Below are 55,953 nucleotides of genomic sequence, written 5' to 3'. Positions count from 1 at the left end.
CTGGGCGATCGCGTGCGGTTCCTGGGCTTCCGCCGGGACATTCCCGCACTGGCCAACGTCGCGGACCTGGCGGTCAGCACCAGCCGGCATGAGGGCCTGCCGATCGGCCTGGTCGAAGTGATGGCGTGCGGCGTGCCGATCCTGGCCAGCGAGGATCGCGGGCACCGCGAACTCGTCGTGGAGGGAGAGACCGGCCACATCTTTGCGCAGGAAGATGCCGCCGGGCTGGCGGATCGCATCGTCGCGCTGTCGGCCAGTCCGTCGCGCCGCGCGGCGATGGGGGAGGCGGCGCGCCGTCACGTCGCGCGCTTCGCGCTCGATGCGGCACTGCCTGCGATGGTCGAGATTTACGAGGATGCCGAGCGCCTGATCGAGACGCGCCGGCACAAGGGGGCAGCATGACGGCGGACATATATGGCGGGATCAAGCGCGCGGGCGATCTGGCCGTGGCGGCGGGGGGGCTCGTCTTCCTGGCGCCGGCGATCCTTTTGTCGGTGGCGATGGTCTGGCTGGAGGACCCGTCGGCGCCCCCGTTTATCCGGCAGGAGCGCATCGGTCGCGGCGAGCGGCCCTTTTTCCTCGTAAAGCTGCGAACCATGCGTGCCGCGCGGTTCAGCGGTGCGCGAAAGCTGAGCGATGCGGAGAGGATGCTTCGCAGCGGAAGCTTCTTTCGCCGGTACAGCGTCGACGAACTCCCCCAGCTCTGGAACGTGCTGTGCGGGCAGATGAGCCTGATCGGTCCGCGACCGATGCCGATCGCGTATCTGCCCTATCTCTCGCCGGTAGAGCGGATGCGGCATCGGGTGCGGCCGGGGATGAGCGGGCTGGCGCAGGTGAGCGGGCGCAATTTCCTGTCCTGGGACCAGAAATTCGGGCTCGACGTGGAATATGTCCGCGCGTTCGGATGGCGTCAGGACGCCCGCATATTCCTGCTCACGCTCCTGCGGCTCGTGCACCCGACCGGAGTGGGCGTCCGGGGTGCCGACCTGCCGGTGCAGTCGCTGCACGAGTTGCGCGAACCCTGGCCGGTGGCGGAGCAGATGGGAGACGCGACCGGCCCGGCTGCCGCAGACGCCCGGCCGAAGACGGGTGCCGGGTCTGCGATATGAGCGATTCGCACCCTGACATGTTGGCGCGTGCAATGGACTCCGATCGCTGGGAACAGGGTTCTTACCCCTATATGCCCTCGCTTTTGCCCGGCGCGGCGTCGTCGAGATCCGGGCAGTGGGTGCCGCCAGAGAAGATGCTGGTAGGATCGGGCAGGATCGCCCTGGCGCGCCTGGTCCGGTTCGGGCGGGAAACGCGGGGGTGGTCGCGACTGCTGATCCCTTCTTATTATTGCCAGGACGTCGTCGATTATCTGGCCGGGGATACGCTGCCGATCGCGCGCTATCCCTGCGGCCCCTGGGGCAGCGAGGATATTCCCGAACCGGCGCCCGGCGACGTGCTGCTCCGCGTGGCGTATTTCGGCTGGAACGCGCTGCCCCCGGTTACGTTCTCGGGCGATGTTATCGAGGATCATACCCATAATCCCGAAGGCGGCGGCGAAGCGGACAGCGACTTCGCCTTTGCGTCGCTGCGCAAGATACTGCCGCTTCCCGATGGCGGGATGCTGTGGTCGCCGCGCGGGCATGCGCTGCCTCACTCGCCCGAGCCCGATGCAGGACACGATGCGGCGGCGCTGATGCGGCTCGCGGCGATGGCGATGAAGCGGGCGTATCTGCAGGGCGAGGCGATCGACAAGGCCATTGTGCGCGCCCTCGAGCTTTCGTCCGAGGCGGCGCTGCTGAAAGGCGGCGAGGCGCCGATTTCCGACTGGTCGCGCGTGCTGCTCGATCACCTGCCGCTTGCCGCGCTGGCCAGCGCCCGGCGGCGCAACCACCGGGTTTTCAGGGCTGCCATGGCGGGGTGCGAAGGTGCCCGCGTGCTCGGTCCTGCCGAACCGCTCGCTCCGGCGGTCGCGCTCGTGCGCGTCGCACCGGGGCTGTCCCGCGACGCGCTGCGTGCGCGTCTTTCCCAAGAAAGGATATATACGGCAGTGCTCTGGCCGATTCCCGAAGATTCCTCCGCCGATCCCGAGGCGCGCGCCTTTTCCGACTCCACCTTCGCGGTGCATGTCGATGGTCGCTATGGTCCCGCCGATATGGCCCGCGTGGCGGCCCGCATCCGTGCCCTTTCCGACAGTGCGGGTTGAGCCGGCGATGTCAGAATTCCTGTCGATCGACGATCCCAAATGGACGCGTGTGCTGCGCCGCTGCCATCACGACGTCTATCATCTCCCGGCCTATGTCGCGCTCGAAGCCGCCTGGACCGGGGGCTCCCCGACCGCGTTCCTGCATGTCTATGGCAATGACGGGATGCTCCTCCCGCTGATCGAGCGCCCCCTGCCGTCGGGGAATCCCGGCGCGGACATGGTGACGCCCTATGGGTATTCCGCGCCCATCTTCACCCGCGAGGCGCCGGCCGCCTTTCGCATTCGGGCGTTGCGCGCCTATCAATCGGCGGCGCGCGCGTCCGGCATCGTCACGACATTCGTGCGGCTGCATCCGATATTGATGCCTGCGCTCGATGCGTTCGAAGCCGGTGCGCCGGCGCAATGGACCCAGACGACGCGCGGGGTAACGCTCACCATGCCGCTGGAGCCGGACCCCGAGGCGTTCGCGGCGGGCATGGCGCGGGGGCATCGTGCCGGTATCAACCGGCTGCGCGCCGCCGGCTGCACGGTCGACGTGGATACCGACGCGGTGTGGGACGCCTTTCCCGAAATCTATCGCTTCACCATGGCCAAGGTCGGCGCAGCGACCGCCTATTTCTATGACGACGCCTATATAGAGCGGTTTCGCACGACGCTGGCGGGGCATGTGCACTGCGCGGGCGTGGTGGATGCCGACGGCCGGGTGATGTGCGCGGGTCTGTTCAGCCATGTGACCGACATCCTGCAATATCACCTGAGCGGGACCGCCGATGGCTGCGCCAAACAGGCGCCGATGAAGCTGCTGCTGGCGGGGATGCGCGATTGGGCGCGCGAGCGGGGGCTCGCGCATTTCCATCTTGGGGGTGGGCTTGGTTCCGTTCGAGACTCGCTGCACGCCTTCAAGCAGCAGTTCGGCGGGGAGGAACTGCCGTTCCGGACCGTATCGATCATCCATGATCATGAAACCTTCGATCGCGAGCGAACGCATCGGGCCGCCGCTGCCGGGCTCCACGAACTGCCCGAAACCGGGTTCTTCCCGCCGTATCGGGCGCCGCTGCCGCTAACGGAGGTCGTACAGTGAGCCGGACGCTGATGGTGCTCGGTGGTGCGGCCAAATCGTTGCCGCTCGTCCTCGCTGCGCGGCGCAAGGGGCACCGCGTGGTGCTCTGCGATCGCGATCCGTCCAACCCGTGCCGGGGGTTCGCGCAGGTCTTTCTGGAGATCAGCACGATGGATCGCGACGCGCTGGTGCGCGCGGCGCGGGAAGAGGCGGTCGATGGCATCGTCTCGTTCGGGTCGGATCGCATGGCGGAGGTCGTGGCGGACGTCGCCTCGGCGTGTGGCCTGCCGGGCAATCCACCCGAGGCGGTGCGCATTCTCGGTCGGAAGGACCTGTTCCGCGCATTCCTTGCCGGAAACGGGTTTGCGACGCCCCGCGCGGCCGTCGGCAATCGACCGGATGCCATCCGGGCGGCGTTGCATGACCACGCCCCCCCGCTGATCGTGAAGCCCGTGGACTCGGCGGGCAGCGCCGGCGTCACGCGCATCGACAGCTGGGCACAACTGCCGGCGGCGTTCGATGTCGCGCAGGCCGTATCGCCCTCGCGCGCAGTGATCGTCGAGACCTTTCTGGATCGCGCGCATGCCCATATGGTTGCGGGCGATGCGTTCGTCGTGGATGGGCGGGTAGCCTTCTGGGGGCTGCTCAACAGCCACCGCGGCGCCACCGACGCGCCGTTCCTGCCCACGGGGACCAGCCACCCCGTTCAATTGTCCGAGCAGCGCCAGGTCGAGGTGCGCAACACGATCCAGGCGCTGGTGGATGCGCTCGGGCTGCGCTTCGGCCCGTTGAACCTGGAATTGATGTATGCCCGCGACGACACGCTCCATATCATCGAAGTGGGTGCCCGAAACGGCGGGAATGCGATCCCGGAACTGATCGAGGATGCCACCGGCGTGGATCTGGTCGGCGCGCTGGTCGATGCAGCGGTTCGCGAGCCGGTGCGGCTGACGCCGCGGCCCAGGATGCGCTTCTCGGCGACGTATGTCGTTCATAGCCACCGTCCGGGCCGGTTCCGCTCGGTTGAGCTTGACCCGGCGGTGCGCCCGCACGTGTATCGGATGGTGCTCTTCGCTCGTCCGGGAGACGAAGTGCGCGCTTTCGATTGCGCGCCGCACGCGGTGGGGATGCTGTTCCTCGACTTCGCGACCTCGACCGAACAGCACCAGATGCTTGCGCGGATCAATGCATGCGTTTCCGTACGGCTCGATCCGATAGCCGGATGAAAGCTGCGGCATGAGGGCGGCGATCGACGCGCTTGCGTCGCCGCTGCCGATGCTGTGGGCGATGCTCGCGATCGCGCTCTGGCGGGCAAGCCGGCGCTGTCGGCCAGGATGGGCGTTTCGCATCGCGACCGCGCTGGTGGCGCTTGGCTGGATGCTCGGCTGCACCGCAGTGGTCGATCCGCTCGTCCGGCGGTGGGAAGGGGGCTTCGCCACGTCGCCGGGCGATCCGAAGCCGGGCGGCCCGCGCTGGATCGTCGTGCTGGCCGGGGGCGTGCAGGATGCGCCTGACCTGCCGCCCGCCGCGCGCCTGGTATCGAGCAGCCTGTACCGCGTAGCCGAGGGTGTCCGGCTCCAGCGCGCGTTGCCCGATGCGACGTTACTGCTGCTCACCGGAGCGCCGCCGGGCAGCGCCCGCACGGCCACCTTTGGCCAGGCCGCGCGGGCGATGGGCGCCGATCCCCGGCGGATGCGTCTCCTGGCCGGCGCGATGAACACCGAAGCGGAGGCAAGGCTGGTCGCGCGTGCGCTTCCGTCTGGCGCCGGGCTGTATCTGGTGAGCGAGGCGCTGCATCTGCGGCGCGCGACCTTTATCTTCCGCAGCATCGGGCTGGCGCCGGTCCCGGTCGCTGCCCAGGTCGGCGCGAACCCTGCGCCTCGACCACTCGGCATCGGCGCGTTCGTGCCGCACGCCGCGAACTATCGGAACGTCGAGCGGCTCCTGCACGAGCAGCTCGGTCTCTGGGCGCTCGGCCGCATCGGCTGAGGCCCCTCTGCGCCGCCCGTAGCGGCGGATAACTTCGAAAACTGCAAGGATTAGGTGCCGTGCTCAACACGTCCGTCGCGCCGTGGCCCTCATTTTCCGATGAGGAAGGCGATGTCGTTCGCCGCGTTCTGCTGTCTAACCGGGTGAATTATTGGACGGGCGAGGAATGCCGTCTGTTCGAGCATGAATTCGCCGCCTGGTGCGGGACCGATCATGCCCTGGCCCTCGCCAACGGCACGCTTGCGCTCGATCTCGCGTTGAAGGGGCTGGGGATCGGCCCCGGCGACGAAGTGATCGTCACTCCGCGCACCTTCATCGCCAGCATCTCCTGCGTCGTGAACGCGGGCGCCATTCCTGTGTTCGCCGATGTCGACCGGGACAGCGGCAATCTTTCGGCGCGTACGATCGCGGCGGCATGGACTCCGCGGACGCGCGCGGTGATCTGCGTGCATCTTGCCGGGTGGCCCTGCGACATGGACCCGATCATGGCGCTCGCGCGCGATCGTGGCTTCAAGGTGATCGAGGACTGCGCGCAGGCGCACGGCGCGCTGTACAAGGGCCGCAGCGTCGGCAGCATCGGGGATGTCGGGGCCTGGAGCTTTTGCCAGGACAAGATCATGTCGACCGGCGGCGAGGGGGGCATGGTCACCACCAACGACGAAGCGACCTGGCGGGCGATGTGGAGCTTCAAGGATCACGGCAAGAGCTATGCTGCGGTGTATGAGCGCGAGCATCCCCCGGGCTTTCGCTGGCTCCACGAAAGCTTCGGCACCAATTGGCGGATGACCGAGATACAGGCGGCGATCGGGCGCATCCAGTTGCGCCGCATGCCCGAATGGACGCGCGCGCGGGCGGCGAATGTCGAGGCCTTTCGGGCGGCGCTGGTGCCGTTTGCGGGACCGGGCGGCTTCGTCCGGCTGCCCCGTTTCGATGACGGGTGCGTTCCGTCCAGCCATTCCGAATGCTGCGTCCACGCCGCGTACAAATTCTATGCCTATGTGGTCCCCGAGGCGTTGCCGGAAGGGTGGAGCCGGGACCGCATCGTCGCCGAGATCCAGGCGCGCGGGGTGCCATGCTACCAGGGCTCCTGCTCCGAATGCTATCTGGAAAAGGCATTTGACGGCACCGGGTGGCGGCCGAAGCGCCGATTGCCGACGGCGCGGATGCTGGGGGAGACAAGCCTCATGCTGCTCGTTCACCCCACGCTGTCCCAGGCGGACCGCACGGCGACGGTAGCCGCGCTGACCGAGGTGTTCGACGCGATGCGGGGCCATGCCGCGCCCGTCGCGCAAAGGGCGGTAGCAAGCCGCAACTGACGAACCAGGCATCGGGGATTTCGGTCCGATGCCAGCCAGGGCGCCCGGGTGGGCGGCCCGTTTCGAATGCGCGCCGTGGCGGGGGGTGGGTCTTTCCGCGCGCGCTTTTCACTTTCCGCGCCTTTCCTTCCGCTGGCCTTGCGCCGGCCTGAGGGTGTGCGCCCAAACCCCGGGGGGGTATCGTGACACATAGTCTAAGCGCATCGATCCTGCGTTCGCTGGTCGGCCTGAGCCGGCGCCAGAAAAAGGTCGTCCAGGTGCTGGCCGACGCACTTCTCGTCGCCGGCAGCTTCATGCTGGTGATCGTGCTGCGCACCGAGACGCTGGAGTTTCTGCGCGATCCGGCGGTGTGGGGCCTGGCGATCGCGATGGTCGGGATCGCGCTGAGCATATTCACGGCGATGGGTCTCTACAGCCGGGTGATCCGTTATATCTCGCTGGAGGGGGCCGGGCCGATCCTCGCGGGGAACGCCGCCGCTGCGGCGTTCCTGTGCGCGCTGCTGCTTACCGTCGGGGCGCATGTGCCCCGCTCGGTCCCGGTCAGCTTCCTCCTGTTTTCGTGTACCGCTGTAACCGGCGCCCGACTGACCGTGCGGTTGCTGGTCAGCCGGTCGATGCGGCGCAACAAGGAGCGCGTGCTGATCTACGGCGCGGGCGAGGCGGGTCGCCAGCTCCTGAACGTGCTGCGCCAGGGTCGCACTCACGAACCGGTGGCGTTCGTCGATGACGCGGCGGTGCTCCGCAGGATGCGGATCAGCGGATGTCCGGTGCATCAGCCGGGCGACCTGCCGATGCTGATCGAGCGCCATAGCCTTCGCACGGTATTGCTCGCGGTTCCCAGCGCAACGGCGGCGGAGCGCAAGGCGATTTTGCGCCGACTGGAGCCGTTGCCCGTCCATGTCCAGACGGTGCCCGGCATAGCGGATCTCGTTTCCGGGCGGGCGAAGGTCAGCCAGGTACGCGACGTGCCGATCGAGGATCTGCTGGGCCGCAGCCCGGTGCCGCCCGATCCCGCGCTGCTGGCCACCAACATCCGGGGCAAGGTGGTGATGGTGACCGGCGCCGCAGGCTCCATCGGCAGCGAACTGTGCCGCCAGATCCTGCGGCAGCGCCCGGCGGCGCTTGTGCTGTACGAAATCTCCGAGGTCGGGCTGTACCAGATCGACATGGAACTGCGCGAGCGCGCCGCCGAGCTGGAGTCGCCGGTGCGGATCGTGCCGCTGCTCGGGTCGGTCGGGGATCGTCCGCGCGTCGATGCCGCGCTGCGCAATTTCGGGGTCCAGACGATCTATCACGCAGCGGCCTACAAACATGTGCCGCTGGTCGAGGAGAATGTGGTCCAGGGCATCCGCAACAACGTGTTCGGGACCGAGACGCTCGCCCGCGCGGCGGCGGGCGCAGGGGTCGAGATATTCGTGCTCATCTCCACCGACAAGGCGGTGCGGCCCACCAACGTGATGGGCGCGACCAAGCGGCTTGCAGAGCTCGTCTGCCAGCGCGAAGCGGCGCAGGGCAGCGCGACACGGTTCTCGATGGTGCGATTTGGCAACGTCCTGGGATCGTCCGGGTCGGTGATCCCGCGCTTTCGCGCCCAGATCGCGGCCGGCGGCCCGATCACGGTGACGCACCCGGACATCACGCGCTATTTCATGACGATCCCCGAGGCGGCGCAGCTCGTGATCCAGGCGGGCGCAATGGCCGATGCCGGCGAAGTGCTGGTGCTGGACATGGGCGAGCCGGTGCGGATCGTCGATCTTGCCGCGCGGATGATCCGCCTGTCGGGCCTGACTCCGCATATCGCCGAGCCCGAGGCTGCCGCTGCCCCGGCAGACTCCGATGGAGACCAGATCAGCATCGTCTTCACCGGGCTGCGCCACGGCGAGAAACTGTACGAGGAATTGCTGATCGACGCCGAGACCCGGCCCACCGGCCACCCGCTCATCCAGTCGGCGAGCGAGGCGGCGATGCCTAGCGCCGACCTGGCCGCATTGCTGCGCAGCCTTTATTCGGCATGTGAGCGATCCGATCTGGAGGGGGTCCGCGCGTTGCTCCAGCGGGCGCCGCTGGGGTATCGCCCGACCGGGGCGATCGCCGACCTGGTGTGGCGGGAACTGCCCCCGCAGCAAGCCGAGCGGATGCACGGACCCGCCGGGCAGATCGCGGCGTGACGAGACCGGGGAAACTGGCTTTCGTCGCCAGGCGCTATCACAGCAATCAGGCGCCGCTGATCGCCGAACTTGCGCGGCTGGGCTGGGAAATCGCGTTCTTCGCCGAATATGTCGGGCGTTCGGAGGACCATTCGACGGTGACGCCCGAGATCATCGGCCATCCGCGCGCGATAGTCCCGCCTTTCGACCGGCGCCAGACGCGCTTTGCGGTCTATTCGCCCGGCGCAATGCGGCGGATCGTCGCGGCGCGCCCGGACGTCGCGATTCTGCGCGATTTCTCGATCGCGACCTTGCTCCTCGCCTGGCGGCTGCGCGCTGCGGGCACGCGCGTGGTCCTGTACACCCAGCAGCCCTATCGCGTGAGTCACTATGGCTGGCCGCAGGCACTGTACCATCGCCTGTTCGCGCGCGACGTCGTGACACCCACCGACGGCTACACCGCACCGGGAGAACCCGCTCTGCCGCTGCGCAAGCGGAGCGGGGGGTGGGCGCCGACATGGCATTTCCTGCCCTTCGTCGCCCTGCCTGCGGGGCGGAGCGCAATGCCCGTGCGCGATGAATCTGCGCCGATCCGCATCCTGACCGTCGGCAAGTTCACCCCGCGCAAGAAGTTGCTCGAATGGATCGCGCTGGCCGGAGCGCTGACCGACGAGGGGCTTCGCATCACGCTTACCATCGCCGGTGCCCCATTGGACGCGGGCACGCTGGCCGCGGCGCAGCAAGCGCTGGCGCAGCTGCCGGGCGGGCGGCTGCTGGTCGATTACCCGCATGCCGCGATGCCGGCGCTTTACGCGGAACATGACCTGTTCGTGCTGCCTTCAGTGGCCGAACCCGCCTCGGTTTCGCAGCTGGAGGCCATGGCGCACGGCGTGCCCGTGATCTGCTCCAGCGACAACGGCACGGCCTGTTATGTCGATCACGGCCGAAGCGGCTATGTTTTCGACGCCCGCAACTGGGAGACCTCGCTGGCCGATTGCGTGCGCCGCGCGGCCAGCGCCATCGCTTCGGGGCAGTCGCCGGGCGACCGGGGGCGCGAAGCCGTCGCGCGATCCCACACCGTAACTCCCTGGCACGATCTGCTGCGGTCGATCCTGCCCCGTCCAAGGAATTCCCGTCGATGACCATGCCTCCGGAGCGGACGGCACCGCCCATCCTGTCGTGCCTGCTGGCAATCCATCGGTACGATCGCTACGTACCGATCGCGATCCAGAGCATCCTCGACCAGAGTTTCACGGACTTCGAGCTGCTGGTCCTCGTCAACGGCGATCCTGCCGTCGCCGACCAGGTTCGCGCTGACTTTGCCGATCCGCGGATCATCGTCAGCTACAGCCCCGTGCAGCAGCTGGGCCACAATCTGAACCGGGGCCTGGAGCAGGCGCGGGGCACGTTCATCGCGCGGATGGACGGCGACGACATCGCAACGCCGACGCGCTTCGCCGAGCAGCTCCGGCGCCTGCAAGAGCGGCCGGAACTGGTGATGGTCACGTGCCGCGCCCGCTCTATCGATGCCGAGGGGCGGGACCTGCCCGGGCGTGTCGGGGAGCCCCGCTGGATCGACCGCCGGCTGTGGCTGAAGAACCCCATCTGCCACCCGGCGGCGATGTTCCGCAAACAGCCGGTCATGGCCGTGGGCGGCTATGCGGCGATCGTGGCGCAGGATTATGAACTCTGGCTCCGCCTCGACCGTCGCCATGGTCGGAACTTTTACGAGGTGATGCCGGATTGCCACCTCAAGTTTCGCGATCACGCCCTCCAGACCCGGGGAAAGACCGAAGGCTATGCGGTCAGCGCCGGGTTGCTCCTGCGGGAATTCGTGGCGCGCCGCGACGCGCGGTTCCTGCTCGGCGCGACGCTGATGGTCGTGCGGGGGCTCGCCCGGCCTCGACCCGCGCGCAACCCCAACGGACAATGAACTGCGGCACCAAACCCTCGCCACAATGAGGCAAATTTGATTCGGTCCGCGAGGTCCATTTCACTATGGCAACGATAAAGGGAGCGATCCGGATGATAAAAAGACTAATCGCGTGCGTATTGATGCTGTGCTGCGCCGTTCCTGCGTATGCCGATCCCTATAATTTCAACTTCACCTTCACCAACCCCGGCGCGGTGATGCTCAACGATGGGCTGGGATCGGGGACTCGCACCTTTTCGGGCGTGTTCACCTATGACAGCGCCACGGGCGAGACGAGTTTCGTCTCCGGCACCTATAGCAACGCAAACGGATCGATGGCGCTCAGCAGCGCGGATGTGAACAACATCGCGGCGTCGTTTGTGTCGGGCGCGACACCGCGACTGAACGTGTTGCTGTTCGACTGGAACAGTACGCTTGGCGGTGCCGAATATGCGGACGATGTCTATTCCTACTCTAATGGTCGTCTGACCTGGGACAGCGGCTTGGGCTCGGGCCAGTTCGAGCGCGTGACCAGCCCCACGTCCACTTATATCCAGCCGGTATCGGTGCCGGAGATCGGCGGCCCTTCGCTGGCGGGGGTCGCGTTCATCCTCCTGTCCCTGCTGGGTGCGCTCGGGTTCTATGGGGTTCCCGGATTGCGCAAGCCTGTGCGCTCGAACCTGCGTCCGGCGCTGGTTTGAACATGGGCGATACCGGTCGCCGCCCCAGGCGCAGGGGCATTCGGGGTGGTCTTGCCGCATTGGGACTTTGCCTCGCCTGCCCGGCGGGAAGCGCGGTCGCAAGCGACCTGCCGCAACAGGCGAGCGCCGTTGCTCCGGCGCAGGTCGTCACTCGGACGGCGACGGGCACCCACGTCATCGGCGCGGCGACTGCGCACGTCAGGCTGGTCGAGTTCGTCAGCTACACCTGCCCCTATTGTGCGATCTACGAGATGTATGCCGCGCCCTTCCGGGCAGAACGGCTGGAAAAGTCCGGCGTGCTCAGCGTCGAAGTGCGCCATGTCATCCACGATTCGGTCGATCTCGCGACCGCGCTTCTGGCCCGCTGCGGCGCGGACGCGCGGTTCTTCGAGCGGCACAACGCCTATATGCACCGCCAGCGCGTGACGCTGTCCGCGATCACGCCCGAGCTGGAGCAGGCGTGGCGCAAACTGCCTCTGAAGGATCAGATGCCCCGGATCGCGCAGGACACCGGGCTGCTCGAATTCGCTGCGACGCTTGGTACCACCGACGCCGAAGCTGCGGCCTGCCTTGGCAACGCGACGGAAATCCAGACGCTCCAGGCAATGACCGAAGCTGCCGCCCGGCAAGGTGGCGAGACCGTTCCGGGTTTCGTGCTGAATGGCAAGCTGCTGGTCGACATCCATAGCTGGGCGGGCGTGCGCAACCATCTCGACCGCGCGCTGCTCGAGGCCGGTGGCGGGGTGCGCAAGCCGGGCGGCTGACAAGACCCCACCCACACCGCTCCCGGCAGAGTCGGGCAAACACAAAGGACGGTTATCGGCTACAGCGCCGATGACCGTCTTTTGGTATGAGTCGACGGCGTTGTTCGTGGGTGCTGCGCGCTACGCACCACTCCCCGGCTGCCCATGGCTGCCGCTTGCCCGATACCGCCGGGCTGCAACCAGCAGGATCGCGCCCAGGACAGCTAGACTCCCGCCGCGCACCACCCAGGTGCGACTGTCGATCATGAAACTGCTGCTGGGCCAGCGCACCACGCCCAGCCCCTGGAGCAGGAAGAGCACGCCGAACGCCAGCGCGACGATACCGGCAAGGGTCAGGATGGTCTGGCGCATCGAACGGCTCCCTTTCGGGCAAGCGTAGCGCGCGGAAAGGGCGGGGGATAGAGCACGCCCGATGCGAAACCGCCCCGCAGCCCGGTTGGGGCGACGGGGCGGAAACGGAATGCGGGAACCGGTCGTGCCCGGGACGGGCGGCGACCGGCGCCGGGATCAGCGGTTGGCGATCGGGGTGTAATCGCGCTGCGTCGGGCCGGTGTAGAGCTGGCGCGGACGGCCGATCTTCTGCTCGGGGTCCGAGATCATCTCGTTCCACTGCGCGACCCAGCCGACGGTGCGGGCAAGGGCGAACAGCGCGGTGAACATCGTCGTCGGGAAACCGATCGCCGACAGGATCACGCCCGAATAGAAATCGACGTTCGGGAACAGCTTCTTCTCGACGAAGTAATCGTCCTTGAGCGCCATTTCCTCGAGCTGCAGTGCCACTTCGAACACGGGGTCCGTCACGTTGAGCGCGGCGAAGACTTCGCGCACGGTCTTCTGCATCACGGTCGCGCGCGGATCGTAGTTCTTGTACACGCGGTGGCCGAAGCCCATCAGGCGGAACGGATCGTTCTTGTCCTTCGCACGGGCGATGAACTCGGGGATGCGCTCCGGACGGCCGATTTCGTGCAGCATGTTGAGCGCGGCTTCGTTCGCGCCGCCATGCGCCGGGCCCCACAGGCAGGCGATGCCCGCCGCGATGCACGCGAACGGGTTGGCGCCCGACGAACCGGCAAGGCGCACGGTCGAGGTCGAGGCGTTCTGCTCGTGATCGGCGTGGAGGATGAAGATGCGGTCGAGCGCCTTTTCCACCACCGGGTTCACTTCATATTCCTCGGCCGGAACGCCGAAGGTCATGCGCAGGAAGTTGCCGGTGTAGCTCAGGTCGTTCTTCGGATAGAGGAACGGCTGGCCGACGCTGTACTTGTACGCCATCGCCGCGATCGTCGGCATCTTGGCGATCAGGCGGTGCGACGCGATCATGCGCTGCGTCGGATCGGTAATGTCGGTCGAATCGTGGTAGAAGGCCGAAAGCGCGCCGACGACGCCGCACATCACCGCCATCGGGTGCGCGTCGCGACGGAAGCCGCGATAGAAGGTCGCCAGCTGCTCGTGCAGCATGGTGTGGCGCGTGATCGTGCGCGTGAAGCTGTCCAGCTCGCCCTGGTTCGGCAGTTCGCCGTTGAGCAGCAGGTAGCTGACTTCCATGAAGCTGGAATTCTCTGCCAGCTGTCCGATCGGATAGCCGCGATGGAGCAGAACGCCCTCGTCGCCATCGATAAACGTCAGGCCCGACTCACACGATGCCGTCGACGTGAAGCCGGGGTCATAGGTGAACATGCCCGTCTGGGCATACAGCTTGCGAATATCGACGACATCGGGGCCGGTGCTGCCCGTCAGGATCGGATATTCAACGTCCTTCCCCGGAACCTGCAGCTTTGCGGTGTCGGTCATAGTCGTCGTCCTTCGTTGGCCCGGCTTTCAGGCGGGCACGGTCATCTGATCGGCAATGCGCGCCAGGCTTTCTTCGCGGCCCAGCAACAGCAGGACGTCGAAGATTCCAGGCGAGGTGCGCCGCCCGGTCAACGCTGCGCGCAACGGTTGCGCAGCGGCGCCGAGCTTAACACCCGCATCGTCCGCGACGGTGCGTACCGCCGCTTCGAGCGTCTCCGTATCCCAGGCATCGGCCGCGTCAAGCGCGGTATATACCCGGGCCAGTAGAGCCCGCGCGTCGCCCTCTAGCAGACCCTTTGCGGCTTCGTCCATTTCCAGTGGGCGGTTGCGAAACAGGAAGCCCGCGCCATCGGCTAACTCGATGAGATTGGCAGCGCGCGGCTTCAGCGCGGCCATGCTGCGGCGCAAAAGCTCGTGCTGCTCTGCCGAAAGTTCGAACGGCAAGCGGGGGGCGACCAGATCGGCCAGGCGGGCATCGTCGCTCGCGCGGATATAATGACCGTTCAGGTTCTCGAGCTTCTTCAGATCGAACCGGGATGGTGATTTGCCCACCCCGCCCAGATCGAACCACTCGATCGCCTGGTCCCGGCTGATGATCTCGTCGTCGCCATGGCCCCAGCCGAGGCGCAGCAGATAGTTCGACACCGCTTCCGGCAGCAGCCCCAGCTCGTCGCGATAGGCATCGACGCCCAGCGCGCCGTGGCGCTTCGACAGCTTGGCGCCGTCCGCGCCGTGGATCAGCGGGATGTGCGCATATTCCGGCTCGTCCCAGCCCATCGCGCGATAGATCGGCAGCTGGCGGAAGGCGTTGTTGAGGTGATCGTCGCCACGAATGACATGGGTGACGCCCATGTCGTTGTCGTCGACCACAACGGCCAGCATATAGGTAGGCGTGCCGTCCGAGCGGAGCAGGACGAGATCGTCGATCTCAGCATTCTGCACGGTCACGTCGCCCTGCACCCGGTCGCGGATCGTCACCGCGCCCTCGCTCGGCGCCTTGAGCCGCACGACGAAGGGCTTCCCCTCCTCGGTCGCGCCCGGCGTCTTGTCGCGCCAGGGCGAGCGGATGCGCAGCGGCCTCTTGGTCGCCTCCGCCTCGGCGCGCATCGCCGCCAGCTCGTCCTGCGTCAGGTAGCAGCGATACGCCGCGCCCCGCGCGATCATTTCGTGCGCGACTTCGGCATGGCGCGCGGCGCGGGCGAACTGATAGGTTTCCTCGCCGTCCCACTCCAGGCCGAGCCAGCGCATCCCGTCGAGGATCGCCTCGATCGCCGGCTGGGTGGAACGCGCGCGATCGGTATCCTCGATCCGCAAGCGGAACTTGCCCCCATGGTGCCGCGCGAACAGCAGGTTGAACAGCGCCGTGCGCGCCCCCCCGATATGGAGGAACCCCGTGGGCGAAGGCGCAAAGCGCGTGACGACAGGCTTGGCGCCCGCGATTTCAGATGTTGCGCTCAACCGCGCGTGCTCCCAGACTATATGATCGATGGCCAGCTCAGCCGCCGAGGCCCCTAGCACGGGGTTATCCTCCCTTCAAATGGGGGTGGCGCGCGCCGTTCGCCAGCTTTCCGAACGGGTGGAAGTCTGGCTGGAGGCAGAGCGCGAGCAGCTTGTCCTGTGGTTGCCGGTGATGCTGGGTGTGGGGATCACGGCGTGGTTTCTCCTTCCCGATGCCGTGCGCTGGATCGCGTTGCTGAGCGCAATGGCGGCATTGGCGCTGGTCGGCGTCGCGCTGGCCGGGGTGGGCAGGGCGCCGCGCGCGCTCACCATGGCCGCGCTTGCCGTTGCGGCGGGGTGCGCGCTGGTCTGGGTACGGGCGGAGCGAGTCGCGGCACCCGTGCTGGCGCGCCCGGCGATGGTCGCGTTCGAGGGGCGGGTCGAGGCAGTCGAGCATCTTGCCGCGCGCGGGCTGGTGCGCGTCACGCTGGCACCCGTGGCGCGGCCGGACCTGCCGCCGCGCGTGCGCGTGAACATCGCCGAGGAGGAGGTGCCGGCGGGGCTGGGGCGGCGCGCGGTGCTGCGGCTGCGCGCGCGGCTGATGCCGCCGGCGCCGCCTTCGGTGCCCGGCGCCTATGATTTCGCGCGCGCGGCGTGGTTCGCCGGGCTGGGCGCGACGGGCAAGGCCTTTGCGCCCGTGGAACTGCTCGCGCCGGGCGACTCGCCGGGGTCGGACCTGCGCGCGCGCCTGTCGACGCATATCCAGTCGCGCCTGCCCGGCAGCGGCGGCGGCATCGCCAGCGCGCTGGCGACCGGCGACACCGGCGCGATCAGCGAGGACGACTCGACCGCGATGCGCCGCGCCGGGCTGACGCACCTGTTGTCGGTCAGCGGGCTGCACGTCAGTGCGGTGACCGCGGCGGCGATGCTGGTCGTGCTGCGGCTGCTGGCGCTCAGCCCGGCGCTGGCGCTGCGCGTTCGGCTGCCGCTGGTCGCGGCGGGAGCGGGGGCGCTCGCGGCGGTGGGGTACACGATCCTGACCGGTGCGCAGGTGCCGACGATGCGATCCTGCGCGGCGGCGCTGCTGGTGCTGCTTGCGCTCAGCCTCGGGCGCGAGGCGATCACGCTGCGGCTGATCGCGGCGGGGGCAGTGATCGTGTTGCTGCTCTGGCCCGAATCGCTCGCCGGCCCCAGTTTCCAGCTGAGCTTCGCCGCCGTCACTGCGATCGTCGCGCTCCACGAGAGCCCGCGCGTGCGCGGCTGGTTCCTGAAGCGCGAGGAGGGATGGGGCCCGCGCCTCGCCCGCGCACTGGCCTCGCTGTTGCTGACCGGGCTGGTCGTCGAACTCGCGCTGATGCCGATCGCACTGTTCCATTTCCATAAGTCCGGGCTCTACGGCGCGGCGGCGAACATCGTCGCGATTCCGCTGACCACCTTCGTCATCATGCCGCTGGAGGCGCTGGCGCTGGCGCTCGACCTTGTTGGGCTCGGCGCGCCGCTGTGGTGGCTGACGGCGCGCGCGCTCGACCTGTTGCTGGGGCTGGCGCACGTCACTGCGTCGGCGCCGGGATCGGTCCTGCCGCTGCCGGGAATGCCGGGGGGCGCCTATGCGCTGATGGTGGCGGGCGGGCTGTGGCTGGCGCTGTGGCGGACGCGGGTGCGCTGGGCGGGCGCGGCGCCGCTGGCGGCGGGCATGGCCTGGGCGCTGCTGACGCCGGCGCCCGACCTGCTGGTGACGGGCGATGGCCGGCACCTCGCGATCCGCACCGATACGGGGGGCATGGCGCTGCTGCGCGACCGCGCGGGCGACTATACCCGCACGATGCTGGGCGAGAATGGCGGCGTGGACGAGGATTTCGACGATCTGGCGACCGTCCCCGAAGCGCGATGCAGCCCGGACCTTTGCCTGGTCGATGTCGAGCGCGGCGGCAGGCGATGGCGAATCGCGGCGACGCGCAGTCCCTATCCAATCGCTTGGGGCGACATGGTCGCGCTGTGCCGCACCGCCGATCTGGTCGTGAGCGACCGCCGCCTGCCGCGCGGCTGCGTGCCGCGCTGGATGAAGCTCGATCGCGCGGCACTGGCCCAGACGGGCGGCGTGGCGATCCGGTTCGCAAATGCCCAGGTCACCACGGTCCGTTCGGGCGGATCACACCCCTGGCACAGGCCGCCGACCGTGCAGCCGCCCTTCGATCGCGCGAGCCGCAGGACCGCAGCGGCATCCACGCCGCCGCGCACCCTTCAATAACGGCGGAGCAGCCCGGCCAGCTTGCCCTGCACGCGCACCTGCTTCGGGTGATAGCGCTGGGGATCATAGGCGCGGTTCGCCGGATCGAGCCGGATCATCCCGCCTTCCTTGCGGAAGAATTTCAGCGTCGCCTCGGCCTCGTCGATCAGCGCCACGACGATCTCGCCGTCGCGCGCCGTCTCGGTCCGGCGGATCAGCGCGTAATCGCCGTCCAGGATGCCGGCCTCGACCATCGAATCGCCTGCCACTTCCAGCGCATAATGCTCGCCCGATCCCAGCAGGGCGGCGGGCACCGGCAGCATCGCGGACCCCTCCAGCGCCTCGATCGGCGTACCGGCGGCGATCCGGCCGTGCAGCGGAATCTCCACTACGTCGTTGGCGGGCGCCGGGGGTGCAACCGGCGCGCTCGCCTCACGCTTCGGCGCGGCCTTCTTCACGTCGCCGCGTTCGGGCATGCGCAGCACTTCGAGTGCGCGCGCGCGATTGGGCAGGCGGCGAATGAACTCGCGTTCCTCCAGCGCGCTGATGAGCCGGTGCACGCCCGACTTGGACTTCAGGTCGAGCGCTTCCTTCATTTCCTCGAACGAAGGCGAGACGCCGGTGTCGTTGAGCCGATCGGCAATGAAGCAAATCAGTTCGTGCTGCTTGCGCGTCAGCATGCAAGGTTCTCCGGTCCAGAACAGACTGGGAACGTTTATGCAATGTTCCGATGGCTTGTCAAGCGATGTCGAGGATTTCCACCGAGTCGCCCGGCGATGCCGCCGGCGCGTGCGGTGCGCGCAGGATCAGGCAGTCGGCGCGCGCCAGCGTGCGCAGCATCGAACTGTCCTGGATCGCGGCGGCACAGGCGCGCCCGTCGATCAATGCCGCGCGCAGATAATCGGTGCGCTCGCCGTTCGCCGGCAGCGGCTCGCCCAGCACGGCGCTGCGCGTAACCGGCAGCGCATCGCGCGCACCGGCCAGCCGCGCGACCACCGGCCGCACGAACAGCAAGGCCGTGACGAACGCCGACACCGGATTGCCGGGCAGCCCGATCACCAGCGCGTCGCCCAGTCGCCCCGCCATCATCGGCTTGCCGGGGCGCAGCGCCACGCGCCAGAAATCGATGGTCGCGCCCGCCGCCTTGAGCGCGGGCTGCACCAGGTCATGGTCGCCCACCGACGCGCCGCCGCTCGTTACCAGCAGATCGGCGTCGAGCGCGCGAAACGCGGCCTCCAGCACGTCGGCGCGGTCGGGCAAGATGCCCAGGTCGATAATCTCCACCGGCAGCCCTGCGAGTTGCGCGGCCAGCATCAGCCGGTTGGTCTCGGGCAGTTGCCCTTCGCCCACCGCGGACCCCGGCGGCACCAGTTCGTCGCCGGTCGCTGCGATGGCGACGCGCACCTTGCGCCGGACGGGCACCGTCGCGTGCCCGGCAGTGCCGAGCAGCGCGAGCCGGGCAGGAGTCAGCAGGTCACCCGCCGCTAGTAGCGGCGCGCCCTCGGCGAAATCCAGCCCGCGTTTCCGGGTGTTGCGCCCGCGAAACTTCGGTCCCTCGCCGTCGAGGAACAGGCGGTCACCGTCGCGCCGTGCTTCTTCCTGCACCATCACGGTGTCGGCACCTTGGGGAACCGCCGCGCCGGTGAAGATGCGCACCGCCTCGCCCACACCGACCGCGTCCGCGAACGGGCGCCCCGCCGCGCTTTCGCCGATCACGGTCCAGGGGCCGGGCAGGTCGGCATGGCGGATGGCATAGCCGTCCATCGCCGACAGATCGGCAGAGGGTTGCGTGCGCAGCGCGGCGACGTCCTCCGCCAGCCAGCGCCCGCCGGCCTGCGCGATCGCAACCGCTTGCGCCGTGACGGGCTCGGCCAGGGCAAGAAGGCGCGACTGTGCCTCGGCGACGGGGAGAAGGGCGGCCATGGCACTGCCTTGCCCCCGGACGATGCGGGGGGCAATCGCATATGTGCTGAAGTCCCCCTCACCCTTCCGCCGCTTCGCGGCTCCCTCCCTCTCCCACAAGGGGAGAGGGAGCATGGCGCCGTCTCTCCCTCTCCCCTTGTGGGAGAGGGAAGGGGCCCGCCGCCGAAGGCGGTGGGAAGGGTGAGGGGGACCATATGCGATCGCCCCCCCCCGGACGATGCGGGGGCGCAAGCCTTTCAGCGTGGGGCCGGCTTGCCGGTCAGCACGCGCAAGTCGTTCGGGCGCAACGGCAAACGGAACTCGCACAGGATGCGATGCAGCCCGGTGTCGATCACCTTTGCCGGACCGCCGCCGATTTCGGGGAGCGAGATCCACAGCTGGGTGCCGGGCAGGAACTGGGCCCGCGTTTCCAACTCGACCAGATGCGCAGTGATCGCGCACACCTTGGCATTCCACCACCGCACGCCTTCGCGGATGCGCGCGGGGATTTCGATCCGGATCGCATGCGGGTCGGGGATCAGGCCCTCGGCCTCGGGCGCGCGCCCCGTGCCGGCGGAGTCGCGCTGGACCATGCGCAGCCACGGCATCAGCACTTGCCACGACACTTCCTCGGCAAAGGCGATGCCGGCGTGATGCCCGTTCGCCCACGCGACGGTGCCGTCCAGGGGGCGCAGCCCGTCGAACGTCATCTGGACGCCATCGCCCTCGGCCAGCGCGATCGGCAGTTCGACCCGGACGCCGCCCTGCGCGATGTTGCGCGCCTTGCCCAGCACGACGCGGCCGCCATGGCGCACGCACACGGTCTGGTGGAATTCGACGCGCGGCATCCGCCGCCGCTCTGCCGGGAGCCGCGCCAGTGTGCGCGCCAGCGTGCCGATCACGTCGATGCGGGTGTCGAAATCGACTCGCGCCTCGCCGTCGGATAGCCAGGCGAGCGTGCCCGGGATCGACTGGCCATTCGCGAGTTCGAGGTCGAGCGGGGTTCCGGCTTCCAGCGTAGCCTCGAGCCGCACCGTCGCCGCGCTCGGCCCCAGCCGGCGGACGGCGCAGGCGTGGCGATCGTGCGGCGTGACGATGCATGCGGCGTCGAATTCCGCCGTCGGATCGCTGTCCGTCGCGAAACCCGCAGGCGGATCGACGGCCAGGCTGAATATGGTGGCGGACCTAAGTCCTTGTATCATCGTCACTTCCTGACCGGCATCGCGGGAATTTGCGCGCACAGGCTGAAGGACCGGTTAATTCACAGGGTTGTAAATTCCCTAACGCCCGGCTTTGCGATCAGGCGTGCCAATTGCCCGATTTGCCGCCCGTCTTGGATACCAGCCGGACGCCGCCGATCACCATCGCCTTGTCGATCGCCTTGGCCATGTCATAGACGGTGAGCAGCGCGACGCTGGCAGCGGTCAGCGCTTCCATCTCCACGCCGGTCTGTCCCTCGGTCGCGGCTGTCGCGGTCACGGTCACGCCGCTATCGTCGGGTGCCAGCTCGATCGCGACGCGGGTGAGCGGCAGCGGGTGGCACAGCGGGATCAGCTCGGCGGTGCGCTTCGCGGCCATGATGCCGGCGATCCGCGCGGTGGCGAGCACGTCGCCCTTTTTCACTGCACCGGCGGCGATCGCGGCGGCGGCTTCCGCCGACATGGTGATCCGCCCGGTCGCGACTGCCTCGCGCCGCGTCACCGGCTTGCCGCCGACATCCACCATGTGCGCCGCGCCGCTGGCGTCGAGATGCGTGAGGTCGCTCATCCGATCAGCGCGCGGGTCGCCGCCTCGACATCGTCCTGCCGCATCAGCGCTTCGCCGATCAGGAAGCAGCGGATGGCGTGTTCGGCCATCGCGTCGAGGTCGGCGCGCGTGGTCAGGCCCGATTCGGCGACGAAGGTGCAGTCCTTCGGCGCGTGGCGGACAAGGTCATAGGTTTTCTGGAGATCGACCTCGAACGTCTTGAGATTGCGGTTGTTCACGCCGATCAGCCGCGATTTGAGGCGCAGCGCGCGCTCCAGTTCGTCGGCGTCGTGAACTTCGACCAGTGCGTCCATGCCCTGTTCGATCGCCGCCGCCTCGATCTCCGCCATCTGGGTGTCGTCGAGCGCGGCGACGATGATGAGGATCGCGTCCGCGCCGATCGCGCGCGATTCGCCGACCTGCCACGGGTCGATCAGGAAGTCCTTGCGGAGCACCGGCAGCGTGCAGGCGGCGCGCGCGGCGATCAGATAGGCTTCGTCGCCCTGGAAATAGTCGCGGTCGGTCAGGACCGAGAGGCAGGCGGCACCGCCGGCCTGATAGGCGCGGGCATGGGCCGGGGGATCGAAGTCAGGACGGATCAAGCCCTTGGAAGGGCTGGCTTTCTTGATCTCCGCGATCAGGCCATAGCCCCCTGCGCCAACTTTGGCGTCCAGTGCGGCCTTGAATCCGCGCGGCGCGCTGGGCGGGGGCAGGTCCAGCGGATGTGCGCGCCGTGCGGCAACTTCGGCGCGCTTGGTGTCCAGAATGCGGTCGAGAATCGTGGTCATGCAAAGGCGATCCAGCAGTCGAGCAGCGTGTTGGCAAGTCCGGCGTCGATGGCCTCTGCCGCCTCTTCGGCACCCTCCGCCAGCGACGTCGCGCGCCCCGCCACCATCAGCGCGGCTGCGGCATTCAGCAGCACCGCGTCCCGGTACGGCCCCGTCTCCCCCCGCAGCAGCCGGCGCAGGGCGAGGGCATTGTACGCGGCATCGCCGCCCCGGATCGCGCTAAGCGGATGGCGCGGCAGCCCGGCATCCTCGGGCGTGATGCGCAGCGGCAGCCGCGCGGAGCCGACGTTCACGGCGATGCTCGGGCTCTCCGTGGACAGCTCGTCCAGCCCGTCCTCCCCGGAAATGACCGACGCCGCCTCGGTGCCGAGCTGCTCCAGCGCCTCGGCATAGACCCCGGCATAGTCGGGGCGGGCGATCCCGATTAGCTGGCGCGTGACATGCGCCGGGTTCGCCAGCGGCCCCATCAGGTTGAAGATCGTCCGCCGCCCGATACGTCGCCGAATGGGCGCGATCGGCGCAAGCGAGGGGTGGTGCAGCTGGGCATAAAGGAACGCGATGCCGAGTTCGTTCAGCGATTCCTCCGCCCGTGCGGCGGCGCGGTCCAGGTCCAGCCCCAGCGCCTCCAGCGTGTCCGCGGCCCCCGCCTTGGACGATGCGGCGCGGTTGCCATGCTTCGCCACCGGCACGCCGCACGCGGCGACCACCAGGCTGACCGCCGTGGAGACGTTGAGCGTGTGATGCCCGTCGCCGCCGGTGCCGCACACGTCGATCGCACCGGGCGGCGCCGTGATCGACAGCACCCGCGCCCGCAGCGCGCGCGCAGCCTCTGCGATCTCGATGCTCGTCTCGCCGCGAATGGACAGCCCGAGCAGGAAGGATTCGATGGCGGCTTCCGGGACCAGGCCGTCGAGAATGTCGGCAAAGGCCTGGGCCGCGCTCTCATGGCTGAGCGGGGTCGACGGATCGGGGAGAAGGGCGAAGCGAGTCACGCCGCCTCTATCCAGAGCGCAGCGGGCGAAGTCGAGCAAATCCTGCTTCGCGCCGCGCTTCGCGGCGTGGCCGGCAAAAAAAGATTTGCCGTCGGCGGGCATAATTGACAATTTGTTTTCAATATTCGCGCCCAACCGCCGGTTACAAGGGGGAGGGCAGTCGTCCGCCATGCGCGGATTCCAAGGAACCGAGGGGAGACCTGCGTTGAAGAACCGGCTTGTCCATGCGCTGCGCAATGGCGCCGCGATGCTTGCGGCGGGCGGGCTGTGCCTGCCCGCGCCGCTGCTCGTCGCACCGGCGATGGCGCGCCCGGCGGCGGCACGGGAGTCGCTGGCCGACCTGGTCAACCCGCTGATGGGCACCGATTCGAGCCATGCACTGTCCTATGGCAACACCTATCCGGCGGTGGCGGTGCCGTGGGGCATGAATTTCTGGACCCCGGTAACCGGCAAGCCCGGCAGCGGCTGGGGCTATATGTACGATGACGAGAAGATCAACGGCATCAAGCAGACGCACCAGCCCAGCCCCTGGATGAACGATTACGCCGCCTTCTCGCTGTTTGCCGAAACCGGGCCGCTGCGGCTCAAGGAAGACGAGCGCGCGAGCTGGTACAGCCACAAGGCGGAAGAGGCGCGGCCGTACAAGTACAAGGTCTATCTGGCCGATTACGACGTCACCGCCGAAATCGCGCCGACCAACCGCGCCGCGCAGTTCCGCTTCACCTTTCCCAAGAGCGACGACGCGCACATCCTGCTCGACGGGCTGGCTGGCGGCTCGATGGTGTCGATCGACCCGGCGCGACGCCGGATCACCGGCTATGTCCGCAACAATCATGGCGGCGTGCCGGACAATTTCCGCAATTATTTCGTGGCCGAGTTCGACCATGACTTCACCGTCGCGCGCAGCTGGGACGACAATTGGCAGCTCGCCGCCGACCTGACGCGCGAGGGCGGGCATGTCGGCGCCGTGGTCAGCTTCCGCACGCAGGCGGGCGAACAGGTGGGCGTGAAGGTCGCATCGTCGTTCATCAGCCCCGAACAGGCGCTGCGTAACCTGACCACTGAGATCGGCGGCGACAGCTTCGCCGCGACCGAGGCAAAGGCCAAGACCGCGTGGGAAAGCGAGCTGGGCCGCATCCAGGTGACCGATCCCAATCTGGACAATCGCCGGACCTTCTATTCGGCGATGTACCGGATGTTGCTGTTCCCCCGCATGTTCCATGAAGTCGATGCGCAGGGAAAGACCGCCCATTATAGCCCCTATGACGGCAAGGTGCATGACGGCCCGCTGTTCACGGACAACGGCTTTTGGGACACGTGGCGCGCGGTATTCCCCTATTTTGCGCTCGTCCGCCCCGATCTGGACAGCCAGATCATGCAGGGGCTGGTCAACACCTACAAGGAATCGGGCTGGCTCCCCGAATGGATGAGCCCCGGCCACCGCGACGTGATGATCGGTTCCAACTCGGCGAACATCATTGCCGACGCTTATCTGAACGGCGTGCGCGGTTTCGATGTCGAGACGCTGTACGAAGCGATGGTGAAGAACGCCACAACGTCGCAGGGGCGCCCGCGCGACAAGGCCGGCGATGTCGTGACCGCCGTGGGGCGCGAAGGCGTCGAGTGGTACAACCGGCTCGGCTATGTCCCCTATGACGTGGGCATCAATGAGAACGCCGCGCGCACGTTGGAATATGCCACCGCCGATTTCTCGCTCTCGCGGCTCGCTGCTGCGCTCGGCAAGACCGAGGATGCGAAGAAATACGCGGCGCAGGCGCAGAACTATCGCAAGCTCTATGACGCCGAAACCGGCTGGATGCGCGGGCGGAACATGGATGGCAGCTGGATGGCGCCGTTCAATCCCTATGCCTGGGGCGATGCCTTCACCGAGGGCAATTCGATGCATTACAGCTGGTCGGTGATGCAGGACGTGCAGGGGCTGATCGACCTGATGGGCGGCGATGCAAAGTTCACCGACCGGCTGGATTCGATCTTCACGCGCCCGCCGGTGTTCGACACCAGCTATTACGGATCGGTGATCCACGAGACGCGCGAGATGCAGGTGGTGAACATGGGCCAGTACGCCCATGGCAACCAGCCGATCCAGCACATGATCTATCTGTACGACTGGGCCGGCCAGCCGTGGAAGACGCAGGCGCATGTCCGCGACGTGATGGCGCGGCTCTATTCGGCGACGCCGGACGGCTATCCGGGGGACGAGGATAACGGCCAGACCTCGGCCTGGTACGTGTTCTCGGCGCTGGGCTTCTATCCCGTCACGCCGACCGTGGGCCAATATGCGATCGGCAGCCCGCTGTTCCAGTCGGTCCGCGTCACCATGCCCGGCGGCAAGGTGCTGACGATCGAGGCGCAGAACAATTCCGCGAAGAACGTCTATATCCAGTCGGTCACGCTGAACGGGAAGCGCCATGCCAAGCCCTGGCTGTCGCGCGAGGCGTTGCAGGCCGGGGGCACGCTGCGCTTCGAGATGGGGCCGACACCGAACAAGAGCTGGGGCACGGCCAAGGCCGACGCGCCCTTCTCGATGAGCGCGCCGGCTGCGCGCTGAGACGGAGATTTTTGATGCTCAATCGTCGTGACATCATGGCCGGCGCGGGTGCGCTGGCGGTAACCGCCGCACTGCCGGCGCGCGCGCTGGCGCAGGAGGCGCGGGCGACCAACCGCCCGCCGGCCAGCGCCCGGCGCTTCACCAGCAAGGCGGTGGAGGCCGAGATCAAGGCCGTGAAGGCGCGCATCGCCGATCCCGAACTCGCCTGGCTGTTCGAGAATTGCTATCCCAACACGCTCGACACCACGCTCAAGCTGGGCTTGGTCGACGGGAAGCCCGACGCCTTCGTTATCACCGGCGACATCGACGCGCTGTGGCTGCGCGACAGCTCGGCGCAGATGCAGACCTATGTGCACCTGGCGCCGAAGGATGCGGATCTGCGCCGCGCCTTCCACGGGCTGATCCAGCGGCAGGCGCGCTGCATCCTGATCGATCCCTATGCCAATGCGTTCCTGGAAGACCCCAACGGCAAGACCACGCTGGGCGCGGCGGCGGACCAAACCGAGATGAAGCCGGGCGTGGCCGAGCGGAAATGGGAAGTCGACTCGCTATGCTATCCGATGCGGCTGGCACATTCCTATTGGACCGCAACGCGCGACAAGGCGCCGTTCGACGGGCTGTGGGCGCAGGCAATGGCGCGCGCCGTCGCCACCTTCCGCGAGCAGCAGCGCAAGGACGGGCCGGGGCCGTATCATTTCCAGCGGCTGGAAACCTCGCCCACCGAGACGCTGATGTTCGGCGGCTATGGCGCGCCGACGCGCAAGGTGGGGCTGATCCATTCGATGTTCCGCCCTTCGGACGATGCCTGCGTGCTGCCGTTCCTGATCCCGTCCAACCTGTTCGCCGTGTCCGCGCTGCGGATGCTGGCGCAGGTCCATCGCGAGGCGCGCGGCGACGGCGCGGCGGCGCAGGATTGCCTCGCGCTCGCCGCCGAAGTGCAGGCGGCGCTCGACGCGCATGGCAAGATGCCGGACGGGCAGGGCGGCCAGGTCTGGGCCTATGAAGTCGATGGCTATGGCAATGCGCTGTTCCTGGACGATGCCAATGTGCCCAGCCTGTGCGGGCTGGCGCTGCTGGGCGCCGCCGATCGGAACGATCCGCTGTTCCGGCGCAGTGCCGCGCTCGCCTGGAGCCCGCGCAACCCCTATTTCTTCGAGGGCAGCGTCGCGAAGGGGATTGGCGGGCCGCATGTCGGGATGGACATGATTTGGCCGATGTCGATCATCGTCCATGCCCGCAACAGCGACGACGACGCCGTCATCCGCCAGTGTCTGCGCTGGCTCAAGGCCAGCCATGGCGGCACCGGCTTCATGCATGAGAGCTTTCACAAGGACGATCCGACGCGCTTCACGCGCAGCTGGTTCGCCTGGGCCAATGGATTGTTCGGGGAACTGATCCTCGACATCGCCACGCGCAAGCCGGCGCTGCTCGCCGAGCGCTTCTGAAGATCGAGACGAAGGAGAGGTCATGATTACTGCAAATCGCCGCCAGCTGCTGGCCGGAGCCGGGCTCGCCGCAATCGGTAGCGCCACCCCCGCCGTCGTCCAGGCGCAGACCGCAACGCGGGGCACGCCCGACCTGTTCATCGGCACGGGCGGGCATGGCCACACCTATCCCGGCCCGACGCTGCCGTTCGGCATGGTCCAGCTGGGTCCGGATACCGACAACGCGCGCTGGGACGCATGCTCGGGCTATCACCGCACCGACGGCTCGATCATGGGCTTCTCGCACACTCACCTGTCGGGCACCGGTATCGGGGACATGCTCGACGTGCTGGTGGTGCCGACGCGCGGACCGCTCGAACTGGTGCCGGGCACCCTCGATGACCCGAACAAGGGCTATCGCCAGCGCTTTTCCGACGAATATGCGGAGCCGGGCTATTACCGCGTCCGGCTGGAATCGGGCGTGGCGGCGGAGCTGACCGTCACCGAGCGCACCGGCCTGCACCGCTATCGCTTTCCGCAGGGGCCGGGGCACATCCTGATCGACTTCGCGCACATGATCCTGGACGAATGGGACAAGGGCACGATCGTCGATGCCGCCTCGCTTGAGATCGATGCGAACGGGATGCTCACCGGAACCCGGCGCGTGCATCGCTGGGCCAAGGGGCGGCACATCCATTTCGCGATGCAGCTGTCGCGCAAGCCCGATCGCGTCGCCTTTTTCGGCGACGGCGATGCGCCCGCACCGGCGGGCACGACGCGGATCGCGGGCAACAAGCTGAAGGTCGCGCTGTTCTTTGACGATGCGGGTGGGGCGCCGATCCTCATCAAGACCGGCATCTCCGCCGTCGATGTCGCAGGTGCCAAGGCAGCGCTCGCGGGCGAGGCGCCGGGCTGGGACTTCGACGGAGTGCGCCGAGAGGCGCGTCGCCGCTGGACCCAGGCACTCGACAGCGTCCGCGTGGAAGGGGGGACGCCCGAACAGCGCACGATCATGGCCAGCGCGCTGTACCACTGCCTGCTCGCGCCGACGCAGTTCACCGACCGCGACGGCCGCTATGTCGGCATGGACCGCGCAGTGCATCAGGCGCCGGCGGACACGCCCGCGTTCAGCACCTATTCGCTGTGGGATACCTATCGCGCGCTGCATCCGCTGCTCACGCTGATCCAGCCCGAGCGGGCGGCGATGTTCACCCGCGATCTGGTGCGCCAGACGCAGCAGAGCCCCTATGGCCCGCCAGTCTGGCAGCTCCAGGGAGTGGAGACCGGGTGCATGATCGGATGGCATTCGGTGGTGGTGCTGGCCGAGGCGTGCGCCAAGGGGATCAAGGCGGACTATGCCGCCGCCTGGCCCAATATCCGCCGCCGCGCCTTTGATCGCACGTTCAAGGACAGCGATGGGTCGCTCGGGCGCGGCTATTACTACGACCTCGGCTATATCCCTGCGGACAAGATCTGGGAGTCGGTCAGCCGGACACAGGAATATGCCTATGACGACTGGGCGATGGCCGTGCTGGCCGACGCGGCGGGCGCGAAGGACGACGCCGCCACGCTGCGCCAGCGCAGCCGCAACTATCGCAACGTGCTGGACCCGACGATCCGCTTTGCCCGCCCCAAATTCTCGGACGGCAGCTGGTGGAAGGACTATGACCCGATCCAGATCGGCCATGCGGTCGACAAGTATCGCGACTATACCGAGACCAATGGCTGGCAGGCGACGTTCCTCAACCAGCATGACGTCCACGGGCTGATCGAGTGGTTCGGCGGCGACGATGCGTTCGTCGAGAAACTGGACGCGCTGTTCAACGCCCCGTCGATCCTGCCCGAAAACGCGCCGCCCGACATTTCGGGCCTTGTCGGCCAATATGCCCATGGCAACGAGCCGGACCAGCACGCGGCCTATCTGTACGCCTATGCCGGCGCGCCGTGGAAGACGCAGGCGATGGTGCGGCGGCTGTGCACCGAGATGTACAAGGCGGACCCGGACGGTGTCATCGGCAATGACGATTGCGGGCAGATGAGCGCGTGGTTCGTGCTGAGCGCCCTGGGCTTCTACCCTGTCGATCCGGTGAGCGCGCTGTACGTGTTCGGATCGCCCCTGTTCGACCGCGCCGAAATGGCGCTGGGCGGCGGGCGGACGCTGCGGGTGGTGGCGCGCGGCAATGCGCCCGATCGCCCCTATGTCCAGTCGGTGACGTGGAACGGGCGCCCGTGGACGCGCAACTGGATCAGCCATGCTGAACTCGCCAAGGGCGGCGAACTGGTGTTCGAGATGGGGGCGACGCCCTCACGGTTCGGCTCGGCCAAGGCGGATCGGCCGCCGTCGTTCGGGCGCGTGCCGGCTTAGGCCGGATCGGCTGCCGGGTCCGGGTTGCCCTGTGCCTTCCACAGGGCGCCCGGCTTTGGCAGCAGGAAATGGCTGAACGGCAGGATCGCCGCGCCGACTGCCGGCGCGTCCTCTGACAGGGCAGCGCGCCGTACCGGGGCGACCGCCGGCAGCATCGCGGACCGGGCGCGCATCAGCGCATCGGTCCGCGCCGCCAGCGCGTCGAGCTGGGCAGCGGGCAGGCGACCGCCCAGCAGGATGATTGCGGGGTTTATCAGGCAGTTCACGGCATCGAGCGGGGCGGTGAGCCGCTCCGCCGCGCTCTCGGTCCAGGCCGCCAGGCACGCCTGCACGGCGGCATCCGGCGCGCCGCGCGCATCGGCAAGCGTGAAGCCGTGCTCCGCCAGGCTGCGCGACAGGCCGGACAGCGACACCAGCGCCTGCACCGGCTCGCCCGACGGCGCGAGCATGAACCCCAATTCGCCGCTGCGCCCATCGGCGCCGCGCACATAGCTGCCGTCGATCACCAGCCCGCCGCCGAGCCCCGACGACAGCAGGATGTAGAAGAAGCTGTGGTTGTTCTGACCATGGCCCAGCTGCATTTCGCCCATGGCGGCAGCAGCGGCATCGTTCTCGACGAAGACCGGCAGGTCGAACGGTTCGTCGAACAGCGCGGCGATGTCGCACCCTTCCCAATCGGAATAGGTCGGCGGGCGGCCGGGCAGGGCGACCCGCCCGAGATCGTCGGGCATGGCGACGCCGAGCCCGACGACCTTGCCGACCTCGACCTTGGCCCTGCGCAGCATATTGCGGATCGAACGGCGATACAGCGCGCGGACCTGCTCGGGCAGCGCGAAATCCACTTCTTCGGAAACCCGCGCCAGCGTCTCGCCCGAGAAATCCACCACCACCAGCGTGATGTGATCGCGATCGATGTTGACCCCGATCGAATAACAGGCGTCGCGCTTGACGATCAGCTTCGTCGGCGGCTGTCCGCGTCCGCCGCGCCGCTGCCCGGCTTCCTCGATCATGCCCTCTTGCAACAGCCGCTTGGTGATGTTGGCGATGGCCGGGCCGGTCAGGCCGGTGATCCGCGCTAGCTCGACTCGCGTGAGCGGCCCGAGCACGCGGATTGCGTGCAGGGTGACGCGCTGGTTATGGTCGGCGGCGCGCTCCAGATTGGTGCCCGAAAGGCGGGGGCGCGTGCTGGCGTTACCCTCGTTCATGCCCCGCTGGCCTCTGTCCCCGATCAAACCACCGGTGCGCGTGCCTGCCATCCGTTCCCCACAAACCTGCAACTCTTGCAATGACGTAGCAGACTGCCCCAGCGCGCTCGCCGCGGATAGCCCGAAAGGCGCGCGTGCGACGATATTGTGCCGCGATGGGAAGGGGGCGGTTCTCGTCACGCGTACCGGAAGGGATGACGGCTGGCCGCATTGAATTATCTAATTTGGTTTATTAATGTCGATTCCGACGGGCGGGGGCGGCGCACAGCCGCTACGGCCACGGAAGAGTTGGAGAGGCGAGAGAAATGCAGTCGCACTTTGGGCTTTGCGCACCGACGCGGGCGTCGCGCGCGTGACGGCGGGGAACCAGGCCACGCTTCGGGCCGGCGTCGAGCTGGGGGGCACCAAATGCGTGTGCACGCTGGCGCGGGGCAGCGACATCCTCGATCAGCGCACCGTCCCCACGACGCACCCTGACGAGACGCTGCCGGCGTTGCTCGCCATCCTTGAGGACTGGTACGCGGCGCACGGGTTCGCGGCGCTGGGCATCGCGTCTTTCGGCCCGCTCGATCTCGATCCTTCCTCCCCGCGATATGGCCAGATCCTGGCAAGCACCAAGGCCGCGTGGCCGGGCACCGATGTGCGCGGCGTCCTCTCCGCGCCGTTCCCGGTGCCGGTCGGGTTCGATACCGATGTGAACGGCGCCGCGCTGGCGGAAATGGCGTGGGGATGCGCGCAGGAGATCGACGACTTCGCCTATGTCACGGTCGGCACCGGCGTGGGCGTGGGCCTGATCGTGCATGGCCGCCCGACACGGGGCATCGGCCACAGCGAATTGGGGCATATCCGCGTGCCCCGTCTGCCCGGCGATACGCATCCCAGCGTCTGCCGGTTTCACGATGACTGCGTCGAGGGGCTTGCCTCCGGCTCAGCGCTGGTGGTGCGGCTGGGCGGGCGCGCGGTCAGGGACGTGGCGCCGCAGGACCCGGTGTGGGAGCCTGTCGTCCACACGCTGGCGGCGATGTGCCACGCGATCGTCTGTTCCACCGGGCCACACCGCATTGCGATCGGCGGGGGTGTCCTGAACAGCCAGTCGCACCTGCTTGCCCGGATCGAGGCGGCGTTGGTCGAGAGCCTGAGCGGCTATATGCGATTGCCCGATAGCGGCCCCTATGTCGTCGCCCCGGCACTGGGCGACAAGGCGGGCCCGCTGGGGGCGATTGCCGTCGCTGACCAGGCAGCGCGCCGCCGGCGGTAAGGGCGCAGCTGGCGCTCGACAGGTGAAATAGCCGCAGTCGGTGCACGAGAGCCGGAGATCGGGCCAACGCGATTTTCGCGCAGCCAGTTTGCCTCGACCGAAGTCGCGGGGCGGCGTGGCCTTATCTTCTATCGGCGAAACCACTGGGTTTCGATAGTTTGCCGTGCGCGCGATGGCCGCCACGCAGACGCAGAATCGCGACATTTGGCCGGCCTATGAGAAGCCGGAGACGGGACGAAAAATGTCCTGCGCGCCGGAGATTGCAACACCCCGCAACCCCTACGTTATATTGAATATCGTATAACGTATTTGTGCCCGCGCGCGATTTGCGATAGCTTCCCTGTGGCAAAACAACAAATGGGGGGTAAGCTAGTGAAATATAGTGCTAAGAGCATCGGCTTGGGCGTGTCGTTGATTGCGATGGTCGTATCCGGAGCAGCTTCGGCGCAGGCGCGAACAGACAGCGATTCGCCCCCCCAGCAAGACGGCAGCGCCTCTGCCGGCATTTCCGGCACGGTCGAGCCCACCGATACCGAAAAGAGCAAGCAGGACAGCGCCGACATCATCGTGACGGGCACGCGCATTGTGCGCCCGAACATGACCAGCAACGCGCCGATCACGACGATCGATTCGACCTATCTGAAGGAGCGGGGGCTCGCGCGCATCGAAGACGCACTGGCGCAATTACCGCAGGTCACACCGATGCTGGGGTTGCAGGGCGCAACCTGGACGTCGGGTTCGGCGCCCGTGGGCCTGCGCAGGCTGGGTGCCGGACGTACGCTCACGCTCCTCAACGGTCAGCGGATGGATAACGACGTAAACATCGTACCCGGCGCTCTGATCGAGAGGATCGACATCATGACCGGCGGTGCTTCGGCGGTATATGGTTCCGACGCGATCGCGGGCGTGATCAACTTCGTGTTGAAGCGCAAGTTCGACGGCATCGCCTTCGATGCCGAAGTCAGCGGCTTCAATCACAACAACAATAACACGCTACTGACTGGTCTCGCCCGGAATTCAGGCTATTCGGTTCCGAAAGACAGTTATTTTGGGGGCGGAAACTACTTCGCATCGCTCGCGGTCGGCAAGTCGTTACTCGGCGACCATGTCAACATCAGCGCATTCGCCACCTACAAGAAAGCCGATCCGATCCAGTTCCGCGACCTGGACATCACCAATTGTCCGCTGCTGATGTTCGATCCGAGCAACCCGGCTGCGGGCAACTCCAAATGGTCGTGTGACGGCACTACCTACAACCCGTACAATCATTTCAACGTGAACGGCCAGGATCTGACCAACGCGAAGGACGGATCGCGCAGTTTCCGGCCTTATGACACAGCGGATGAAAAGCGCATCCAGCGGGTGGATTCGATCCAGCGGCGCAACGAGACGGTCAATGCCGGCGGCTTTCTGACGGCGGACCTTCCCCTCGGCATGCGGCTGAGCGGCAGCTTCCTGTACAGCCGCATCGTCGAGAACGGTCGCAATTCGGTCGATGGCGGCCTTTGGACGCCCGCCGCGCCGGTCAATTGCGACAACCCGATGCTCGGCCAGCAGCAGGCGCAGATGATATGCGGCGCGGCGGCGGGAACGACGGCGCTCAGCGACCCGATCTCCCTGTCGCTGTTCCGGCCGGGTATGTTATCGAACTTCCGCAATACCACGACCGACTGGCGCGGCTCGCTGATCCTTTCCGGCAAGCTTGCCGACAAGATTCGGTTCGAGCTGGGCTATCAGAAGACGCGCAACATCCAGCAGGGCTCGGCAGACCACCAATGGTATGACGATCTTCCCAATCGTCTGGCGCGCGGGCTGCAGGTGCGCAACGTCAACGGCACGCCGACCTGCCTGTCAAAGATCGATGGCACCGATCCGAGCTGCCAGCCGATCGACGCCTTCTCTTCCAATGTGACGATCAGCGATGCGGTCTACAACTGGCTCACCTCTACGGGCAGCCGTCGTCAGCAGAACGATCTGCAAGTGATCAACGGCCTCGTGTCCGGCACGTTGGAAGACTATGGTCTGAAGAGCCCGCTGGCGGAAAGCGGCATCGGTTTCGCGATTACCGGCGAGTATCGCAAATACCGGAACCAGTCGCAGGGCTTTGGCGTCTGGTCGAACTTCACCACGTTCGACGGGCGCACCAGCGTCCGCGAACTGGGCGGCGAGATCGACATTCCGCTGATCGAGAACCGGCCGTTCTTCAAGGAGCTTTCCATCAACGGCGGTTACCGGATTTCCGACTATGACGTGTACAGCAGCCTGGTCCGCAGTTGGAAGGCCGAGGCGAGTTGGGCCCCGATCGACGACCTGCGCTTCCGCGGCAGCTACAACCGCGCGGTGCGGGTGGGCGTGCTCGAGCGTCTTGAAGGCGAGAACCGCTATCCAAACACGCTGATGCTCGATCTGTGTGCGCCGCCGCGCGCCTCGGCCGACGGCAACGGCGCGAAGCGCTATACGTTTGAGCAGTGCTCGACCGGCATGACCCGCGCGCAATATGATGCCCTGACCAGCTACACCGGCTGCGACTCGAACGGATTCTGCCCGACGACGCTGATCAATGGCGGCAATTCCGACCTGAAGCCGGAACGCTCGCGTAGCGTTACCATCGGCACGGTGTTCCAGCCGCGCTTCTTCAAGGGCTTCACCGCGACGGTCGACTGGTACGACATCATGATCCGGGGTGCGTTCGAATGGACCCGCATCGGCATGGCGTTCAACCAATGCTATGACAACAAAGTCGAGTTCTTCTGCCAGTTCTATAAGCGCGATCCCCAGACGGGCGTGCTGCAGGTGGCAGATGCCCGCTACAATAACTCGGGATACACTGCGACCCGCGGTATCGATTTTTCGGCCAACTACGCGCTGGATCCCAAGCAGCTGGGCATAGGCGACAAACTCGGTACGTTTAATCTGAACTTCAACGGAACGCTGACCACAAAGTATGAACGGCAGTTCGCGCCGGGCAACACTCCGTGGTCGTGCCTGGGCTATTTCGGATTCGCATGTGGTGATCCGATGCCGCGCTGGCGCCATGTCGCGGGCGTGAACTGGCGGCTTCCGTGGATCAAGGGCGGACTGGGCGTTACCTGGCGCTACACCGGGCCGACCAGCATTTCGAAACTGTCGACCAACACGGTTCTGGCGGCGGCGCCAGGCCAGACCTATCCGCTGGCGAGCCACATTCCGGGCGTCAGCTATTTCGATCTCCACACCAACGTCACGCTGGCAAAGGGGATCGAGCTGCGGTTCAACGTGCAGAACCTGTTCGACAAGGATCCGCCGCTGATCGGTTTCGACACCACCTATGGCGTCGGGCAGTATTTCAATACTTTCCCTTCCTATTATGGGGTGCGGGGACGTACCTTGCGGGCAGGCATTTCGGCCCGTTTCTGAGGTTCCAGGCTGCCCGGGCGTTCGATTCCGGGCAGCCATTCCGTTTTGGCTGACCTAGAGCGTCACAGCCGCCTGGCCAAAAAACACATGGCTGGCCCATCGCGATCCCAGGGGTCTGGCCGCGGTCCAGGCACCCCGCAACGCCCCGACCCACATCGTCGCCCCGGCACTGGGCGACGGGGCTTTTGTGGTGGCGGATACGGCGCTGCGCGGCTGATCCCAGCCGCGTTCAGCGGGGACGGGCGGGGCGCGGCGCGTCGGCAAGCCGCTTTTCCAGCCAGCGCGACAGCAGCAGATGGGGCACGGCCACCGCGGCGAGCAGCTGAAACGCCTGCGCCGCCAGTACTGGGCTTACCGGCGCCGCCGCCAGCCTTTGCACGCCCCACCAGCCGAACACCGCAGCGGCAGACAGGCTGGCCCCGGTCGCCAGCCACTGCGCCTGTGTCATGTCGCGCAATATCCCACGCGTCTGGGCAAGGTGGCGCGGCGAATGCAGGAAGACGAAGAACAGCGCGAACCCCGCGACGGGGGGCGCGACGATCAGCAGGACAAGGCACAGCGCCATCGCAGCGGCCCAGTGCCGGCTTCCGTCCCGCCACGCGATCGCGATGCCCACTGCCGTCACCATCAATACCACCGGGGCGGCGGCGATGATGATGCGCGTGATACTATCCGATCGCGGATCGCTCATCGCCCCGAACAGCGCGGATACCTCCGCCGGGTGGCCGATCGCGGGCGCGGCCAGGATCGCGGCGCCGGCGGCGAAGCGGAGCAGCGGCTCCTCCAGCATCTGCCAGTCCTCGCCGAAATGGACAGCCGCCGCCAGCAGGAACAGGATCAGCGCGGCCAGCGGCACCGTCATCCACAGCGCCGCCATCGCGAGCGCCACCGCCGCATAGCACCCCACCGCAAGCGCCATGCCGCCACGACGGAGCGCCACCGCGCGCCGCAGCAGCGCGATGTCATAGGCGCCATGGGGCAGTCCGCCGCCCAGGAACAGGAGAGTGCCCGCGGCGACCGCGGCCGGCGCCTCGAGCGGCACCTGTAACAGCATCGCGCCCGCCAGGCCGCACGCTGCGACCCAATAGGCGGGATAGACGACATCGCCGCGCCCTTGAAAGGCGCGGCGAGCGGTCGGTTTGCGCAGGACTGCGGCTGCGGTCATTTGGATCAGACTGCGTATGCTTTCCCGCCTGCCTCGGCTTCGGACTTCCGGACGGCGATCAGGAAGATCAGGATGCCCAGCCCGGCCTTGGCGACCAGATCCGCGATCGTGTAGCCGATCTGGATCGTGGTGGTCACCGTGCCCCCGGTCAGCCCGGCATAGGGCGCCATATAGACGATGGGGTAGAAGCCCCATGACGCAAAGGTCAGCAGTCGCGCCTTGCGCACCAGTTCGCGCGCGCCGGCGGGCTGCTGCTCGATTGAGCTGCCCAGGCCGGTGAACAGTTCCCAGACGATGTAGACGAACGGGATCGCCGACAGCGTGCCCCACAGCGCGCGGGTCGGAATGTCGGCGGCGATCTCGCCGGGATACCCCAGCACGATCATCAGCGCCGCCGCAGAGCCGAGCCGGATCGCCTTGGACGAAGTTTCCTCCCGCGAGAGCCGCATCACCAGCACCAGTTCGATCAGCAACAGCGGTACGGTGAGCAGCCAGTCGACATAGCGATAGGCGTCGTTGAACGCGAAGCCGGTGGTCAGCACCACGCCGTCCTTGAACGTATAGGTCGCGTTCCAGCTCTCGAAGATCCGGAAATAGTGATAGGCCGCAATCGCAGTCACCAGCCCCGAAATCGTCAGCGCCGTTCGATAGGCAGGCGCGACCTGCGATCGGCTCAGCCATAGAAACGCCGTGGCGGCGGCCATTGCCGCGAATGTGAAGGAAAAGGCGTTGTACACCAGCGAGAACTGGAAAGGCGTTATTACATCCATCGAAATATCCTTCGCAATATTCCACGACGCCGCAGCGTCGAGCCGTTGTTTTGCGGAAGGTCGATCGATCGTTCGGTCTCGATCTCAGGGCCTTCGACACGCCGCCACAGCAGGACAGAGGATACAAAGGGGATGAACTCTAAATCCGGGCAGATCTAAACGCTTTGGGACAGACTGTGGCGAGAGGGAGAGTATTGGCCGGTTATTCACCGGGCGATACGGACCTTGTACCGTATCGCAGGGAACAAGCGTCAGAGGCCCGCTTCCACCGCCAGCCGGATCAGTTCGGCGATGTTGTGCACCCCAAGCCGCTCCATCAGGATCGCGCGATGCATTTTGACGGTCTTTTCTGCCAGATCCAGTTCGGCGGCGATTTGCTTGTTGAGCAGCCCGCCGGCGACCAGTTTCAGCACCTGGCTCTGCCGTGCAGAAAGCGCGCGCACCTTTTCCGCCGCGCGGATGCGGCGCATGCTCGAAGGTGTCGCTGCCGGGGCGTCGATTTCGATCTGCGAGCCGAGGAAATAGAGCAATGCGTCCTCCTCGTCATAGACCGGCGCGACGAGGACGGCGTTGCGAAAGGGCTCGCCGCTGCGTTTGTAGTTCAGGATTTCGACGAGCACCGGGCGATGCTCGCGCACCCCGCGCCGGATTTCCTCGCTCAGCCAGGGCTCGGTCGCGGGACCCGACAGGAAGCGGCAATTGCGACCGATCACTTCCTCGGCCGGATACTGCGTCAGCGCGCAAAACGCCGCATTGCACGCAATGATGGGATTGTCGGGCCGCCGGGGATCGCTGATGACCGAAGGAATGGGGCTGTCGACAATCAGGCGGACATGCGGATTGCTCGGCGCAACTAGTTCCGCTGCCTGATTCATAGCGCGTGGGTCATATCGATTGCATGCCCCTCCCGTCCGCATACTATCGGTGTTTGGGGTGGGTTGCACATGATTATTGGCGCGCCCGGCAGGATTCGAACCTGCGACCATCGGCTTAGAAGGCAGATGCTCTATCCAGCTGAGCTACGGGCGCGCGCTGCGGGTGCCTCTGCCACGGATTGCGTCGTAGCGGAACCAGGATCATAGTTTGTGCATGAGCAAAGGGGCATCGGGACCGGCGCATGTTGCGGCGCGCGACGTGGCGGGCGGGCATTTCCGCTATTATGATTTCGTGATGGCGGCCTTCGTCGCGATCCTGCTGCTGTCCAACGTGCTGGGCGCGGGCAAGGTGGCGCAGGTCTGGCTGCCGGGCGTCGGCTATTGGCCGTTCGGCGCGGGCATATTGTTTTTCCCCGTTTCGTACGTGATCGGCGACGTGCTTACCGAAGTTTATGGCTATGCCCGCGCACGTCGGGTGATCTGGGCGGGCACGGCCGCCGTGCTGTTCATGGCGGTGATGGCATGGGTCGTCGTCGCGCTGCCGCCGGCGCCTAGCTGGGGCAACCAAGGCGCGTATGAGACCATTTTCGGCCAGGTGCCGCGAATCGTGCTCGCCTCGGTGTGCGCGTTCTGGGCGGGCGAGTTCGTCAATTCCTATGTCCTCGCACGCATGAAGCTGTGGACCGGCGGGCGGATGCTGTGGAGCCGCACGATCGGGTCGACGGTGGCGGGGCAGGCGGTGGACAGCCTGATCTTTTACCCGCTCGCTTTCCTGGGCGCCGCGGGATGGACCACGGACCTGGTCATCCAGGTGCTGTTCACGCAATGGGCGCTCAAGGTCGCATGGGAAGTGGTACTCACGCCGGTGACCTATCTGGTGGTCGACTTCCTGAAGCGGCGCGAGGGCGTCGACGTGTATGACGAGGGGACGGACTTCACGCCCTTCGCGACGCGGGTGTGATGAGTCCGCTGCAGGCGGTCAAATGGTGGATCGTCACGCATGTCGATCTCGCCAAGGACGCCCTGCACATCTATGTCGGCCTCGCGCTGTTTCTGGGCAGCGCGTGGCTGTTTCGCGATGGGGTCCGCAACTGGAAGCCGCTTGCGGTCGTTATGGCGGCTGCGCTGGCGGGTGAGATGTGGGACCTCCGCGACAGCCTGGTCTATCACACCCCCATCCATCCGTGGGGGAACGTCAAGGATATTTGCAACACGATGTTCTGGCCCCTTGCGATCGCCACGCTGGCGCGCACCACTTCGCTGTTCGCGGTCCGTACGTGAGTTTCTGGCAGCATTGGAAGGAAGGGATCGGCGCCTTTACGGGGCTGCCCGATTCGACGCTGCATGCCTTGCTGGGCATGATGATCCTGCTCGCGGGTGCGGCGGTGCTGCGGCGCGTGCCGTGGGACTGGCGGCCGTGGTCGCTGCTGCTCGCGCTGGAGCTGATCAACGAGACCTATGACATGCTCAATCCGGCCAGCGGCGAGGATCGGCTGGGGGCATCGCTCCACGACATCTGGATGACGATGCAGACCCCGACGCTGTTGCTGATCTTCACGCCGATGCTGGTCCGGCGGGCCACGGCGGCGCTGGAGGCGCGCCGCGCGCGTCGCTCAGGCGACGGCCTGGAGCAGCCCCTCGAATAGCCGGCGGCCGTCGGTGCCGCCCTGCGCGGCTTCGATCCGCCGTTCCGGGTGCGGCATCATGCCCAGCACGTTGCCGCACTGGTTGAGCACGCCCGCGATGCCGCGCGCCGATCCGTTGACGTCCTCGGCATAGCGGAACGCCACGCGGCCTTCGCCTTCGAGGCGGTCGAGCGTGTCGGTGTCGGCGAAGTAATTGCCGTCGTGATGCGCCACCGGCACGGTGATCGCCTCACCGCTGCGATAGGCGCTGGTGAAGATCGACTGGCTGTTGTCCACGGTCAGCGGCACGTCGCGGCACACGAAGTTCAGCCCCGAATTGCGCATCAGCGCGCCGGGCAGCAGCCCGGTTTCGGTCAGCACCTGGAAGCCGTTGCAGATGCCGATCACCGGCACGCCGCGCCCGGCCGCGTCCACCACGGCGCGCACCACCGGCGAGCGGGCGGCGATCGCGCCGCAGCGCAGGTAATCGCCATAGGAAAAGCCGCCGGGCAGGGCGATCAGGCCGACGCCGTCGGGCAGATCGGCTTCACCGTGCCATACCATTTCGGGCTTGCGGCCGGTCACCGCTTCCAGCGCCACCGCGATGTCGCGATCGCAATTGGAACCGGGGAAGACGATGACTGCGGTCTTCACAGCTTTTCGATCCGGTAGTTCTCGATCACCGTGTTGGCCAGCAGCTTGCGGCACATCTCGTCGATGGCGGCGTCGCTGGTGTCGTCGGCGACCTGGAGTTCGAAGATCTTGCCCGCGCGGACATCATCGACGCCCCCGAAACCAAGGCCGGACAATGCGTGCTGGATCGCCTTACCCTGAGGGTCGAGCACGCCATTCTTCAGGGTTACGATGATGCGGAGCTTCATGGCCGCGCCTATGGCCCCCGAGGGCGATTCCCGCAATCCCAAAGTGTGTCGCCCGACACAACAAAGCCCCCGCGCCGGGGCACGGGGGCTTGTCGATCTGTAGCGCGGCGGGGGTTGCCCGCCCGGTGCTTACTTGCCCCGGCGCTTGCGATGGCTTTCCAGGTCGAGCACGGCCGAATCCTCGCCTTCGGGGAACAGGCCCAGCCGGCGCGCGACTTCCTGATAGGCCTCGACTTCGCCGCCCAGGTCGCGGCGGAACCGGTCCTTGTCGAGCTTTTCGTTGGTGGCGATGTCCCACAGGCGGCAGCCATCGGGGCTGATCTCGTCGGCCAGGATGATGCGCGCATAATCGCCATCCCAGATGCGACCGAATTCCAGCTTGAAGTCGACCAGCCGGATGCCGATTCCGGCGAACAGGCCCGAGAGGAAATCGTTCACGCGAATGGCCATGTCGGCCATGTCGTGCAGTTCTTCCTGCGTCGCCCAGCCAAAGGCGAGGATATGCTCGTCGGTGACCATCGGGTCGCCCAGCGCATCGTCCTTGAAATAATATTCGACGATCGTGCGGGGCAGCGGCGTGCCTTCCTCGATCCCCAGCTTCTTCGCGAGCGATCCGGCGACGACGTTGCGCACGACCACTTCGATCGGCACGATCTCGACCTGGCGAATAAGCTGTTCGCGCATGTTGAGACGACGAATAAAGTGCGTCGGAATCCCGATTCCGCCGAGCAGCGTGAAGATGTGCTCCGAAATACGGTTGTTCAGGACGCCCTTTCCGTTGATCGTGCCCTTTTTCTGGGCATTGAAGGCCGTTGCATCGTCCTTGAAATACTGGATCAGCGTGCCGGGCTCCGGACCCTCATAGAGAATCTTTGCCTTGCCTTCATAGATTTGCCGGCGGCGTGCCATTCGGCCTTTACCCCTGAAAATGCGCTGCCCCGGCGGCGCGGAAGACCGCGCAACTGCCGGGGCGTGAGAGAAGTCCGGCGCTATACCGAAAGGGGGCAGGGCGCGCAATCAGCGTTCACGCGGATGGCGCATCGTTCCGCTTGCCCCATTTTCTGCCCAGCCACAGCGCCAGCAGGAGCAGCGCGGCCCAGGGGCCGACATAGAGCAGCAGCGTGAGCAACAGGCGCAGCCCTATCAGGAACGCGCTGCCCGCGCCTTGCGCCGCTTCGCCCAATTGGCTGCCCATGGTGCTGGCGGACAGCGCCGGGGCGATGGCTTCGTAGCGAAGCTCGAACGTGGACATGGCGACGCGACCGCGCAGTTCGGTCAGCCAGCCGCGCGCCTGATCGAGTTCCTCCTGCGCCTGGGCGACGCTGCGTTCGGCGTCAACGAGGTCGCCGACCTTGCCTGTACGGGTACGGAGCACCTCGGTAAGCCGCGAGACCAGCAATTCGCGCTGGTGGATTCGCGCCTCGGCATCGACGATCTGCTTCGATACGTCATCGGCGCCGATTTTGGTGTCGACGGTCCGCCCGCCGGCGCCCGTGACTTGCTGGGAAAGCGTGTCGGAGAAGAGCTTGGCATCGGCGGTCGCGACCCGCAGCTTGATCGATCCCAGGCTGCTCGCATCGTCGGCGCTGCCGCGCTCCATTGCGAGCAACTGGCACCGCGTGGGGCCCATCCAGTCGCAGAATGCCAGATGCGCGTCCTGCGCCGCCTGCATCTTGGCGCCCGGCAGCATGAAGTGCAGCGCGTAGGAATAGGCGAGTTGCGGCAGCTTCACGTCCAGCTTCGCCGGGCTTCTGGGCTTTTGCTCGGCGGCGGGCGCGGTCGGCGCGTCGCCGGATTGCCCCGATTCCTGCGCCGAGCAGGCGGCAAGCGTCGCGGAAAGCGTCACGATCAACAATTTGCGCATGCCCTTGGTCTCCCATGGCGGCGTGCCGGACCCCCGGACGATCCCGCCGAGCGATAATCCACCACGGCGATGGGAGTTCGTCAACACAATTTGGCCATAATCATGGCAACATTGTGGCAAGCGCATGCCCGGCGACTGGGCCAACCCGCCAAAATCGCGGCCTTGCGCCGCTTCCGTGCGCCGCTTTGCACTCGGTATGTTCCCTTTCGGCGTGGCGCTGCTATCCAGTGTCGCGATGGCACTTGATACCGACACCAATCTGGACCCGGGCTCCGGCCCGACGGACGTTTCCTTCGATAGCGCGCTGTCCGAGCGCTATCTCGTCTATGCGATGTCGACGATCACGGCGCGCTCGCTGCCCGACGTCCGCGACGGGCTGAAGCCGGTGCACCGCCGCCTGCTCTGGGCGATGCGGCTGCTCAAGCTCGATCCGGCGAGCGGGTACAAGAAATGCGCCCGCGTCGTCGGCGACGTGATCGGTAAATACCATCCGCATGGCGACGCTTCGGTCTATGACGCAATGGTCCGCCTCGCCCAGACCTTTGCGCTGCGCTATCCCCTGGTCGACGGGCAGGGGAATTTCGGCAATATCGATGGCGATAACGCCGCCGCGTATCGATATACCGAGGCCCGGCTGACCCAGGTCGCGATCGACCTGATGGAGGGGCTGGACGAGAACGCCGTCGATTTCCGCGCCACCTATAATGGCGAGGACGAAGAGCCGGAGCTGTTTCCGGGGCTGTTCCCCAATCTGCTCGCCAATGGCGCCGCCGGCATCGCCGTGGGCATGGCGACCAGCATCCCGCCGCACAACGCCGCCGAACTGATCGCCGCCGCCGTCGCGCTGATCGACAATCCGCAGGCGAATGTGCTGGATCATGTGCGCGGCCCCGATTTCCCGACCGGAGGCGTCGTCGTCGACAGCCCCGCCGCGATCGCCGAAAGCTATGCCACGGGACGGGGTTCGTTCCGGGTGCGGGCGAAGATCGAGAAGGTCACCGAAAAGGGCGGGGGCTGGCACCTTGTCGTGTCCGAAATCCCGTACGGCGTGCAGAAGGGTAAGCTGATCGAGGGGATCGCCGACCTCATCAACGAAAAGAAGCTGCCGATCCTGGCCGACGTGCGCGACGAATCGGCCGAGGACATCCGCGTCGTGCTGGAACCGCGCAGCCGCACCGTGGATGCCGATACGCTGATCGAGAGCCTGTACCGGCTGTCCGACCTCGAAGTCCGCGTGCCGCTGAACCTCAACGTGCTCGATGCACGCCACACGCCGCGCGTGATGAGCCTGCACGAAGCGCTGAGCCAGTGGCTGGAGCACCAGTTCGTCGTGCTGCGGCGCAAGTCCGAGCACCGGCTGAACAAGATCGCCGACCGGCTGGAGCTGGTTGGCGGCTATATCATCGCTTTCCTCAACCTGGACCGCGTGATCGAGATCATCCGCACCGAGGACGAGCCCAAGCCGGTGATGATGGCGGAGTTCCAGCTGAACGACCGCCAGGCCGAGGCGATCCTGAACATGCGGTTGCGGTCGCTGCGGCGGCTCGAGGAAATGGAGCTTCGCCGCGAACAGGCGACGCTGGAGAAGGAAAAGGCCGAGCTGGAAACGCTGTTGTCGTCCGACGCGCGGCAGCGCACCCGGATGAAGCGTGACCTTGGCAAGCTGCTGGTCCGTTATGGCCAGGACACGGCGCTGGGGGCGCGGCGTACCGCGATCAAGGAAGCGGGCCCGACGCGCGAAATCCCGCTGGAGGCGATGATCGAGCGCGAGCCGATCACGGTCATCCTGTCGCAGCGCGGGTGGATCCGCGCGATGAAGGGGCATGTCGACCTCGCCTCTGCCGACACGGCGAAGTTCAAGGAAGGCGATGGCCCGCTCTACGCCTTCCACGCGCAGACGACGGACAAGCTGTTGCTGGCGGCGGATACCGGGCGCTTCTACACGCTGGGCGGCGACAAGCTGCCCGGCGGGCGCGGCTTTGGCGAGCCGGTGCGGTTGATGATCGACCTGGAGGGCGAGCGTAATATCATCGCGCTGCTGCCGGCCTCGGCGGCGCCCAAGCTGCTGGTCGCGGCGAGCGACGGCCGTGGGTTTGTCGTCGCGGTTGAGGATGTCATCGCCGAGACTCGCAAGGGCAAGCAGGTGGTGACTCCGCGCACCGGCGCGAAGCTAAAGATCGTCCGCCCGATCGCCGCCGAGGACGACGCGGTCGCGGCAATCGGCGACAACCGCAAGATGCTGGTATTCCCGCTATCCGAAGTCGCTGAGTTGGCGCGCGGGCAGGGGGTGCAGCTCCAGCGATACCGCGATGGCGGATTGTCGGACGTCATCACCTTCCGCATGGCGGACGGGCTGAGCTGGGCGATGGGCGGCGACACCGGCCGGACCCGCACCGAAAGCGACCTTTCGCCCTGGCGCGCGGCGCGTGGGGCGGCGGGCCGGATGCCGCCGACCGGCTTCCCGCGTGACAATCGCTTCTGAGACGCTACGGAAACTTACAAAAACCCCTTGCTTCAGGGGCTCTTAACCAATTCGACCTAGCGGTGGGGCAATGGCGCTGCGACGGCCTATACTCGGAGCTTTCAGACGGGCGGAAGTGATTCCGGACGCTGCGCCCGACGTTGCCTTTGGCCCTGGCGAGAACGGGGCGCTGTTGGACCTGCTGCCGATTCCCGCGGCGCTGATCCTGTTGAAGGACGATGTGCTGCACCTGGAGGCGATCAACCGGGCATTCCGTATCGCCGGCCTTGGCACCATGGCCGTGGAGTCGCCGCTGATCCGCCTGCTGGAGGGGCGAATCCGGAATTTCCTGCTATCCAGCGACACGCATTGCGAAATTGCGTGGCAGTTCGGCGCGGCCGTCGACTCGCGTCACTTCCGCGTGTTGCTGGCGCGGCGGAACATCCATGTCGGGCAGGACCGGTGCCTTGCCACGCTGGTCGATCAGACGTCCGAACTCCGCACCGAGTATAGCCTGCGCCGCGAGATGGCGACCGACAGCCTTACCGGGCTCCCCAATCGCTCGGGCTTCAGCGACGGCGTGGAAGGGGCGATCGCGCCGGGCAAGGGCGCCGGGTTCGCGGTGCTGGTCGTCAATCTCGATCGGTTCAGCCGCGTCAATGCGTGCGTGGGCGGGTTGGCCGGCGACGAACTGCTCATCTCGGTCGCGCGCCGCTTGAAGGGGGCATTGCGGGCGCGCGACATCCTCGCGCGGCTGGGCGGCGACGAGTTCGGCGTGCTGCTGACACTCGACGATGGCGCGGACGATGCGTTGCACGTCGCGAAGCGCATCCAGGGGGCGCTGACCACGCCGTTCCGCCTTTCGGATTTCGAGATCCGCGTCGAATGCTCGATCGGAATCGCGCTGGGCAGCGACAATGACGGCGACCCCGAAGACCTGATCCGCAACGCGCAGTTCGCCGTGAAGCGCGCCAAGACAAGCGGGCGGACCGAAGTGTACCACACGCGCGCTTTTCACATCGTACGCGAGCAATTCGGGCTCGAAACCGAGCTGCGCCGGGCGATCGAGAATGGCGACATGACGCTGAGCTTCCAGCCGATCTGCGATCTCGCCACCGACAGGATCACGTCGTTTGAAGCGCTGGCCCGGTGGACCAATGAAGAGGGCGTGAAGCTCTCGCCCAATGATTTCATACCGGTGGCGGAGGAATCGGGCCTGATCGTGCCGCTCGGGCGCTGGGCAATGGAAGAAGCCGCGCACACACTGGCACAGTGGGACCGCCGCGCAGGGGGCGATTCGCAGGTGAGGGTGGCGGTGAACCTGTCCGCAATCCAGCTCCAGCGCGATCATATCCCGGCGATGGTCAGCGCCGCTCTGGAGCGCCACGGCGTGTCCGGCAAGCGCGTGACGCTGGAACTCACCGAGAGTGCGATCGTCAGCGACCCCGACCGCATCAGCCAGACGATGATGGCGCTAAAGGATCTGGGCACGACGCTGGCCATGGACGATTTCGGCACGGGCTACTCCAACCTCGCCTATCTCCAGAAGCTGCCGATCGACATACTCAAGATCGATCGCAGTTTCGTGTCGGGCATGCTCGCGGATCGCGACAAGATCGCCATCGTCCGCGCGATCCTGAGCCTGGCGCAGGCGCTGGGCATGCAGACGACCGCAGAAGGCATCGAGACCAACGAACTGGCGCAGACGCTCGCGGCGCTGGGCTGCACCCATGGGCAGGGATTTCTGTATGCGCGCCCCCTGGAGGAGCGCGATGCCTATGCCTTGTTGATGGCGGGGCGGGGCTGAGCCACGGCGTCGTCTGCAAGCTGTTCGACGCGCGCGGCGTCGGGAAAGCCCTCGGCGATCCAGCTTGCCTTCACCTGATTGAGCAGACGCGCGACTTCGGGGCCAGCCTGCACGCCGCGGCTGACGATCGCGCCGCCGCTCATCGGAAAGACGGGGGGCTTCCAGTTGTGGAGATGGCGCACATCCGATTCGATTGCGCCGGTATCCCTGTCCGACAACAGCAGCAGGTCGATCGCGCCCTCGGTGCCCAGGCGATAGCCGAGGGCGAGCGGCGACTCGGTGGCATGGCGCTGGCTCGGCCGCAGCAGCCGCTGGCGCTGGGCGTTGGAGAGCTTCAGCCGCGCCCCGACCGACTCGGCGACCTTCTCGTCCACCGGCAGTAGCGCCGCCAGCCGCCGGATCGGGTCGGGCGGCGTGTCGGTTGCCGTCTCGCGCTCGGCCAGCCGCGCCAGCTGCGCCGCGCGCTCGTGGGTGATCTCGGGCAGCACGGGGGCGAAGATGCCCTGTTCCACCATCAGCGCGACGGTGCGCACGGCATCCCTGGCGACCAGCAGCTTGAGCAGTTCGTCCGCGATCCGCTCACGCGACAGCGCCATCAGGTCCTTTGCCCGCGCCGTGCACGCGGCGAGCGCTTCCGCGTCGGGCGCATCGCCGAAGCGGGCGAGGAAGCGGAAGAACCGCAAGATCCGCAGATGGTCCTCGGCGATGCGCTGCAACGGGTCGCCGATGAAGCGGACATGCCGCCGGTCGAGATCGGCAAGGCCATCGAAATAATCGAATATCTCGCCGGTCAGCGGGTCTGCGTACAGCGCGTTCATCGTGAAATCGCGCCGCGCCGCGTCCTCACGCCAGTCATCGGTGAAAGCGACGGTGGCATGGCGGCCGTCGGTGGAAACATCGCGGCGTAGCGTCGTGACTTCCACCGGCCCGCTTTCGAGCACGGCGGTGACGGTGCCATGGGCGATCCCGGTCGGCACCGCCCGGATACCGGCGGCACGCAACAGGTCCAGCACGTCGTCCGGCGCGTGGCGTGTTGCGATGTCGATATCGGCCACCGGCGTGCCGAGCAGGGCATCGCGCACCGCCCCGCCGACATAGCGCGCCATGCCGCGATCGGCGCCCAGCACCAACGCAAGCCGGTCGAGCCCCTCGCGCCGCCGCCACTCGACGTCGGGCAGCATTACGCCGGCCATTGCAGCCGTCGTGAAAGATTGACCAACATCGCCGCCGTCGCGCCCCATATTCTCCTGCCCTGCCACGGAATCTCATAATAGTGCCGTTCGCGCCCCTGATAGAGCGCGCTCGCGCGAATATGGTTGGCGGGATCGAGCAGGAAGGCGAGGGGGACCTCGAACACATCGGCCACTTCGGCTTCGGACGGGATCAGCGCCAGGTCTGCGGGCACCACCCCGATGACCGGGACCACGTCATATCCGGTGACGGTGCGATAGCGATCGACCATGCCGATCACGTCCACGCGATCGGGCGGCAGGGCGATTTCCTCCTGCGCCTCGCGCAGCGCCGCCGCGATCGGGCCGTCGTCCTCGGGATCGATTCGCCCGCCCGGAAACGCGATCTGTCCGGCATGGCGGCGCAACGTGTCGGTGCGCTGGGTGAGGATGATGCCCGGCGCGACGCGATCGGTGACTGCGACCAGCACCGCCGCCGCCTGTCCGGGAATCGAAGGATCAAAGTCATGATGGTCGCCCGGCAGCATCACGCCTCCGTCGCCCGCCGCCGCCAACCCCGCTCGCAGCCGATCGGCCAGCGTCATTCCGCAGGCTCCAGCGCGAAGAACGCGCCGTTGCTCCACACGCCGGGCGGCGTGCTGCCGTTTGCCAGCGCGATCTGCGCCAGTTCGTAATAGACCGGCCGCGCGACCAGCGCCTCCAGCCCGCGACGGACGTGCAGATAGGGGCGGGGGCCCTCCTCCTCCGCGGCAAAGCGCAGGGCGTGATCGGGGCCGGCGGTGACCAGATCGCCGGTGTTGAGCCGAAACGCGATGCGCATCGCGGCGCCTTCGCCGTCGACCTTGATCTCAACAGCCTGGAAGGGCGCGTCCTCGACCTCGATGTCGAGCTTCTCCACCGGCGTTACCAGCACGAATCGGCCGTCGGGCTCGCGGCGCAGGATGGTGGAGAACAGCCGGACCATCGCTGGCCGCCCGATCGGCGATCCCTGATGAAACCAGGTCCCATCGCGCGCGATTCGCATGTCGCTGTTGCCGCAATGCTCCGGATTCCAGCTCTCGACCGGCGGCAACCGGCTTTCCTCGGCGAGGCGTGCGATCTCCGCGAGCGACAGGCTGGCGAAATCAAAGGGCGGCGGCGTGGGCATGACGGCTTTCGTTAGGCCAGCGCGCGCGAATGCGCAAAGTTTCAGGCGGGTTGATGGATTCGCGGCTCGATCAGGCCGCTGCACTCGGGCACCGCGGCGCCGCGCGCCAGCAGCCGCCGCTGCTCGAACGGGCCGGGCAGTCGCCAGCGGGCAGTGTGCTCGGCGGAAAATCCGAAGAAGCGGCCATAATATTCGGGGTCGCCGATCAGCATCAGTGGGGCAGGGCTCTCGGCATCCGATTCCGCCGCCGCTTCGAGCATGCGGTCCATCAGCGCGCGGCCGATTCCACCCTGTTGCCATTCGGGCGACACCGCGACCGGGCCGACCATCACCATCGGGATTCGTTCGCCGTCATCGCACTGGAGTGCCACCGGCCAGCACTGGATCGATCCGACCAGGGTGCCGTCGGCCTCGACCGCGGCAAAGCTCAGGCCCGGAATCGCCTGAGTCCCGGTGCGGACGCGGTACGCGGTGCGCGTGCGTCGATCGGCCCCGAACGCGCGGTCGAGCAGAGCGTCGACGGCAGCGGGGTCGGCATGATCGAGCGGCACGAGTGCAATCACCTCTTTATCCTTCGCGTGGGACCGGCCTTGCGCCGGGGTCGCGCCCTTTAGCGGCGGGGCGGGGCGACGCAAGCGGTTTTGCACGCCGCGATGCTCTTCCCCCGCGCCGCGCTTCTGCTATGGCGCGCTCAAATTCGAAAGGCCCGTATTTGCCCGACCTTCTCCAGCTACAGGTCCACGACCTGGAAGTCGAAGTCCTGACAGGCGTCTATTCCGAAGAGACGCACTTGCCCCAGCCGCTGCGCATCTCCGTGACGGTCGATCTCGACATGCCCGAGCGCTTTGACCCGGAAACGCCGCTCGGCGCGTCCAAAAGCTATCTCGATCTCAAGCATGCAGCGACCACGTCGCTGCCGCAGGGAGTCCACTTCACGCTGATCGAGGCTGTCGCCGAGCATATCTGCGACACGCTTTTCGTATCGGACCGCCGCGTCGCGCGGGTGGAGATCCGGATCGTCAAGCTCGCGATCGCTGAGAATGACGAGTCGATCGGCATCACGATGATCCGCCACCGGCGTTGACGCCTCTGTCGGGCTGCATTTCGCGCCCGACATCGTTGCGTCAGGCGCAAGGACCCAGTTGGGTTAGGACCATCGCGTAATCCTCGCGCGCGATCGCGCCGTTCGCGGGATCGTCGGAGTCGACGCTCCCCTGCGGCAAGGCGCGGGGGAGGCCGCACGTCAGCTGATACCAGAGCAGCGTGTTGGGTGCGGGCGGTCCGGCAGAATCATCGACAATGTCCCCCAGCGATACGGACCAGCGCGGCTGTTCGCCCGGCCGCCGCAGGATCTGGAGCGACACCGGAGCGCCGTTGCGCGTCTGGAGGAACACCTGGGTCTCACCCTCGCCGGGGAGCGATCCGGGGACGTGGAAGGCATTGCCGACGCCGGTGATCGCCGGGGGGGCGTCTGCCGCCAGAACCTCCTTGGTGATCCCCCGCACCAGCGCGTCGACTTCCGGCGAATAGCGGAATTGACTGTCGGGCGTGGTCAACTGGACCTGGTCCGCGCGCGCCGCGACGGGGCGGGCGAACAGCAGGACGCGAAGCTTCTTCAGTTTTGGCTCCCGGCCGCGCTCGTTCAGCGGCAGGTCAGCAACATAGCCGATGCGCTGCGGAAGGCCCGACGCGCCGCGAATCAGCCCCAGCACGTCCGCCTCGATATAGAATCGGGCACGCCCCGGCGCGACATCGGCCGCTTCCGGCCCCTTGATTCGCACTGCGCTGCGAATTTGTGCGTCGATGATCAGAGGGGCGCCGATGACCTGCCGGGCAACGGTGACATAGGTGGGTAATACGGCCGCCGTTGAGGCTTGGATTTCCGCGGTTTCTGCGGGTGAAGATGCAGTTGCAACCAGCGTTAGCGCGCAACAAAAGGCGATAAAGGGGGGGTGTTTCATGCCCCTTCGTTACCGGATCAGGCCGTTCTTATACAGAAATAATTCGGTCACGGTGCGACGCTAGGACGGGTTTGTCCGACAAAGCGTTTGCGTACCCCGGATCGTCGCGATAGAGACTCGCGCTCTGCCGAACGGACGCACTGAGCGCACGGCGGGCGGATTTGTGCGCGGATCGTTCCGATGCTCAGGGTCGCAGCAGGATAAGAGGAGTGACGTTGCCGAATGGCTTACGCTGACCGGAATGTAAGTGGCAGCCGCTTCGTTGCGATCATCATGGTCGCAGTGATCGTGGCTGGCATGGGATATGCCTTCGTCACGGGTCTGGCATACCAATATATCAAGAAGAAGGCGGAAGAGCTTAAGACCTTTGAGGTCGACGAGCCGCCGCCCCCACCAGAGGAGGTTCCTCCCCCGCCGCCGCCGCCGGACAGCCCGGTGCCGCCGCCCCCTACGCAGGTGGTGACCCCGCCCGCACAGGTGGTCGTGCAGCAGCCTGCACCGACGATGGCGACGACCAACATCATCCCGCCGCCGCCGCCCTTGACGCCGCCGGCGCCTCCGGCTCCTCCCGCACCGCCGGCGCCTCCCGCGCCGCCGCGTGAGGCAAAGGGCCTGAAGCCGCGCACGCCTCCGGGCAGCTGGGTGACGAACGACGATTATCCGTCGGCCGCCATTCGCGCTGAACAGCAGGGCACGACGGGATTCCGTCTCACAGTGGATGCGAGCGGCAAGGTTACGGATTGCTCCGTGACGTCGTCGAGCGGGTCTTCGGTGCTCGACAGCACGGCGTGCTCGCTGCTGAAGCGCCGTGCGCGCTTCTCGCCGGCGGAGGACTCGTCGGGGAACAAGATTCCCTCGAGCTATTCGAACCGTTTCCGCTGGGAACTGCCGAAGAACTGATTGAGTGGCCGGTGCGCCTTGCAGGCGCGCCGGGGTGTGGAACACTATCTATCTAGAGGAAATACCGACAATGCTCACGACCATTCTCGCCGCCGCGGCGCCCCAGGGCGAAAATCCGTACGGCCTCACGCAGGCGCTCAAGGAAGGTGGCCTCATTTCGCAGAGCGTTTTCACCATCCTGGTGCTGATGCTCTTCGTCTCGCTGTACATCCTGTTCACTAAGCTGTTCGAGCAGCAGAAGATCATCAACCAGGGCAAGCGCATGCGCGCGCAGTTCTGGAGCGCCAACAGCCTGCGCGATGGCGCAGCGAAGCTGGAAAAGAACTCGGCCTATCGCCAGATCGTCGACGACGGCCTGACGGCGCAGGAGCAGTACAAGGAACTGACCGATCCGGTCGAGGCGCATGACTGGCTGCACAGCTCGCTCGCGCGTTCGGAAGCGACGATCAACTCGGCGCTTGGTGGCGGCCTGGCGTTCCTCGCCACGGTTGGCGCGACCTCGCCGTTCATCGGCCTGTTCGGTACCGTTATCGGCATCTATCGCGCGCTCATCAAGATCGGCTCGTCGGGCCAGGCTTCGATCGACGCCGTTGCAGGCCCGGTCGGTGAAGCACTGATCATGACCGCGCTCGGTCTGGTCGTCGCGGTTCCCGCCGTGCTCGCATTCAACTTCCTGCAGCGCCGCAACAAGGCGATCGCCGAAGCGCTGAACGCGTTCTCGAACGATGTGCTCGGCTACCTCGCTTCGGACGGCCGCGTGCGCCCGGCCGTGAGCAAGAAGGTTGCACCTGCTGCGACCAAGCCGGTTGCGTCGACGACGACTGCCGGCCAGGCAGGCGGCGTGCAGACCCGCGCCTAACCAATGGACCTACTAGGGTCGCGCGCCGGTGCGCGCGACCCAGTCTTCGGCTCCCTTGGGCCGGCGGCGATTTACGAAGGATAGGATAGCGCCCAATGGCGATGAGCGTAGGCGATAAAGGCGAAGACGCACCGATGTCAGACATCAACACCACGCCCATGGTGGACGTGATGTTGGTGCTCCTGATCATCTTCCTGATCGCCGTTCCGGTGGTGATCCAGTCGGTCGATCTGGTGCTGCCGAAGGTGGCGTTCGAACCGACCACGACCAAGCCGGAGAACGTCCTGCTCTCCGTCAAGGGGGGCACGGACGGGTGCGAAGTGTACTGGGGCCAGACCCGGATCGGTCACGGCGAACTGCTCGACAAGGCAGTGGCAAAGCTGAGGACGGAAATCGAACGCCAGGGCGGCCCGAACGCGGCCGGTCTCGAGCTTCCCGAGGTGCATATTCGCGGCGACGTGAACGCACCGTATCGCTGTGTCGGTGGTGCCATCTACACCATGCAGATGGCAGGGTTCGTCAAGGTCGGCTTCATCTCCGAGCCGGAGCCGGGCGCAACCACGGCCCGCCTCTGATGCGCACCGTTTAAGGAGTTATTCTAAATGGCAATGAGCGCTGGTCGCGATGACGACCAACCGATGATGGACCTGAACACGACGCCGTTGATCGACGTCATGCTCGTGCTCCTCATCATGTTCATCATCACCATTCCGATCCAGACGCACGCGGTGAAGGTTGACCTGCCGCAGCCTTCGCCGGACAGTCGGACGCCGGTGGAACCTGAGAAGAACAAGATTTACATCGACGCGAACGGCAACGTGTTCTGGAATAGTGCACAGATCGATGACGTGACGCTGCGCCAGTATCTCGACGCGTCGCTGACGCGGAACCCCGAGCCGGAACTCCACTTCCAGCCCGATCCGCAGGCGCGTTATGAGGTTGTCGACCGCGTTCTGGCGATCGTCAAGCGTGCGAACGTCTCGAAGCTCGGCTTCGTCGGCAACGAGCAGTATCGCAACGACTTCTGATATTTAGGGCGCGCCAGCGCCTCCGGATATCCGATTGAGAGGAGGCAGTCCCCCAGGGGCTGCCTCTTTTTTTGCGTCTCGCTTGTGACGGTGCAACGAAAGTGTCATACAATAGTCACGTAAGAGTCACGGAACTGTATCCGGACCGTCATGTGACAGGAGAGTATCGATGCGCACCGGGTTCCTTATCCTCGCCGCTCTGCCCCTCGTTGTTGGCGCTGTGCCCGCGCTGGCGCAGGAGCGCACTGCAAGCGACCAGATCGCGACGGGCGCCTATAGCGATGCCGAGCGCGCGCTCGGTGCAGAGCTGCGTATTCACCCCAATCGTCCTGAGCTGCTGCTCAACCTCGCGGCGGTCTATGCCAAGACCGGGCGTACGGCGCAGGCGCGCGCGCTGTACAGTCAGGTGCTGTCGCAGGATTCGGTGCTGATGGACCTGCCGGCGGATCGCGTCGCGCCGTCGCACGCCGTAGCTCAGACGGGTCTGAAGCGCCTCGAAGCGGTACAGTTCACGGCGCGCTGAGCGGGGGCGCTGGCTTCAAGGCGCTGCGGGCCTCGTCATCGCGGAGCAGGCCGGGATCTCGTCACGTTGGGGCGCAGCGCGCCACCAGCGAAACCGCAAGAGACCCCGGCTTGCGCCGGGGTAACGGTTGAGGGCGGGGTGACGATGTGGCCGAATGACGAGATGGACGGACGGCGCCTCGCTACAGCCGGGGCAGGGTGACGCCGCGCTGGCCCATATATTTACCCGCGCGATCGGCATAGCTCGTCTCGCACGGCTCGCTGCCCTTCAGGAACAGGAACTGGCAGGCGCCTTCGTTCGCATAGATCTTGGCGGGCAGGGGCGTGGTGTTCGAGAATTCGAGCGTGACGTGCCCCTCCCACTCCGGTTCCAGCGGCGTCACGTTCACGATGATTCCGCAGCGGGCGTAGGTCGATTTGCCCAGGCAGATGACCAGCACGTCGCGCGGCACGCGGAAATACTCGACGGTGCGCGCCAGCGCGAAGCTGTTGGGCGGGATGATGCACACATCGGTCTTACGATCGACGAAGCTGTTGGCGGAGAAATCCTTCGGATCGACGACGGCGCTGTCGATGTTGGTGAAAATCTTGAACTCGTCGGCAACGCGCGCGTCATAGCCATAGGAGGACAGGCCGTAGCTGATGCAGCCCTCGCGGCGCTGCGCCTCGACGAACGGCTCGATCATGCCATGGTTCTGCGCCTGTTCGCGAATCCAGCGGTCGGATAGGATCGACATCGTTGCTCCCTGCGTGTTGAGTCAGGCCTAGGCGGTCGCGGCGGTTCAGGCCAGCCCGAGATCGGCGGGGCCGAACGCCTGGGGCAGCAGTTCGGACAGGCGCCAGGTCGTGATCGCCTCGCCCTCCGCGCCGCCGCAATGCACCGGGATGTCGCGCCCGCCCATCTGCGCCGCTTCGTTGATGACCTGACGACAGCGGCCGCAGGGGCTGACCGGCGCGGTGCCGGTGGGGCCATCTGGACCGATCGGCCCGCCGATCACGCCGATTTCCGCGACGTCGCGCAGGCGTCCCTGCGCGCTGATCGTCGCCAGCGCGACGGTTTCGGCGCACAGCGACAGGCCATAGCTGGCATTTTCGAAATTGGCGCCGGTGACGACGGTGCCGTCGGTGAGCAGCACGGCGGCACCGACTCCGAAATTGGAATAGGGGGCATAGGCGTTGCGCGCCGCCTGCCGCGCCGCCGCCACCAGCATCTTTGCCGTCTCGTCGCTCATCGTGCCATCACATCCCAGTTGATCGGTCGGTTCGCGCCCCGGATGCGGCGCATCCCCGATGCCTGCCACATCGCCCACGGTCGGACCAGATAGGCGGGGCGGAAGAAAAAGCGGGTCGCCCAGAGCGGGCGGCTGTTGGTGCCGCTGATCGCATAGTGCGATTCGAAGGCGGGGCTGATCCGCAGCACCGCCGGCTTGCCGAGGTGGGTTTCGATCGCGGTCGCCAGCCGATCGATTTCGGCGACGACAGTGCCGCGCGTGGGTCGCGCCGCGCAGTCCGACTCGAAATCGAGGTCGATCGCCGGCGCCAGCTGGTCCTCGGTCCGGGCGACGGTGGAGACGAAATTATCCGCCTGCCGCGCGGCGGGCTGGCACAGCGAATAGACGTGGATGGCCCCGCGCTTCAGGCCCGCTTCGGCTGCTCCACGCCAATGCTCGACAAAGCCCGGATCGCGGTAGCCGGCGCCCGCCGTGGCGCGCGCG

Annotated in this window: 54 protein-coding genes and 1 tRNA gene (2 of these 55 only partly in view); 29 read left to right on the top strand and 26 right to left on the bottom strand. The window is 66.8% G+C overall.

All coding sequences use genetic code 11. The features are described 5' to 3' along the window. The 12 genes from ACG3SL_RS09835 to ACG3SL_RS09780 all read left to right on the top strand — a co-directional run. Positions 1-402 carry the end of a glycosyltransferase family 4 protein gene (locus ACG3SL_RS09835; RefSeq protein WP_448664953.1) on the top strand. The gene continues 783 nt to the left of window position 1, outside the view, so only the last 402 of its 1,185 coding nucleotides appear in the window; its start codon lies off the left edge, out of view; its stop codon occupies positions 400-402. Next, positions 399-1,109 (top strand): sugar transferase, encoded by a 711-nt coding sequence (locus ACG3SL_RS09830; protein ID WP_448664952.1) that lies wholly within the window; start codon positions 399-401, stop codon positions 1,107-1,109. Before ACG3SL_RS09835 ends, ACG3SL_RS09830 begins: the two co-directional genes overlap by 4 nt. 32 nt (positions 1,110-1,141) lie before the next feature. Beyond that, the gene (locus ACG3SL_RS09825; RefSeq protein ID WP_448664951.1) at positions 1,142-2,194 is read left to right on the top strand and encodes a hypothetical protein; all 1,053 of its coding nucleotides are present in this window, start codon (positions 1,142-1,144) and stop codon (positions 2,192-2,194) included. Positions 2,195-2,201: 7 nt separating this feature from the next. Continuing rightward, positions 2,202-3,275 carry a GNAT family N-acetyltransferase gene (locus ACG3SL_RS09820; RefSeq protein ID WP_448664950.1) on the top strand — a complete coding sequence of 358 codons (1,074 nt, stop codon included), beginning with the start codon at positions 2,202-2,204 and terminating at the stop codon, positions 3,273-3,275. Next, positions 3,272-4,480 carry an ATP-grasp domain-containing protein gene (locus ACG3SL_RS09815; RefSeq protein WP_448664949.1) on the top strand — a complete coding sequence of 403 codons (1,209 nt, stop codon included), beginning with the start codon at positions 3,272-3,274 and terminating at the stop codon, positions 4,478-4,480. Before ACG3SL_RS09820 ends, ACG3SL_RS09815 begins: the two co-directional genes overlap by 4 nt. Before the next feature lie 10 nt (positions 4,481-4,490). After that, positions 4,491-5,243, top strand: a complete 753-nt coding sequence (locus ACG3SL_RS09810; RefSeq protein WP_448664948.1) for an ElyC/SanA/YdcF family protein — start codon at positions 4,491-4,493, stop codon at positions 5,241-5,243. A 59-nt stretch (positions 5,244-5,302) separates the two neighbouring features. Further along, positions 5,303-6,559 (top strand): DegT/DnrJ/EryC1/StrS family aminotransferase, encoded by a 1,257-nt coding sequence (locus ACG3SL_RS09805; protein WP_448664947.1) that lies wholly within the window; start codon positions 5,303-5,305, stop codon positions 6,557-6,559. 182 nt (positions 6,560-6,741) lie between these two features. Next, positions 6,742-8,727 carry a polysaccharide biosynthesis protein gene (locus ACG3SL_RS09800; RefSeq protein ID WP_448664946.1) on the top strand — a complete coding sequence of 662 codons (1,986 nt, stop codon included), beginning with the start codon at positions 6,742-6,744 and terminating at the stop codon, positions 8,725-8,727. After that, a complete protein-coding gene (locus ACG3SL_RS09795) occupies positions 8,724-9,848 on the top strand; it encodes a glycosyltransferase family 4 protein (RefSeq protein WP_448664945.1) in 1,125 nt (374 codons plus the stop codon). Before ACG3SL_RS09800 ends, ACG3SL_RS09795 begins: the two co-directional genes overlap by 4 nt. Beyond that, on the top strand, positions 9,845-10,639 hold the full coding sequence (locus ACG3SL_RS09790; RefSeq protein WP_448664944.1) for a glycosyltransferase: 795 nt from the start codon (positions 9,845-9,847) through the stop codon (positions 10,637-10,639). Before ACG3SL_RS09795 ends, ACG3SL_RS09790 begins: the two co-directional genes overlap by 4 nt. Positions 10,640-10,731: 92 nt before the next feature. Then, positions 10,732-11,319: a hypothetical protein gene (locus tag ACG3SL_RS09785; RefSeq protein WP_448664943.1), complete on the top strand. Its 588-nt coding sequence runs from the start codon at positions 10,732-10,734 to the stop codon at positions 11,317-11,319. Between the two features lie 2 nt (positions 11,320-11,321). Further along, positions 11,322-12,083, top strand: a complete 762-nt coding sequence (locus ACG3SL_RS09780) for a DsbA family protein (protein ID WP_448664942.1) — start codon at positions 11,322-11,324, stop codon at positions 12,081-12,083. Between the two features lie 120 nt (positions 12,084-12,203). Here the strand turns inward: ACG3SL_RS09780 and ACG3SL_RS09775 are convergent, their stop codons facing one another. From ACG3SL_RS09775 to gltX, 3 genes are all read right to left on the bottom strand, one after another. Beyond that, positions 12,204-12,434 (bottom strand): hypothetical protein, encoded by a 231-nt coding sequence (locus ACG3SL_RS09775; RefSeq protein ID WP_448664941.1) that lies wholly within the window; start codon positions 12,432-12,434, stop codon positions 12,204-12,206. A gap of 156 nt (positions 12,435-12,590) precedes the next feature. Continuing rightward, the gene (locus ACG3SL_RS09770) at positions 12,591-13,874 is read right to left on the bottom strand and encodes a citrate synthase (RefSeq protein WP_448664940.1); all 1,284 of its coding nucleotides are present in this window, start codon (positions 13,872-13,874) and stop codon (positions 12,591-12,593) included. Between the two features lie 27 nt (positions 13,875-13,901). After that, complete coding sequence (gene gltX / locus ACG3SL_RS09765; RefSeq protein WP_448664939.1) at positions 13,902-15,332, bottom strand: glutamate--tRNA ligase; 1,431 nt, start codon at positions 15,330-15,332, stop codon at positions 13,902-13,904. Between the two features lie 79 nt (positions 15,333-15,411). Here gltX and ACG3SL_RS09760 point away from each other — a divergent pair, with 79 nt between their 5' ends. After that, a complete protein-coding gene (locus tag ACG3SL_RS09760; RefSeq protein WP_448664938.1) occupies positions 15,412-17,559 on the top strand; it encodes a ComEC/Rec2 family competence protein in 2,148 nt (715 codons plus the stop codon). Here ACG3SL_RS09760 and lexA read toward each other — a convergent pair. The 6 genes from lexA to trpD form a co-directional block, all read right to left on the bottom strand. Beyond that, the gene (gene lexA / locus ACG3SL_RS09755) at positions 17,553-18,218 is read right to left on the bottom strand and encodes a transcriptional repressor LexA (RefSeq protein WP_448664937.1); all 666 of its coding nucleotides are present in this window, start codon (positions 18,216-18,218) and stop codon (positions 17,553-17,555) included. The genes ACG3SL_RS09760 and lexA overlap by 7 nt on opposite strands. A gap of 58 nt (positions 18,219-18,276) precedes the next feature. Beyond that, a complete protein-coding gene (locus tag ACG3SL_RS09750) occupies positions 18,277-19,461 on the bottom strand; it encodes a molybdopterin molybdotransferase MoeA (RefSeq protein WP_448664936.1) in 1,185 nt (394 codons plus the stop codon). A gap of 236 nt (positions 19,462-19,697) precedes the next feature. Then, the gene (locus ACG3SL_RS09745; RefSeq protein ID WP_448664935.1) at positions 19,698-20,642 is read right to left on the bottom strand and encodes a PilZ domain-containing protein; all 945 of its coding nucleotides are present in this window, start codon (positions 20,640-20,642) and stop codon (positions 19,698-19,700) included. A gap of 97 nt (positions 20,643-20,739) precedes the next feature. Next, positions 20,740-21,207: a cyclic pyranopterin monophosphate synthase MoaC gene (moaC, locus tag ACG3SL_RS09740; RefSeq protein ID WP_448664934.1), complete on the bottom strand. Its 468-nt coding sequence runs from the start codon at positions 21,205-21,207 to the stop codon at positions 20,740-20,742. Continuing rightward, positions 21,204-21,974, bottom strand: a complete 771-nt coding sequence (trpC, locus tag ACG3SL_RS09735; protein WP_448664933.1) for an indole-3-glycerol phosphate synthase TrpC — start codon at positions 21,972-21,974, stop codon at positions 21,204-21,206. The genes moaC and trpC overlap by 4 nt, the downstream gene beginning before the upstream one ends. Next, positions 21,971-22,966: an anthranilate phosphoribosyltransferase gene (gene trpD, locus ACG3SL_RS09730; RefSeq protein WP_448664932.1), complete on the bottom strand. Its 996-nt coding sequence runs from the start codon at positions 22,964-22,966 to the stop codon at positions 21,971-21,973. The genes trpC and trpD overlap by 4 nt, the downstream gene beginning before the upstream one ends. Positions 22,967-23,267: 301 nt before the next feature. On the opposite strand from trpD, the gene ACG3SL_RS09725 reads away from it, so the two are divergent. From ACG3SL_RS09725 to ACG3SL_RS09715, 3 genes are read left to right on the top strand one after another with little or no spacing between them, the layout of a single operon-like run. After that, complete coding sequence (locus ACG3SL_RS09725) at positions 23,268-25,535, top strand: GH92 family glycosyl hydrolase (protein WP_448665107.1); 2,268 nt, start codon at positions 23,268-23,270, stop codon at positions 25,533-25,535. 14 nt (positions 25,536-25,549) lie between these two features. After that, positions 25,550-26,980 carry a glycoside hydrolase family 125 protein gene (locus ACG3SL_RS09720; RefSeq protein WP_448664931.1) on the top strand — a complete coding sequence of 477 codons (1,431 nt, stop codon included), beginning with the start codon at positions 25,550-25,552 and terminating at the stop codon, positions 26,978-26,980. A gap of 22 nt (positions 26,981-27,002) precedes the next feature. Continuing rightward, the gene (locus tag ACG3SL_RS09715; protein WP_448664930.1) at positions 27,003-29,324 is read left to right on the top strand and encodes a GH92 family glycosyl hydrolase; all 2,322 of its coding nucleotides are present in this window, start codon (positions 27,003-27,005) and stop codon (positions 29,322-29,324) included. Here ACG3SL_RS09715 and ACG3SL_RS09710 read toward each other — a convergent pair. Further along, the gene (locus tag ACG3SL_RS09710; RefSeq protein WP_448664929.1) at positions 29,321-30,529 is read right to left on the bottom strand and encodes an ROK family transcriptional regulator; all 1,209 of its coding nucleotides are present in this window, start codon (positions 30,527-30,529) and stop codon (positions 29,321-29,323) included. The two genes, ACG3SL_RS09715 and ACG3SL_RS09710, sit on opposite strands and share 4 nt — an antisense overlap. Positions 30,530-30,854: 325 nt before the next feature. Between ACG3SL_RS09710 and ACG3SL_RS09705 the strand changes: the two genes are divergently transcribed. Then, complete coding sequence (locus ACG3SL_RS09705) at positions 30,855-31,787, top strand: ROK family protein (protein ID WP_448664928.1); 933 nt, start codon at positions 30,855-30,857, stop codon at positions 31,785-31,787. A gap of 309 nt (positions 31,788-32,096) precedes the next feature. Continuing rightward, entirely contained in the window at positions 32,097-35,183 is a 3,087-nt protein-coding gene (locus tag ACG3SL_RS09700; RefSeq protein ID WP_448664927.1) for a TonB-dependent receptor domain-containing protein, read from the top strand. 229 nt (positions 35,184-35,412) lie between these two features. On the opposite strand, the gene ACG3SL_RS09695 is transcribed toward ACG3SL_RS09700, so the two are convergent. The 4 genes from ACG3SL_RS09695 to ACG3SL_RS09680 all read right to left on the bottom strand — a co-directional run bounded on the left by ACG3SL_RS09695 (position 35,413) and on the right by ACG3SL_RS09680 (position 38,147). Next, complete coding sequence (locus ACG3SL_RS09695; RefSeq protein ID WP_448664926.1) at positions 35,413-36,348, bottom strand: beta-carotene 15,15'-dioxygenase, Brp/Blh family; 936 nt, start codon at positions 36,346-36,348, stop codon at positions 35,413-35,415. Positions 36,349-36,353: 5 nt separating this feature from the next. Continuing rightward, positions 36,354-37,118, bottom strand: a complete 765-nt coding sequence (locus ACG3SL_RS09690) for a bacteriorhodopsin-like (RefSeq protein ID WP_448664925.1) — start codon at positions 37,116-37,118, stop codon at positions 36,354-36,356. A 251-nt stretch (positions 37,119-37,369) separates the two neighbouring features. Further along, positions 37,370-37,993 (bottom strand): LuxR C-terminal-related transcriptional regulator, encoded by a 624-nt coding sequence (locus tag ACG3SL_RS09685; protein WP_448664924.1) that lies wholly within the window; start codon positions 37,991-37,993, stop codon positions 37,370-37,372. Between the two features lie 77 nt (positions 37,994-38,070). Next, positions 38,071-38,147, bottom strand: a tRNA-Arg gene (locus ACG3SL_RS09680). A 60-nt stretch (positions 38,148-38,207) separates the two neighbouring features. Here ACG3SL_RS09680 and ACG3SL_RS09675 point away from each other — a divergent pair. The 3 genes from ACG3SL_RS09675 to ACG3SL_RS09665 are packed head-to-tail and all read left to right on the top strand — an operon-like array spanning position 38,208 to position 39,639. Continuing rightward, a complete protein-coding gene (locus ACG3SL_RS09675; RefSeq protein WP_448664923.1) occupies positions 38,208-38,954 on the top strand; it encodes a queuosine precursor transporter in 747 nt (248 codons plus the stop codon). Continuing rightward, entirely contained in the window at positions 38,954-39,274 is a 321-nt protein-coding gene (locus tag ACG3SL_RS09670) for a hypothetical protein (protein WP_448664922.1), read from the top strand. The genes ACG3SL_RS09675 and ACG3SL_RS09670 overlap by 1 nt, the downstream gene beginning before the upstream one ends. Further along, a complete protein-coding gene (locus tag ACG3SL_RS09665; RefSeq protein WP_448664921.1) occupies positions 39,271-39,639 on the top strand; it encodes a hypothetical protein in 369 nt (122 codons plus the stop codon). Before ACG3SL_RS09670 ends, ACG3SL_RS09665 begins: the two co-directional genes overlap by 4 nt. Here ACG3SL_RS09665 and purQ read toward each other — a convergent pair. From purQ to ACG3SL_RS09645, 4 genes are all read right to left on the bottom strand, one after another. Beyond that, on the bottom strand, positions 39,607-40,272 hold the full coding sequence (gene purQ / locus ACG3SL_RS09660; protein ID WP_448664920.1) for a phosphoribosylformylglycinamidine synthase subunit PurQ: 666 nt from the start codon (positions 40,270-40,272) through the stop codon (positions 39,607-39,609). The two genes, ACG3SL_RS09665 and purQ, sit on opposite strands and share 33 nt — an antisense overlap. Further along, on the bottom strand, positions 40,269-40,499 hold the full coding sequence (purS, locus tag ACG3SL_RS09655) for a phosphoribosylformylglycinamidine synthase subunit PurS (protein ID WP_448664919.1): 231 nt from the start codon (positions 40,497-40,499) through the stop codon (positions 40,269-40,271). Before purS ends, purQ begins: the two co-directional genes overlap by 4 nt. Positions 40,500-40,628: 129 nt before the next feature. Next, positions 40,629-41,408, bottom strand: a complete 780-nt coding sequence (gene purC / locus ACG3SL_RS09650) for a phosphoribosylaminoimidazolesuccinocarboxamide synthase (protein WP_448664918.1) — start codon at positions 41,406-41,408, stop codon at positions 40,629-40,631. 115 nt (positions 41,409-41,523) lie between these two features. Then, the gene (locus tag ACG3SL_RS09645; protein WP_448664917.1) at positions 41,524-42,363 is read right to left on the bottom strand and encodes a DUF4349 domain-containing protein; all 840 of its coding nucleotides are present in this window, start codon (positions 42,361-42,363) and stop codon (positions 41,524-41,526) included. Positions 42,364-42,598: 235 nt separating this feature from the next. Here ACG3SL_RS09645 and parC point away from each other — a divergent pair, with 235 nt between their 5' ends. Next, entirely contained in the window at positions 42,599-44,845 is a 2,247-nt protein-coding gene (parC, locus tag ACG3SL_RS09640) for a DNA topoisomerase IV subunit A (RefSeq protein ID WP_448664916.1), read from the top strand. A 169-nt stretch (positions 44,846-45,014) separates the two neighbouring features. Further along, on the top strand, positions 45,015-46,631 hold the full coding sequence (locus ACG3SL_RS09635) for a putative bifunctional diguanylate cyclase/phosphodiesterase (protein ID WP_448665106.1): 1,617 nt from the start codon (positions 45,015-45,017) through the stop codon (positions 46,629-46,631). Here ACG3SL_RS09635 and ACG3SL_RS09630 read toward each other — a convergent pair. Genes ACG3SL_RS09630 through ACG3SL_RS09615 form a run of 4 tightly spaced genes read right to left on the bottom strand, consistent with a single transcriptional unit; the run spans position 46,601 to position 49,531 of the window. Then, the gene (locus ACG3SL_RS09630) at positions 46,601-47,824 is read right to left on the bottom strand and encodes a CCA tRNA nucleotidyltransferase (protein ID WP_448664915.1); all 1,224 of its coding nucleotides are present in this window, start codon (positions 47,822-47,824) and stop codon (positions 46,601-46,603) included. The genes ACG3SL_RS09635 and ACG3SL_RS09630 overlap by 31 nt on opposite strands. Continuing rightward, positions 47,812-48,405: a CoA pyrophosphatase gene (locus ACG3SL_RS09625; protein WP_448664914.1), complete on the bottom strand. Its 594-nt coding sequence runs from the start codon at positions 48,403-48,405 to the stop codon at positions 47,812-47,814. The genes ACG3SL_RS09630 and ACG3SL_RS09625 overlap by 13 nt, the downstream gene beginning before the upstream one ends. Continuing rightward, positions 48,402-48,968 carry a DUF1285 domain-containing protein gene (locus ACG3SL_RS09620; protein ID WP_448664913.1) on the bottom strand — a complete coding sequence of 189 codons (567 nt, stop codon included), beginning with the start codon at positions 48,966-48,968 and terminating at the stop codon, positions 48,402-48,404. Before ACG3SL_RS09620 ends, ACG3SL_RS09625 begins: the two co-directional genes overlap by 4 nt. A gap of 41 nt (positions 48,969-49,009) precedes the next feature. Further along, on the bottom strand, positions 49,010-49,531 hold the full coding sequence (locus ACG3SL_RS09615; protein WP_448664912.1) for a GNAT family N-acetyltransferase: 522 nt from the start codon (positions 49,529-49,531) through the stop codon (positions 49,010-49,012). Between the two features lie 149 nt (positions 49,532-49,680). Between ACG3SL_RS09615 and ACG3SL_RS09610 the strand changes: the two genes are divergently transcribed. Continuing rightward, the gene (locus tag ACG3SL_RS09610) at positions 49,681-50,052 is read left to right on the top strand and encodes a dihydroneopterin aldolase (protein WP_448664911.1); all 372 of its coding nucleotides are present in this window, start codon (positions 49,681-49,683) and stop codon (positions 50,050-50,052) included. 40 nt (positions 50,053-50,092) lie between these two features. Here ACG3SL_RS09610 and ACG3SL_RS09605 read toward each other — a convergent pair whose 3' ends face one another. Beyond that, entirely contained in the window at positions 50,093-50,929 is an 837-nt protein-coding gene (locus ACG3SL_RS09605) for a hypothetical protein (RefSeq protein WP_448664910.1), read from the bottom strand. A 222-nt stretch (positions 50,930-51,151) separates the two neighbouring features. Here ACG3SL_RS09605 and ACG3SL_RS09600 point away from each other — a divergent pair, with 222 nt between their 5' ends. From ACG3SL_RS09600 to ACG3SL_RS09580, 5 genes are all read left to right on the top strand, one after another. After that, positions 51,152-51,829, top strand: coding sequence for a TonB family protein (locus tag ACG3SL_RS09600; protein WP_448664909.1), 678 nt, complete (start codon positions 51,152-51,154; stop codon positions 51,827-51,829). A gap of 70 nt (positions 51,830-51,899) precedes the next feature. Continuing rightward, complete coding sequence (locus ACG3SL_RS09595; protein WP_448664908.1) at positions 51,900-52,688, top strand: MotA/TolQ/ExbB proton channel family protein; 789 nt, start codon at positions 51,900-51,902, stop codon at positions 52,686-52,688. Between the two features lie 95 nt (positions 52,689-52,783). Further along, positions 52,784-53,263 (top strand): ExbD/TolR family protein, encoded by a 480-nt coding sequence (locus tag ACG3SL_RS09590; protein ID WP_448664907.1) that lies wholly within the window; start codon positions 52,784-52,786, stop codon positions 53,261-53,263. 27 nt (positions 53,264-53,290) lie between these two features. After that, a complete protein-coding gene (locus tag ACG3SL_RS09585) occupies positions 53,291-53,716 on the top strand; it encodes an ExbD/TolR family protein (protein WP_448664905.1) in 426 nt (141 codons plus the stop codon). Between the two features lie 169 nt (positions 53,717-53,885). Beyond that, on the top strand, positions 53,886-54,239 hold the full coding sequence (locus ACG3SL_RS09580) for a tetratricopeptide repeat protein (protein WP_448664904.1): 354 nt from the start codon (positions 53,886-53,888) through the stop codon (positions 54,237-54,239). A gap of 181 nt (positions 54,240-54,420) precedes the next feature. On the opposite strand, the gene dcd is transcribed toward ACG3SL_RS09580, so the two are convergent. The 3 genes in view from dcd to ACG3SL_RS09565 are tightly spaced (at most 45 nt apart) and all read right to left on the bottom strand, a layout consistent with a single transcriptional unit that may run on beyond the window. After that, positions 54,421-54,975 (bottom strand): dCTP deaminase, encoded by a 555-nt coding sequence (dcd, locus tag ACG3SL_RS09575; protein WP_448664903.1) that lies wholly within the window; start codon positions 54,973-54,975, stop codon positions 54,421-54,423. 45 nt (positions 54,976-55,020) lie between these two features. Continuing rightward, positions 55,021-55,470 (bottom strand): cytidine deaminase, encoded by a 450-nt coding sequence (locus tag ACG3SL_RS09570; protein WP_448664902.1) that lies wholly within the window; start codon positions 55,468-55,470, stop codon positions 55,021-55,023. Beyond that, positions 55,467-55,953 carry the 3' portion of a GH25 family lysozyme gene (locus ACG3SL_RS09565; protein WP_448664901.1) on the bottom strand. 200 nt of this gene lie beyond the right edge of the window, so 487 of the gene's 687 nt are visible here — the last part of the coding sequence; the start codon falls outside the window, past its right edge; its stop codon occupies positions 55,467-55,469. Before ACG3SL_RS09565 ends, ACG3SL_RS09570 begins: the two co-directional genes overlap by 4 nt.

The organism is Sphingomonas degradans, assembly GCF_053502645.1.
Note: the sequence above shows the minus strand (reverse complement) of the source record. Positions and strands in the feature narration are given on the sequence as shown.

Excerpts from the sequence above, each read along its gene's own strand:
- moaC (WP_448664934.1), bottom strand. The coding sequence starts at position 21,207 with ATGAGCGACCTCACGCATCTCGACGCCAGCGGCGCGGCGCACATGGTG.
- ACG3SL_RS09600 (WP_448664909.1), top strand. The coding sequence starts at position 51,152 with ATGGCTTACGCTGACCGGAATGTAAGTGGCAGCCGCTTCGTTGCGATC.
- purC (WP_448664918.1), bottom strand. The coding sequence starts at position 41,408 with ATGGCACGCCGCCGGCAAATCTATGAAGGCAAGGCAAAGATTCTCTAT.
- ACG3SL_RS09780 (WP_448664942.1), top strand. The coding sequence starts at position 11,322 with ATGGGCGATACCGGTCGCCGCCCCAGGCGCAGGGGCATTCGGGGTGGT.
- ACG3SL_RS09570 (WP_448664902.1), bottom strand. The coding sequence starts at position 55,470 with ATGAGCGACGAGACGGCAAAGATGCTGGTGGCGGCGGCGCGGCAGGCG.
- ACG3SL_RS09820 (WP_448664950.1), top strand. The coding sequence starts at position 2,202 with ATGTCAGAATTCCTGTCGATCGACGATCCCAAATGGACGCGTGTGCTG.
- purS (WP_448664919.1), bottom strand. The coding sequence starts at position 40,499 with ATGAAGCTCCGCATCATCGTAACCCTGAAGAATGGCGTGCTCGACCCT.
- ACG3SL_RS09645 (WP_448664917.1), bottom strand. The coding sequence starts at position 42,363 with ATGCGCAAATTGTTGATCGTGACGCTTTCCGCGACGCTTGCCGCCTGC.
- ACG3SL_RS09760 (WP_448664938.1), top strand. The coding sequence starts at position 15,412 with ATGGGGGTGGCGCGCGCCGTTCGCCAGCTTTCCGAACGGGTGGAAGTC.
- ACG3SL_RS09695 (WP_448664926.1), bottom strand. The coding sequence starts at position 36,348 with ATGACCGCAGCCGCAGTCCTGCGCAAACCGACCGCTCGCCGCGCCTTT.
- ACG3SL_RS09775 (WP_448664941.1), bottom strand. The coding sequence starts at position 12,434 with ATGCGCCAGACCATCCTGACCCTTGCCGGTATCGTCGCGCTGGCGTTC.
- ACG3SL_RS09725 (WP_448665107.1), top strand. The coding sequence starts at position 23,268 with ATGGCGCGCCCGGCGGCGGCACGGGAGTCGCTGGCCGACCTGGTCAAC.
- ACG3SL_RS09675 (WP_448664923.1), top strand. The coding sequence starts at position 38,208 with ATGAGCAAAGGGGCATCGGGACCGGCGCATGTTGCGGCGCGCGACGTG.
- ACG3SL_RS09790 (WP_448664944.1), top strand. The coding sequence starts at position 9,845 with ATGACCATGCCTCCGGAGCGGACGGCACCGCCCATCCTGTCGTGCCTG.
- ACG3SL_RS09770 (WP_448664940.1), bottom strand. The coding sequence starts at position 13,874 with ATGACCGACACCGCAAAGCTGCAGGTTCCGGGGAAGGACGTTGAATAT.
- ACG3SL_RS09670 (WP_448664922.1), top strand. The coding sequence starts at position 38,954 with ATGAGTCCGCTGCAGGCGGTCAAATGGTGGATCGTCACGCATGTCGAT.
- ACG3SL_RS09745 (WP_448664935.1), bottom strand. The coding sequence starts at position 20,642 with ATGATACAAGGACTTAGGTCCGCCACCATATTCAGCCTGGCCGTCGAT.
- ACG3SL_RS09580 (WP_448664904.1), top strand. The coding sequence starts at position 53,886 with ATGCGCACCGGGTTCCTTATCCTCGCCGCTCTGCCCCTCGTTGTTGGC.
- ACG3SL_RS09710 (WP_448664929.1), bottom strand. The coding sequence starts at position 30,529 with ATGAACGAGGGTAACGCCAGCACGCGCCCCCGCCTTTCGGGCACCAAT.
- ACG3SL_RS09685 (WP_448664924.1), bottom strand. The coding sequence starts at position 37,993 with ATGAATCAGGCAGCGGAACTAGTTGCGCCGAGCAATCCGCATGTCCGC.
- ACG3SL_RS09810 (WP_448664948.1), top strand. The coding sequence starts at position 4,491 with ATGAGGGCGGCGATCGACGCGCTTGCGTCGCCGCTGCCGATGCTGTGG.
- ACG3SL_RS09625 (WP_448664914.1), bottom strand. The coding sequence starts at position 48,405 with ATGACGCTGGCCGATCGGCTGCGAGCGGGGTTGGCGGCGGCGGGCGAC.
- ACG3SL_RS09620 (WP_448664913.1), bottom strand. The coding sequence starts at position 48,968 with ATGCCCACGCCGCCGCCCTTTGATTTCGCCAGCCTGTCGCTCGCGGAG.
- ACG3SL_RS09715 (WP_448664930.1), top strand. The coding sequence starts at position 27,003 with ATGATTACTGCAAATCGCCGCCAGCTGCTGGCCGGAGCCGGGCTCGCC.
- lexA (WP_448664937.1), bottom strand. The coding sequence starts at position 18,218 with ATGCTGACGCGCAAGCAGCACGAACTGATTTGCTTCATTGCCGATCGG.
- ACG3SL_RS09595 (WP_448664908.1), top strand. The coding sequence starts at position 51,900 with ATGCTCACGACCATTCTCGCCGCCGCGGCGCCCCAGGGCGAAAATCCG.
- ACG3SL_RS09605 (WP_448664910.1), bottom strand. The coding sequence starts at position 50,929 with ATGAAACACCCCCCCTTTATCGCCTTTTGTTGCGCGCTAACGCTGGTT.
- ACG3SL_RS09720 (WP_448664931.1), top strand. The coding sequence starts at position 25,550 with ATGCTCAATCGTCGTGACATCATGGCCGGCGCGGGTGCGCTGGCGGTA.
- ACG3SL_RS09785 (WP_448664943.1), top strand. The coding sequence starts at position 10,732 with ATGATAAAAAGACTAATCGCGTGCGTATTGATGCTGTGCTGCGCCGTT.
- dcd (WP_448664903.1), bottom strand. The coding sequence starts at position 54,975 with ATGTCGATCCTATCCGACCGCTGGATTCGCGAACAGGCGCAGAACCAT.
- ACG3SL_RS09750 (WP_448664936.1), bottom strand. The coding sequence starts at position 19,461 with ATGGCCGCCCTTCTCCCCGTCGCCGAGGCACAGTCGCGCCTTCTTGCC.
- trpC (WP_448664933.1), bottom strand. The coding sequence starts at position 21,974 with ATGACCACGATTCTCGACCGCATTCTGGACACCAAGCGCGCCGAAGTT.
- ACG3SL_RS09690 (WP_448664925.1), bottom strand. The coding sequence starts at position 37,118 with ATGGATGTAATAACGCCTTTCCAGTTCTCGCTGGTGTACAACGCCTTT.
- ACG3SL_RS09630 (WP_448664915.1), bottom strand. The coding sequence starts at position 47,824 with ATGGCCGGCGTAATGCTGCCCGACGTCGAGTGGCGGCGGCGCGAGGGG.
- parC (WP_448664916.1), top strand. The coding sequence starts at position 42,599 with ATGGCACTTGATACCGACACCAATCTGGACCCGGGCTCCGGCCCGACG.
- ACG3SL_RS09825 (WP_448664951.1), top strand. The coding sequence starts at position 1,142 with ATGGACTCCGATCGCTGGGAACAGGGTTCTTACCCCTATATGCCCTCG.
- ACG3SL_RS09590 (WP_448664907.1), top strand. The coding sequence starts at position 52,784 with ATGGCGATGAGCGTAGGCGATAAAGGCGAAGACGCACCGATGTCAGAC.
- ACG3SL_RS09830 (WP_448664952.1), top strand. The coding sequence starts at position 399 with ATGACGGCGGACATATATGGCGGGATCAAGCGCGCGGGCGATCTGGCC.
- ACG3SL_RS09585 (WP_448664905.1), top strand. The coding sequence starts at position 53,291 with ATGGCAATGAGCGCTGGTCGCGATGACGACCAACCGATGATGGACCTG.